The sequence below is a fragment of the Marivita sp. genome (genome assembly GCF_022763305.1).
Classification (GTDB): domain Bacteria; phylum Pseudomonadota; class Alphaproteobacteria; order Rhodobacterales; family Rhodobacteraceae; genus Marivita.
In genome coordinates, this window is sequence record NZ_JALEGT010000120.1 from 112,841 (window position 1) to 155,381 (window position 42,541).

Here is a 42,541-nt window from a genome sequence, read left to right on the forward strand (position 1 = left end):
CGGACCGCAGACCTTCTGGCTTGTGCTGGGAGTGACCTTCGTGAGCATCGCGCTCTATTCCGCCTACCGCATGACCCAGCGCCCGGCCGCGCCCGCCAGCGAGACCGACAGTTATCTTGGGGTGCTGCCGACCGCCTCGCCCGTTGCCGTCGAAGCCGCCGGGGCCTGGGCCATGGAACAGGGCGAACTCGAACGGGACGCCGAGGCCTGACCCGGCTGGATCGGCGAATTCTGGCTCTAAACTTTGGTTGCAGACGCCCGGTTCCAGACCCCGGACCAATATTCGAAGACGATCCGGGATGTCATCTGACGGTCATCGACGCCGCATATCGCAGCGCCGGATTACCCTCAAAGGAGACATCCCATGACCCGCATCATCGCACTTGCCCTCGCCCTCGCCCTGCCCGTTTCCGCCTATGCCTCGAGCAGCGACGGCGCCATGACCGCCGAGCGCAAGACCGAGATCACCAACAAGCTGACCGCTGACGGGTACGAGGTGCGCAAGATCGACGTCGAGGACGGCATGATCGAAGCCTATGTGCTCAAGGACGGCCAGCGCATCGAACTCTACCTCGATGCCGCGCTGAATGTCGTGCGCACCAAGGTCGACGATTGATCCCAGCCGGTCCGCGCCCAAGGCGCGGACCGCCATCCCGGAGCCAGACATGACATCCTACAAAATCTGGGACCCGTTTGTCCGGGTCTTTCACTGGGCGCTTGTGGCGGGGTTTGCCGCCAACGCCCTGTTCGACGACCCCGAAAGCACGCTGCACGAGTGGCTGGGCTATGTTCTGGTGGGCTTGATCGCGGCGCGGCTGGTCTGGGGCGTGATCGGATCGCGCTATGCGCGCTTTGCCTCGTTCTGGCCCACCCTGTCCAAGATCACCGCACAGATGTCGGACATGGCCACCGGCCGCAAGCGCCTGCACCTGGGCCACACGCCGCTTGGCGCCCTGATGATCTTCAATCTTCTCGGCGCGGTGCTGCTCATTGGCGTGACCGGGTACATGATGACAACGGACGCGTATTGGGGAGTGGACTGGGTTGAAAACCTGCACGAGGCGCTGGTAACCTGGGCCGAAATTTCCATCGTGCTGCATGTGCTTGCGGTGATCTGGGAAAGCCGTCGCACCGGCGTCAACCTGCCCCGCGCCATGATCACCGGTGTCAAGACCGTGCCGGACGGAGCCAAGACAGACCCGTGACCCTGAATTCCACAACACGACCCGTATCGCTTCTGGTCCTGATCGTCGCACAAATCCTTTGTGCGGCGTTCTTCCTCTGGGACGTGGCCGCCGATGGCTCGGAACTTGGCTTTCCGGCCATGTTATCGAGCCATTTCGTGATCGAGCTGCTGGCCGTGCTCGGCCTCATTGCCGCCGTGGTGTTCGAGAGCCGCTATCTGACCGCCCTGCTGCGCCGCAAGGCCCACCTGGAAGAGCAGCTGGGCCTTGCCGCCGGTGCGTTCCACGACATCGTCGAAGCCCGCTTCGACACATGGTCGCTTACCCCGTCCGAACGGGATGTGGCGCATTTCACGCTCAAGGGCTTCGGCATCGCCGAAATCGCGCAGATGCGCGGATCGGCCGAAGGCACCGTCAAGGCGCATCTGAACGGCATCTATCGCAAGGCGGGCGTCACCGGGCGCGGTGCGTTCGTGGGATTGTTCATCGAGGACCTGATGTCCATTCCGCATCCGCCCGACCAGTTGGCGACGTGACAAGCCCCGGCCGCTCTGGCATTCTGCGCCCACGAGCAGGGGGACATGACCGGAATGACCAACACACTTGCCATCGGGTTGGGGCTGTTGATCCTTGGCGGATTGGCGGTCGACGCCTTTCTGACCGGCGGTGACGGGTTCATGTTCCTTGCCGCCAAGGGTGTTGAGTTTCTCGACTGGATTGCCTTCTGGCGCTGATGGCGGCGGGCTAGCGCAGGTCCGCGAGGGATTTGGGCCGAAGGCTTGCCTGCGTCTGTGAGAACGGCAGGTTCATGTTGCCGCCCTGTTTGTGCACGACCAGCCGGAAGTGATAGTTGTAATTGTGCATGTTGGCTTCGGACACGGGCTGGAAATACGGAGCGCTGCCCTGCGTCCATTTCACGATGTTGTCCCATTCGTTGATGTAGAAAAGCGCCGCGGAATAGTCGAGCACGCGCGCCCCGTCGCCTTCGTCGATCAGTGTCGAGACATGCCGCGCAAAGGGCTCGAACCGCGCCGCTTCGCAGGTGATGAAGATCAGCGCCCGCAGAGACTGCCAGTCATGGGCGGTTCGGGGCAGACCCGTCAGGCTCAGCGCCGCGTGGAGATGCGCAAGGCTGACCGTGCGCATTGGCGGCATGCCCGAATAATTCTCCATCCCTCCTGACAGCACATCCGCATCGATCTTCGTCAGGTAGTAGGGATGCTTTCCTTCGATCTCGATTGTCACCGATTTCGGCTTGGTCTTGACGGTGCCCGTCAGCGTGACGTCGAACCTGTCGCGTGATCCCTGGGTAAAGGTCGCCCGCAGATGATCGATCATGGCCAGATACTGACCTCCGAGAATATCAAAGCTTTGTGCCATGGCAGGACCTGTGAATTGCAGAAAATGAAAAGGCATTGGTTCCGGCGCGAAACCCGCTGAACCGTGTCTTGTGAAATATGCGTCAGGCTAGCGCCCGGAGCGGCGTTCTGTCAATTTTCACACGCCTCAACCCACCGCCCGACGGGGCAGCAGCATGGTCCGAGCGCACTTGGGCGAAGGGCGTCCACCTTGACAGATCTCGGCGCTTCTGTTTGTTAGCGGTAACGGAACCCGGCAGAACCTTCTGTCCGAACCAGTGAGGGCATCCACATGAGCACCAAAGTCGCCATCAACGGATTTGGCCGCATCGGCCGCAACATCCTGCGCGCGATCATCGAATCCGGCCGCACGGATATCGAGGTCATCGCGATCAACGACCTCGGCCCGGTCGAGACCAATGCACATCTTCTGCAGTATGACAGCGTACACGGGCGGTTCCCGGTCGAGGTCACAACCGGAGAGGATTTCATCGACGTAGGCCGTGGTCCGATCAAGGTGACGGCGATCCGCAACCCTGCCGACCTGCCCTGGTCGGACGTGGACGTGGTGCTGGAATGCACCGGGATCTTCACCAGCAAAGAAGCCTGTCAGGCGCATCTCGAAAACGGCGCGAGCCGCGTTCTGATCTCGGCACCCGGTAAGGATGCGGACAAGACGATCGTCTATGGCGTCAACCATGACAGCCTGACGGCCGACGATCTGGTCGTCTCCAACGCTTCTTGCACGACGAACTGCCTGTCACCGGTGGCCTATGTGCTCAACAAGACCATCGGGATCGAGCGCGGCTTCATGACGACGATCCACAGCTACACCGGCGACCAGCCGACGCTGGACACGATGCACAAGGATCTCTACCGCGCCCGCGCTGCGGCGCTGAGCATGATCCCCACCTCCACTGGGGCCGCCAAGGCCGTAGGGCTGGTGCTGCCAGAGCTCAATGGCAAGCTCGATGGCGTGGCGATCCGCGTACCAACGCCGAACGTGTCGGTGGTGGACCTCACCTTCACCGCATCGCGCGCCACGACGGTCGAGGAAATCAACGACGCGATCCGCACGGCCGCGAATGGTCCGCTCAAGGGCATTCTCGGCTACACCGACAAGCCGCTCGTGTCCTCGGATTTCAACCATGACCCGCATTCGTCGATTTTCCACACCGATCAGACCAAGGTCATGGACGGCACCATGGTGCGCATCCTGAGCTGGTATGACAACGAATGGGGCTTCTCGAACCGCATGGCGGACACCGCCGTGGCGATGGGCAAGCTGATCTGATCGTTTTTTTACCGAACGGTAAAACGGAAAGGCCGGGTGCAATCGCCCGGCCTTTTGCTTGGGTTGCTATGTCTAAAGACCCCACAGAATCCTGTACAAACCATCCATGACCTGTTGTCCCTCGTCTGCTGACAGCCGGTAGACCACGGGCGCGCGGCGGAGTCGTGCGGCCTCGACGGTCACCGGCATATGTGCCCGGATGCGATACGCGGTGGAATTGACCTCAATGTCGACGGTCACCCCCCGCAGCGACGGCAGCGCATCCTTGGGCAAGACGGGCACCACAACCGTCGATCCAAGAGCCAGCAGGTGGTCCGCCTGCACAATCACAAACAAGTCGCCGCCGACGGAGACGACGTCAAACTTCGTCATCGAATTTCGGATGATGCAGCGCGAGATGGGACCCCGGGATGCCACCTTTCCGGATCGCGTTCGCCTCGGTGGCGATGGCGTCCTTTTCTTCTTCAAGCCAAGCCCGCGCCCGGCTTTCAGGTGATCCGGCGGCCATGTCGTTGTCGATCAGGTCCTTGAGGTATTCCGTTACGCTTTTACCCTTGCTCGCGGCCCAGGCGTTCAGACGCTTTTTCTCGTCGGCATCCATTCGGATCGTCAGATTGCCCATGGTCATCCTCCGGTGATCGGCGCACGGACACTACTGCATTTCTGTCAGTGCGCATAGCCCTGCCCTCGCAGCGCAACCGCCTTGGTGAGACGACCTGAACCGACAGGCAAGGATTTGGGCTGACCCTTGCACAGGATGCAACGCGGGCTTTCCCCTCTGTCAGTTGTTCTGCGGCGCAGCATGGCTATGTTCTGTCACGTAGCTGGTAGCGCAAACGGACTTCCGGCACAGGACCATAGAGCAAGGAAAGGACGTATCATGGCCCATCTCATGTCTTCCCTGCGGGACCGTCTTCACAAGCGGGCCGCGTACCATCGCACCGTTCGGGAAATCCGGGCAATGCCGCTTGATGTGGCGCTCGACCTGAACATCTATCAGGGCGATGCAGAAAAGATCGCGGCGCAGGCCATCTACGGCCGCTGAACCGCCGTCTCCCAGCGATTTGACACAGGCCGCGCAACCTTGCGCGGCTTTCGTCATTGTGCAGGGTCGAATTTCTCGATCAGCGCCTGCCGCACCGGGGCCGTGACGAATTTGGACACATCGCCCCCCAGACGGGCGATCTCCTTGACCAGTTTCGACGCGATGGCCTGATGCCGGGCCTCGGCCATCAGGAACACGGTCTCGACGCTGTCATCCAGCGCCCGGTTCATGCCGACCATCTGGAATTCATACTCGAAATCCGCCACCGCGCGCAGACCGCGCACGATGATCGTGGCATTCACGTCGCGGGCACAGTCGATCAGCAGGTTCTCGAACGGGTGCACCACGATTTCGATCCCGGTCTGTTCGGACAGGGACACACATTCCGCCTCGATCATCGCGACCCGTTCCGCGAGGTCGAACAGCGGGCCCTTGTCGCGGTTGATGGCGACGCCGATCACCAGCCGATCCAGAAACGCAGCGGCGCGACGGATGATGTCGATATGGCCCATGGTGATCGGGTCGAAGGTTCCGGGGTAAAGACCGATGCGCATGGGCATTCTCCGGTTGGACGTCAGTTGGGCCTGTCTGGCATCAAAACCGCAGAAAGATCAAGTCGATGCGCCCCTGAGGGGTCAATGCCCCATGATCATCCCTTCCAGCGCATTGCGCTCCATCGCCAGTTCGGTCAGCCGGGCCTTGACCACATCCCCGATGGTGATCAGCCCCACCAGCTTGCCGTCCTCGACCACCGGCATATGGCGGAACCGGCCATCCGTCATCTGCGTCAGGATGTGATCGGCGTCGTCGTTCCGGTTGCAGGTGACCAGCTTGGAGGTCATGAAACTGTCCACCGCATCGGACAGGCACCCTGCCCCGCGATTGGCCAGCTCGCGCACGATGTCGCGTTCAGAGAGAATGCCAAGGGCGGTTTCGCCGTCATTCGACACGACAACCGTCCCGATGCGTTTCTCCGACAGGATCTTGGCCACGTCCGAGATCGTGGTTCCGGATTTCACCGTCACCACGGCGTCGGTGGCTTTGCTTTTCAGAATGTGATGAACTTGCATGGTTTTTTCCTCCGGTCCCAATAGTCTCAGCGTCTTCACAGAACCCTGTTGTGTCAAGTGCCAGAAAGGAGGGCTTCGAGCCGGGCCACCTCGGCGCGGACGCCCTGAACCAGGGCATCGGCAAAGCGGGTGATCCGTTCGAGCCGGCGGTCCTCGGCGTGACGGACCAGGTAGAAGCTGCGGGTGAAGGACAGCGCGTCGGTCAGAACACGTGTCACACCGGGCGCAAACGGCAGCGCGAAATCATGGGCGATGCCGATGCCACCATGCTGCCGCAGGAGGTGGAGTTGAACCGAAGCGGAGTTGGACGCCAGCGCCACGCGGTCAAGCTTCAAGTCGCTGAGATAGTCCAGTTCCTTGTCGAAGATCATGTCCGGAATGTAGCCGACGATCCGGTGCCGATGCAGATCCGCAACCGATGTCAGCGGCGGATGTGTAGACAGGTAGGACTGGCTTGCAGCAAGATGCAGCCGGTAGTCGGTGATCCGTTGATAGGACAATCGCGTCGCGGTGGGCGGGCTGACGGTGATCGCCATATCTGCCTCGCGCCGCGAGAGGTTCACGACGCGCGGCAGGGCCACGATCTGCAGGTCGAGGTCGGGGTTCGCCTTGGACAGGTCGGCGAAAACCCGCGGCAGGACAAAATTTGCGCACCCGTCGGGCGCACCGATGCGGATCTGACCGGACAATGTTCCCGCCTCACCCGTCAGGACCGACGCCGCGCCCTGCATCGCCTGTTCGGCCTGTTCGGCGTGCTCAATGAGCTGCGCCCCCGCCTCGGTGAGCGTGTAGCCTTGTGGGCTCTTGACAAAGAGCGCCTGACCTATGGTCTCTTCGAGCCGGGCCACGCGGCGTCCGACGGTGGCGGCATCCATGCGCAAGGCGCGGCCCGCGCCGGACAGCGTTTCGGACCGCGCGACGGACAGGAATATCCGCAGATCATCCCAGCTCTGCATCGCCAAACCTTTGCATTTTTGCAAAACGTATTTGGGATATTGCCCCTTTGATCCGCATTTTTGCAAGACTAAGATGCCGCCAAACATCTGAGGAGGATTCCATGCAAGAGTTGACCCATTACATTGGCGGTGAACACGTCAAAGGCACGTCGGGCCGTTTCGCGGACGTCTACAACCCCGCCACCGGCGAAGTGCAGGCGAAGGTCCCGCTGGCCTCGACCGACGAGATCGCCAAGGCGGTCGAGATCGCCGCCAAGGCCCAGCCCGCATGGGCCGCCACCAACCCACAGCGCCGGGCACGGGTGATGATGGCGTTTGTCGGCCTGCTCAATCGCGACATGGACAAGCTGGCCGAGGCGCTGAGCCGCGAGCATGGCAAGACCCTGCCGGACGCCAAGGGCGACGTGCAGCGCGGTCTGGAAGTGGTCGAATACTGCATCGGCGCGCCGGAACTGCTCAAGGGCGAATATACCGACAGCGCGGGTCCGGGCATCGACATGTATTCGATGAAGCAGCCGCTGGGTGTGACGGCGGGCATCACTCCCTTCAACTTCCCGGCGATGATCCCGATGTGGATGTTCGCCCCGGCCCTGGCCTGCGGCAATGCCTTCATCCTCAAGCCGTCCGAGCGCGATCCGTCGGTGCCGCTGATGCTGGCCGAGCTGATGGAAGAGGCCGGTCTGCCGAAAGGTGTCCTGCAGGTCGTCAACGGCGACAAGGAAGCCGTGGACGCGTTGCTGCATCACCCTGTGATCCAGAGCATCGGCTTTGTCGGCTCGACCCCGATTGCGGAATACATCTACGGAACCGGCTGCGCCAACGGCAAGCGCGTGCAGTGTTTCGGTGGTGCCAAGAACCACATGATCATCATGCCGGATGCCGACATGGATCAGGCGGCCGACGCGCTGATCGGTGCGGGCTATGGGGCTGCGGGCGAACGCTGCATGGCGATCTCGGTCGCTGTGCCTGTGGGTGACGAAACCGCCGACCGCCTGATCGAAAAGCTGGTGCCGCGCATCGAGAAGCTCAAGGTTGGGCCCTACACCGCAGGCAACGATGTGGATTACGGCCCCGTCGTGACCGCCGCCGCCAAGCAGAACATTCTGGGCCTTATCCAGTCGGGTGTCGATCAGGGCGCGAAGCTGGTGGTCGATGGCCGCGACTTCAGCCTTCAGGGCTATGAAGACGGGTTCTTCGTCGGGCCGCACCTGTTTGACCACGTGACCCCAGACATGGACATCTACAAGAAAGAGATCTTCGGCCCTGTTCTGTCGACCGTGCGCGCGGGCTCCTATGAAGAGGCCATCAGCCTTGCGATGGACCACGAATACGGCAACGGAACCGCGATCTTCACCCGCGATGGGGACGCGGCGCGTGATTTCGCCAACCGGATCAACATCGGCATGGTGGGCATCAACGTCCCGATCCCGGTGCCGCTGGCCTATCACACCTTCGGCGGCTGGAAGAAATCGGTGTTCGGCGATCTGAACCAGCATGGTCCGGATGCCTTCAAGTTCTACACCCGCACCAAGACGGTCACATCGCGCTGGCCCTCGGGGATCAAGGAAGGCGGCGAGTTCAACTTCAAGGCCATGGATTGATCGGCTGACGAAATGACAGCATAAAGGGCGGGTCACTCCGCCCTTTTTCGTTCGAGGTCCTGTGCCGATCACCGTCCAGATCATTTCCGAGCACAATCTCGTCTATGTGCGCTACACCGGCGCAATGCTGGTGAGCGAGACTGCGGCGGCGCTGACCGAATTTGCTAAACACCCCCTTGCAGGACCCGGATTGCGGCATCTGGTGGATCTGACACGCCTGACCGAGCTTGACCGGGATTACGCCAAATTCATGGAAATCCAGGCCAAGAAGGTCGAAACCATGGCCGGTCACGGCATCGAGACCTTCATGGTGTATTACGCGAACACACCCCTTGGGCTGCAGGCGGCCAATATGGGCAAGAACGGCTGGACACCCGAAAGCGGCGTCGTGGCGATCGTTCTGGAAGACGAGGACCATGCGCTCCACGCGCTCGGCCTGCCCTATGACAGCATCGCCACAATGCTGGACAAGGTGGATGCGCAGTCCGTCTGACCCGCGCCTTTATCGCCTCAAGCGTTGATCTTGGTTGAGTTTTCCCCGAAACAGGCGACAGAGCTTTTCGACCCGAGGCCCCATGCCCGCCAGTTTCCACATTCTGCCCCAGCACAATCTTGTCTATGTCCGCTACAGCGGGTTGATGCTGGTCGAGGACAGTCTCAAGGCGTTCGGGGCCTATGCCCGGCATCCGGACGCACGGCCCGGCCAGCGACATCTGATCGACCTGAGCCAGATCACCGACATGGAGCGCGACTTTGCGCGGGTGATGCAGCTGCAGGCGAGCAAGGGCGCGGATCTTGCAATGCGCGAGGCCGAAACGTTGATGGTCTATTTCGCCAATACGCCTGTATCCCTCAAGGCGGCGGCGCTGGCGAAGAACGGTTGGTCTGCCAGTCAGGGTGTGATCGCCATCGTACAGGAAACCGAAGAGGCCGCGCTTTCAGCCTTGGGCATGGTCGCGACATCCATTGACGCGCTGTTTGAAGAGGCGCTGCGTCGAGCGACCTGAGTGCCACGTCAGCGATGATGCAACAACAGGTTTTGCCTTTTGCCGATCATGTGGTCATCTTGGCGGCATACCGGACGGGAGACAGGCCATGCAGGAACCGCCATTCAGCATCGGGATCGAAGAGGAATACCTGCTGGTGGACCTCGACAGCATGGCGCTGGCCCAAGCGCCCGACGGTCTCATGGAAGCCTGTGCTGCCGAGCTTGAAAAGCAGGTCAGCCCCGAATTCCTGCAATGCCAGATCGAGATCGGCACCAAGGTCTGCGCTGACATCAACGAGGCGCGGGAAGACCTCAGACGGTTGCGCAGCACCGTGGCCCGTTGCGCCAAGGCCTACAACCTCGCCCCCATTGCCGCCTCCTGCCACCCGTTCGGCGACTGGAAGAACCAGCACCACACCAACAAGGACCGCTACAACGATCTGCAGGATGCGTTGGGCGGTGTGGTGCGGCGGATGCTGATCTGCGGCATGCATGTGCATGTGGGTCTGGACGATGACGCGCTGCGGGCCGATCTGATGGGGCAGATGGCGTATTTCCTGCCGCATCTTCTGGCGATGTCCACGTCCTCACCGTTCTGGCAGGGGCAGGATACCGGCCTCGCCTCCTATCGCATTTCGGTCTTCGACAACCTGCCCCGCACCGGATTGCCCCCGACCTTTGACAACTGGTCGGAATACGAACGCTCGGTTCAGGTTCTGGTCGATCTTGGCGTGATCGAGGACAGCTCCAAGATCTGGTGGGACCTGCGCCCGTCGCACAGCTTTCCCACCCTTGAGACCCGCATCATGGACGTGCAGCCCCGGCTGGAGGACACGCTGACGCTGGCGGCGATCAACCAGTGTTTGATGCGGATGCTCTGGCGGTTGCGCGTACGCAACCAGCGCTGGCGGCGCTATGATCCCTTCCTGATCGGGGAAAACCGCTGGCGGGCCCAGCGATACGGCGTCAGTGACGGGCTGATCGACTTTGGCCGAGGGGAGATCGTGCCGATGGCTGAACTGACCGAGGAACTGATTGCCCTCGTCGAGGAAGACGCCGGTATCCTGCGTTGCTACCGGGAATTGGAACATGCCCGCGAGATTGTCGCGCAGGGCAATGCCAGCACCCGTCAACGCGCCGTCGCGGCCGAGGCCAAGGCGGCAGGCAAGGACGCCGATGGCCAGATGCAGGCGGTTGTCAGCCATCTTGTCGAGGCCTTTCACGAGGGGCTTTGACCTCTTGCAAAAGTCCTGAAACAGTTGACAATTAAACACTCGTTCAATTCACGCAGCCAACGGGAGGAGCGGCGCCATGGATTTTGCCCTTACCGAAGAACAGACTGCCATTTTCGAAATGGCCTACGCCTTTGGGCAGGAGCATATCGCGCCTCACGCGCGTGACTGGGAAGCACAGGGCACGATCCCGAAAGAGCTTTGGCCGCAGCTTGGGGAATTGGGCTTTGCGGGGCTTTACGTGTCCGAGGACAGTGGCGGCTCGGGCCTCAGCCGGTTGGACGCGACACTGGTCTTCGAGGCGCTGTCGATGGCCTGCCCGTCTGTCGCGGCGTTCCTGTCGATCCACAACATGTGCGCCAAGATGATCGACGCGTTTGCCAGCGACGCCATGAAGGCGCGTGTGTTGCCCAAGGCGATGACGATGGAAACCGTGCTGAGCTACTGCCTGACCGAGCCGGGCAGCGGGTCGGACGCGGCGGCGCTCAAGACGCGCGCGGAGCGGACAAACGAGGGCTACACGCTCAACGGCACCAAGGCGTTCATCTCGGGCGGCGGCTATTCCGACCTTTACGTCGCGATGGTGCGCACAGGCGAAGATGGACCGAAGGGCGTGTCGGCGGTGCTGATCGAGGACGGCACGCCGGGGCTGAGTTTCGGCGGGCTTGAGGACAAGATGGGCTGGCGGTCGCAACCGACGCGGCAGGTGCAGTTCGACGATTGCAAGATCCCCGTCGACAACCTTCTCGGTGAAGAAGGCCAGGGATTCAAATACGCGATGGCAGGTCTGGATGGTGGTCGGCTCAACATCGCAGCCTGTTCTTTGGGGGCTGCACAGACCGGGCTGACCTCCACCCTCGCTTACATGGCCGAGCGCAAGGCCTTCGGGAAATCCATCGACCAGTTCCAGGCGCTGCAGTTCCGGCTTGCGGATATGGAGATCGAGTTGCAGGCCGCGCGCACCTTCCTGCGGCAGGCGGCGTGGAAGCTCGACACCGGTGCGCCCGATGCCACCAAGTTCTGTGCCATGGCCAAGAAATTCGTGACCGAAACCGGGTCACAAGTCGTGGACCAATGCCTGCAACTACATGGCGGCTATGGTTACCTGGCCGATTACGGGATCGAAAAGCTTGTGCGCGACCTGCGCGTCCACCAGATTCTGGAAGGCACCAACGAAATCATGCGCCTGATCGTGGCGCGGCAGATGCTGGCACGCTGACGCTCTGGCGTCTTTGGGCCCGAAATACCTCGGGGGAGTCCGCCAGCGGCGGACGGGGGCAGCGCCCCCTTCCCCCTTACCAGACACGCGAAAGCAGACCGATATGACCGACATCGACATTCGCAAGGACGGCCACGCCGGCCGTATCACGCTGAACCGCCCGAAGGCACTGAACGCTCTCACCTACGACATGTGTCTGGCCATCGAAGACGCGCTGTGGCGCTGGCGCGATGATCCGACGGTCAAGCTGGTCCTGATCGACGCCATGGGCGAAAAAGCGTTCTGCGCCGGGGGGGACATTGCCGAGATGTACGCCACCGGCACCGCAGGTGATTACGCCTATGGCCAACGCTTCTGGCGTGACGAGTACCGGATGAACGCGCTTTTGTCCGAGTATCCCAAGCCGGTGGTCAGCTTTCTTCAGGGCTTTACCATGGGCGGCGGTGTCGGCGTGGGCTGCCACGGCTCGCATCGGGTGGTGGGCGACACGTCCCGTATTGCCATGCCGGAATGCGGCATCGGACTGATCCCGGATGTGGGCGGGTCGTACCTGCTGGCGCGCGCGCCGGGGCGGGTTGGCGACTATCTTGGTCTGACGGCGGACCGCATGGGCCCGGGGGACGCGATCTATGTCGGGTTTGCCGATCTGTACGTCCCCGAGAGCCAATGGGACGGCATTACCGTCGCGCTCTGTGCGCAGGGCAATGTCACGGCTCTGACCGAGGCGGCACAGCCTGCGCCGGAGGCTGGTCTGGCCACACTCCGGGCGCAGATCGATCACCTCTTCGTCAGCGGGTCACTGGCCGAGATCGTCGCGGGCCTCAAGGCCGATCAGGGCGATTTTGCCCAGCAGGCGCTGGCCAAGCTGACGCGCAATGCGCCCTTGTCGATGGCTTTCACGCTTGAGATGCTGACCAAGCTGCGCGCCGGGACGCTGAACATCCGCCGCGCGCTGGAGCTTGAATACCGCTTTACCTCGCGCGCGATGGAGCATGGCGATTTCATCGAGGGCATCCGCGCGGCGATCATCGACAAGGACAAATCCCCTAATTGGTCGCATGATCTGACCGGGGTGCCCCAAGACGCGGTGGCTGCGATGATGCAGCCGGTTGAGGGCGAAAACGTGACATTCGAACGGAGGAGCGAGGCATGAAGGTCGGGTTTATCGGGTTGGGAAACATGGGCGCGCCGATGGCGGCGAACCTGGCGAAGGACGGGCATGATGTGACCGGGTATGACATGGCGACCGTCACGGTCGACGGTGTGTTTACAGCTCGCACGGCGCAGGACGCCGCCCGCGATGCGGACGTGGTGATCACGATGCTGCCCAGTGGCGACATCCTGCGCGCCGTCGCGGCCGAGGTCATCCCGGCGATGCGCAAGGGGGCCGTGCTTCTGGACTGTTCGACCGTGGACGTGGACAGCGCCCGCGCCGTGGCAAGCGATGCCGAAGCCGCCGGTTTGCTGCCGCTGGACGCGCCCGTGTCTGGCGGCATCGGCGGCGCGGCGGCGGGCACACTGACCTTCATGGTGGGCGGATCGGATGAAGCGTATCAGACCGCCCTGCCCCTTTTTGAGACAATGGGGCAGAAATCGGTCCATTGTGGACCCTCGGGCAACGGGCAGGCCGCGAAGATCTGCAACAACATGATCCTGGGTGTGACCATGATCGCCACCTGCGAAGCCTTTGCCCTGGCCGACAAGCTGGGTCTGGACCGGCAGGCGATGTTCGATGTGGTCAGCACCTCTTCGGGCTACAGCTGGTCGATGAACGCCTATTGCCCGGCACCGGGGATCGGGCCCAAAAGCCCCGCAGATAACGGATATATCCCCGGTTTTGCGGCGGAATTGATGCTCAAGGACCTGCGGTTGAGCCAGCAGGCCGCCGATGCCTCGGACGCGGACACGCCCTTGGGACAGGCCGCAACCGAGCTTTATCGCCGCTTCGTCGAAGAGGAGGACGGCAAGGGCCGAGACTTCTCGGCCATGCTGCCCCGGTTCGAAAAACGCGGGCGCGGGTAACTGCCTTAATTATCTTTGGAGAGCGGACAGTCGCGAAGGTGAAGCCTAAAAGTTAACTAAATTGCTATAAAAGATTGCCGCCTTGCCGGGGCAAAACCAACAAAAGCTTGGTTAACAGCAAGGCGGCATCTCATGCCTATCGCGCAGGAACTTCCGATCAACATCAACGCCACGGCGTTGCAGATGGCCAATGCCATTTTCGGCAATGGCGTCACGGTCAGCAGTGCGACCTATTCTGGGGACTTCCGGTCCTCCGGGATTTACACCAACGGCAACACGATCTCGCCGGGTGTGGTGCCCGGGGATTCCGGCGTCATCATGTCGACGGGCCTCGTCGCCGATTTCACCAACAACTCCGGCACAACCAACACCAATATCAGCGGATCGACCGGCACCAACACCGCCGGGATCAACCGCGATGCGGATTTCGATGCGCTGGCTGGCCGGAACACCTTTGACGCGGCCTTTCTCGAAGTGGTGTTCACACCTGCGGGAGATTTCATCACCGTCGATTTCGTCATCGCCTCGGACGAATACCCGGAATTCGTCAATTCAACCTTTCTCGATACCGTCGGCGTCTGGGTCAACGGTGTCGAGGCAACGGTGGCGGTCGGCAATGGTCAGGCGTCCATCGGCAACATCAACAGCGCGACCACCCCGAACCTCTACAAGGACAACACCCTCGACCAGTTCAACACCGAGATGGACGGCCTCACCGTCACGTTGACCTTTGTGGCTCCGGTCAATCCGGGTGTGCCCAACACCATCAAGCTGGGTGTCGCTGATACGTCCGACCCGAACTATGACACAAACTTCCTGATTGCCGGTGGGTCGATTCAATCGTCGATCATCGCGCAGGACGACAGCGCCAATGTCGGTCTGAACAGCTCGAAAACCATCAGCGTGATGGACAATGACAGCACCACGGCGGGCACGCTGACGGTGACGCATATCAACGGTGTTGCCGTGGGTCCGGGGGGATCTGTGACGCTGACCTCCGGTCAGATCGTGACGTTGAACGCGGACGGAACCCTGACCGTTCAGTCCGACGGCGATGTGGAAACCGCCTATTTCACCTATACGATCAACAACGGTGTGGGTCAGGAAGACACCGGCATCGTGCAGATCAACCAGCTGCCCTGCTTTGTGGCCGGCACGCTGATCGACACGCCGACCGGCCCCCGCCCCGTTCAGGATCTGCGCCCCGGCGATCTGGTCCTGACGCTGGACAATGGCGTGCAGCCCATCCGTTGGGTCGGGTCGCGCGAGATCGAGGCGCGGGACAATTTCGCGCCGATCCGGATCTGCGCGGGCAGCTATGGTGCCACGGCGGATGTGCTCCTGTCGCCGCAGCACCGCGTTCTGGTGCGCGATATTTGGGCCGAGCTGCTGTTCGGCGAGTCCGAAGTTCTGGTCAAGGCCAAGGACCTTGTGAACCACAAGACGGTGCGTCGCGAAGAGACCGGCACGCCCGTGACCTACGTGCATCTGCTGCTCGACCAGCACAATATCCTGAGCTCGAGCGGTCTGTTGTCGGAAAGTTATCTGCCCGGGCCGATGATGCGGAACACCTTTGGCGAGGACGATTGCGCCGAGATCATCACCCTGTTTCCCGAACTCGCCGACATTGACGCAGCCGGTTGGTCGGCAGCCCGCCCGATTCTCAAGAGTTACGAGGCGCAGGCCCTGACGGCCCGCGCCGCGTAATCGGTCATTCGGCCGCCAGCGGTTTTTTCGGGCTCAGCATCGGCTTGAGATAGCGCCCGGTATGAGAGGCCACGACCTCGGACACCTGCTCCGGTGTTCCGGTTGCCACGATCTGCCCGCCGCCATCGCCGCCTTCGGGGCCGATGTCGATCAGCCAGTCGGCGGTCTTGATCACATCAAGATTGTGTTCGATCACGATCACCGAATTGCCTTGGTCGACAAGTTCATGCAGAACTTCAAGAAGCTTGCGTACATCCTCGAAATGTAATCCAGTTGTTGGCTCGTCTAGGATATACAGCGTGCGTCCGGTGGAGCGTTTGGCCAGCTCCTTCGACAGCTTCACGCGCTGCGCTTCGCCGCCCGAAAGCGTCGTCGCCTGTTGACCAACCTTGATGTAGCCAAGGCCCACGCGCACCAGCGCGTCCATCTTTTCGCGGATGCTTGGCACCGCCTTGAAGAACTCCTGTGCATCTTCGACGGTCATATCAAGAACGTCGGCTATGCTTTTGCCTTTGAACTTGATTTCCAATGTCTCGCGGTTGTAGCGCGCGCCCTTGCAGGTCTCGCAGGTTACGTAGACATCCGGCAGGAAGTGCATCTCGATCTTGATGACGCCGTCGCCCTGGCACGCCTCGCAGCGGCCCCCCTTGACGTTGAAGCTGAAGCGCCCCGGCTTGTAGCCGCGCGCCTTGGCTTCGGGCAGACCGGCGAACCAGTCGCGGATCGGGGTGAAGGCGCCGGTATAGGTCGCCGGGTTGGAGCGCGGCGTGCGGCCGATGGGCCGCTGGTCGATGTCGATCACCTTGTCCAGATGTTCCAGCCCCTTGATCGTCTCGCAGGGTGCAGGGGTCTGGCGCGCGCCGTTCAGGCGCATGGAGGCGGTCTTGAACAGGGTTTCGATCGTCAGGGTCGACTTCCCGCCGCCCGACACACCGGTCACGCAGACGAACTTGCCAAGAGGAAATTCCGCGGTGACGTTCTGCAGGTTGTTGCCCGTCGCCTTGACCACGGTGATCGACTTGCCCTTTTTCCCTTCGCGCCGTTCCGCCGGCACCGCGATCTCGCGCGCTCCGCTCAGGTATTGCCCGGTAAGCGAGGCCGGATCCTCGGCCACCGCTTTCGGCGTGCCATGCGACACGACCTGCCCGCCATGCACGCCGGCACCGGGGCCAATGTCGAAGACGTAATCCGCCTCACGGATCGCCTCTTCGTCATGTTCGACGACGATGACCGTATTGCCCTGATCCCGCAGCGATTTCAGCGTGCCCAGCAGCCTGTCATTGTCGCGCTGGTGCAGGCCGATGGAGGGTTCGTCCAGAACATAAAGAACCCCGGTCAGGCCCGATCCGATCTGGCTCGCGAGGCGAATACGCTGGCTTTCCCCACCCGACAGCGTGCCCGCGTTGCGTGACAAGGTCAGGTATTCAAGGCCCACATTGTTCAGGAAACCCAGACGTTCGCGAATTTCCTTGAGGATCGCCTTGGCAATTTCGTTCTTTTGGTTGGTCAGGTGGTCCGGAACGGTCTTGCACCATTCATAAGCCTCTTTGATCGACATCTCGACCACCTGCCCCACATGCAGGCCCGCGATCTTGACCGCCAGCGCCTCTTCCCGCAGGCGATAGCCGCCGCAGGTGCCGCAGGAGCGGTTGTTCTGGTAGCGTTCGAATTCCTCGCGGATCCAACTGCTGTCGGTCTCGCGGTAGCGGCGCTCCATGTTCGGGATCACCCCTTCGAAGGTGCGCGTGACCTGATAGACACGGCCGCCCTCATCGTAGCGGAACGGGATTTCCTCTTCGCCGGAACCGTAGAGGAACACCTGCTGCACATGCGGCGGAAGATCCTTCCAACGGGCGTTCTTGTTGAACTCGTAATGCTTGGCCAGCGCTTCGATGGTCTGGAGGAAATAAGGCGATTTCCCCTTGCGCCACGGTGCCAGCGCACCATCGGAGATTTTCAGCGTGGCATCCGGCACGACAAGCCGTTCGTCGAAGAACAACTCGACCCCGAGCCCGTCGCAATCCGGGCAGGCCCCGAAGGGCGCGTTGAAGGAAAAGAGGCGTGGTTCGATTTCCGGGATGGTGAAACCGCTGACCGGGCAGGCAAAGCGTTCGGAGAAGGTAACGCGCTCCGGCTCGCCTTCGCTGGGGGCGGTTTCAAGGATCGCAATCCCGTCCGCCAGATCCAGCGCGGTGCGGAAACTGTCGGCCAGCCGGGTTTCCAGCCCCTCTTTCACCACAAGCCGGTCCACCACCACGTCGATGTCATGGCGGAACTTCTTGTCGAGCGTGGGCGGTTCGTCCAACTCGTAGAAGGACCCATCCACCTTGACCCGCTGGAAGCCCTGCTTGCGCAGTTCCAGAAACTCCTTGCGGTACTCGCCCTTGCGGTCGCGCACGATGGGGGCCAGCAGATAGGCGCGCGTGCCCTCCTCCATCGCCATGACGCGGTCCACCATGTCCTGCACCTGCTGCGCCTCGATAGGCAGACCGGTGGCGGGGCTGTAGGGTGTGCCGACGCGCGCAAAGAGCAGACGCATGTAGTCGTAGATCTCGGTCACGGTGCCGACGGTCGACCGGGGGTTTTTCGACGTCGTCTTCTGTTCGATCGAGATCGCCGGGCTGAGGCCGGAGATGTGATCCACATCCGGCTTTTCCATCATGTCGAGGAACTGCCGCGCATAGGCCGACAGGGATTCCACGTATCGCCGCTGGCCTTCCGCATAGATCGTGTCGAAGGCGAGCGAGGACTTGCCCGACCCGGACAGGCCGGTGATCACCACAAGCTGATCGCGCGGAATGTCCACGTCGATGTTCTTGAGATTGTGCTCGCGTGCGCCACGCACTTCGATGTGCTTCAATTCGGCCATGTGGTCCCCCGATCCGGATGGTTAACACATAGTGGCTCGCCGCAAATTCTCCAATCGAAAAATGAGAACATATGAGGAACGTTCTTGATGTGCCTGAGGCCTGTGCGCTGCGTGTCTGCAATCGGCACAGGTTTCGGCCAGTGATGGAACCCACGCATCGATATATGTATATACATTGTTATTACTTTGTCGTAACATCCAACAGCTCTGACAGGAGACCGCCCAAGTGGGAAAATCCGACAAATCCAAGAAGCAGCGCAAGGACAGCCAGTTGATCATTCGCATCGCGAAAGATGACCGTGACGCCTTTGTCGACCTTTGCGATACGCTTGACACAAGCGCCGCGCGCGAAGTCCGACGCTTCATTCGCGGGTTCCTCAAGGAGCATGACACCGGCACATCCAAGACGGACAAAAAGGATTGAACCGATGGCAAAAGCTTCGAAAATCAAAGCTCTCAAGATCGAAGTGAAGCGCCGCAAGGCCAAGGTTGCGCGGCAGGAAAAGAAACTCAAGCAGGCCAAGAAGGCGCTCAGGAAAGCGGCCTGACCCATTACCGAGGGAATCCATGATCATGAACTCACTGACCGACATTCACGGCATTGGACCGGCGCTGGCAAAACGGCTCGAAGCGGCCGGTATCGTCGATTGCGCCGCCTTGCAAGCGGCGGACCCGGCCGTTTTGACATCCATTCCCGGCGTAACGGGAACACGCGTCGCCGCGTGGAAGCAAGCCATTGCCGAAATGGGTGCGACAGTCCCTGCAGACACCGCGCCTGAAGCGGACATCACGACAGATCCGGTCGAGGCCGAAGCCCCCGCCGATGTGGCGGATGTGGTTGTGGTGCTTCCGACAGCGGCGATGCCTACCGTGGAAGAGCCTGACACCACAGCCGAACACGCGCCAAAGGCGAAGAAGGGCAAGGCGAAGACGAAAGCCAATGACAAGCCCAAGGCGAAAAAGAAAAAGGACGCCAAGGAGTCCGACACGGCGGCATCGGACTCGAAAAAAGACGAAAAAAAGAAGAAGGCGAAAAAGACCAAAAAGAAAAAGAAGGCCGCTGTGGCTGACAAAGCCGCCAAGTCCAAGAAAAAGAAGGCGGCCAAGAAAAAGTCAGACGCAAAAGGCAAGGCCAAGAAAAAGAAGGCCAAGGCAGCCTGAGCCGTTTCCCCCATACCACTCCGGAACGATGAAACCGGGCCCGCATCTCACGGGCCCGGTTTTTGATGGTGACGGACAAGTCGGTGTCAGCGATAAAGCAGCGACACCCCGTTGTGGAACACATGCACCTTGTCCGGTGAGGCGCCCAAGCGAACGGATTTGCCACGCAGATCCGCATGAATACCGGGAAGTTTGCCGATCACCGGATCGGCGTCGCCCTGCTTGTCGAAATAGAGCAGCGTCACCTCGCCGAGCGCTTCGGTGATGTTCACCTTGCCTTCGAAGATGTAATCGCCATCGGTTTCAAGGAAATCCTCGGGCCGCACCCCGACATTGACCTTGAGGCCCATATCGGCATCGGTGGTTGGATAGTCCGAGACTGCGGTGCCACCGCCGGCCATCTTGATCGTGGTCTTTGCACCTGTGCCGACAATTTCGCCCGGAAGCAGGTTCATCGACGGTGAGCCGATGAACTGCGCCACGAATTCGCTGTTGGGTCGTTCATACAGCTCCAGCGGCGCCCCGACCTGCGCGATCCCCTTGTTGGCCAGAACGACAATGCGGGAGGCAAGTGTCATCGCTTCGACCTGATCGTGGGTCACATAGATCATCGTGCTTTCGGGCATCTGCTCCTTGAGTTGCGCAATTTCGATCCGGGTGGCGACGCGCAGCGCCGCATCGAGGTTCGAGAGCGGTTCATCGAACAGATAGACCTTGGGGTCGCGGACAATCGACCGGCCAATCGCGACCCGCTGGCGCTGACCACCGGACAGCGCCTTGGGCAGACGGTCGAGATAGGGATCAAGCTGCAGCATCTTGGCCGCGCGGTTCACCGCCGCGTCGATCTCGGATTGCGGTTTCTTGGCGATCTTGAGCGCGAAGCTCATGTTCTCGCGCACCGTCATGTGGGGATAGAGCGCGTAGGACTGGAACACCATGGCGATGCCGCGCATGGCGGGGGGCATGTCGTTGACTACCTGCCCGTCAATTTCCAGCGTGCCGCCGGTGATCTTTTCCAGCCCCGCGATCATCCGCAGAAGCGTGGACTTGCCACAGCCGGAAGGGCCGACAAAGACGATCAGCTCTCCCTGCTTGATGTCGAGGTTGATGTTGTTGAGCACGTTGACCGCGCCCGCATAGGTCTTTTCGACATCCGTCAGCTTCAAATTGGCCATGACTGTCCCTCCCTAACCCTGTCTTTTCAGGAATTCATTTTCAGCGCGAGGCACGGTTGCCACGGCCCAAGATGCAATTTGCCATCCGCCTGCGGTCCGGCGCTCCCCAGTTCCAGACCGATCTGCGCCCAGTTGCCCTGCGGCATGGCCATCGTGGCCGGCTGGTCGCTGAGGTTGAAGGCACAGAAGATCGTCGAGCCCTCGTGGCTGCGCGTGAAATGCACAATGGTGCCGGTGCTTTTCACGCCGTCATGGTCGCCCTTGGCGAGCGCGGGTTGCGCGTGACGGAAGGCGATGGCGCGGCGGTAGTGATGCAGGATCGCCGCCGGGTCGTCTTCCTGATGCGCCACGGTGCGGTTCAGGTGTTCGTGGCTGACCGGCAGCCAGGGCTGGCCCGATGTGAAGCCTCCGTTCTGGTTCGACGGCTCCCAGACCATCGGCGTGCGGCAGCCGTCGCGGCCCTTGTATTCCGGCCAGAACTGGATGCCGTACGGGTCCTGCAGATCCTCGAAGCCGACCTCGGCCTCCGGCAGGCCCAGCTCTTCGCCCTGATAGATGCAGACCGATCCGCGCAGGCACATCATCAGCGTCGCAAAGAGGCGCTGCGCTGCGGGCGACAGGTTCCAGCGCGAGGCATGGCGCGTGACGTCGTGGTTCGAAAACGCCCAGCAGGCCCAACCGTCCGAGGCGACGTCGTCCACCTGCCCCAGCACGTCGACAAAGCGGTCAGCGGTCGGTTCCACGCCAGACAGGAATTCGAACGCGTAGCACATGTGCACACGGTTCTCGCCCTTGGTGTATTCGCCCATGATCTCGAGCCCACGCTGCGCGTCGCCCACCTCGCCCACGGACGTGGTGCCGTTGTATTCATCCAGCAGCGCGCGGAACCGTTCGAGGAAGGCGAGGTTCTCGGGCTGGTTCTTGGAATAGAGGTGCTCCTGATGGTTATACGGGTTCACCGACGGCGCAATATTGGCGTTGCGCTTTTCCTTGGGCAGGCCCGGGTTGCTGCGCAATTCCTTGTCGTGGAAATAGAAGTTGATCGTATCGAGGCGGAAGCCATCGACACCGCGATCCAGCCAGAACCGCGTCACATCCAGGAGTGCCTGCTGCACATCCGGGTTGTGGAAGTTCAGGTCGGGCTGTGAGGTCAGGAAGTTGTGCAGATAATACTGCTCGCGTCGCGCATCCCATTGCCAGGCCGACCCGCCGAAGATCGACAGCCAGTTGTTGGGCGGCGTGCCATCGTCCTTTGGGTCGGACCAGACATACCAATCGGCTTTCTCATTGTCGCGGCTCGACCGGCTGAGCTGAAACCAAGGGTGCTGGTCCGAGGTGTGCGACAGCACGAGATCGATCATCACGCGGATGCCCAGGCGGTGCGCGGTCTGCACCAGCACGTCGAAATCGGCCAGGTTTCCGAACATCGGATCGACGTCGCAATAATCGCTGACATCGTAGCCGAAATCCTTCATCGGCGAGGTGAAGAACGGGCTGATCCAGATCGCGTCCACGCCCAATGAGGCCACATAGGGCAGCCGGTGCGCGATCCCCAGAAGATCGCCAATGCCATCGCCGTTGCTGTCCTGAAAGCTGCGCGGATAGATCTGGTAGATCACCGCACCGCGCCACCAGTCATTGTCCACGGCTGTGTTTTCAGCGGCCAGAGTGTTTGCCACGTTCATCGTCCTGTTTTCCTTGCATCCGCACCCGCAGATGCGCTGTGAGAGTTGGCCCCGCCACGTGGGCGGGACGCGTTATTTTACCGATCCGGCCAAGAGGCCGCGCACGAGGTATTTCTGCATCGCGAAGAACACCAGAAGCGGCACCGCGATGGATACGAAGGCGGCTGTGGCAAGGATTTCCCAATTGCCGCCGCGTGTGCCCAGAAGCTCCACGATCTGGTTGGTCATCACCGTCGTCTGGCCCGTCGCGTCGATGAGGAACACCTTGGCCACCAGCAGGTCGTTCCACGTCCAGAGGAACTGGAAGATCGCAAAGCTGGCGAGCGCCGGGAACGACAGCGGCAGGATGATCTTGACGAAGATCTGGAACTCGGTCGCCCCATCCACGCGGGCATTCTCGATGATGTCCCGTGGCAGACCGACCATGTAGTTGCGCAAGAGGTAGATCGCGAGGGGCAACCCGAACCCCGTATGGGCAAGCCACGTGCCGAGATAGCCTTTGCCGATGCCGATCCCCAGATGCAGCTTCAGAAGCGGGATCAGCGCCAATTGCAGCGGCACGACCAGCAGGCCGACCACGATGGCAATCAAGAGCGCCCGCCCCGCGAAATCCATCCACGCCAGCGCATAGGCGGCAAAGGCGGCCACCACGATGGGAATGATTGTGGCGGGGATCGTGACGGTCAGCGTATTGAAGAACGCCTTGGCCATGCTGTCTGTCGCGTTGCCGGACAGAAGCACCTGCTGGTAGTTCTCGAGCGTGAAATCCGGCGGCAGTTCGGCGGTCACGAAAATCCGCTGACCGCGCCCACCTTCCATTTCGACCGGGCTTTCCAGACGGTAGTCGCCATTCGCCTGGACGGTGATGCGCTCTCCGTCGCGTAGTTCTGCGGTGTCACCGGGCGTATAGGCGGCCACATCGCGCGAGGATGTCCCCCAGGCCGACATGTCGATTTCGGCAGGCAGGTCTTCGCCGGCAAAGAGATTGCCTTCGATGACGAAGACCGCGCCCTCCTGAACCTGCGCATCCGGCGCGGCGGTGCGCAGAACGAGGCTTTGTTCGGTGGGGAAGAGCGCGTTCCACCAGCCGGAGGTCGCGATCTGGTCGGCTGTCCGGAACGAGGACACGAACAGGCCCACCGTCGGGAAGAGCCACAGCGCCACGAGCGCCACGACCGAAATGTGAACCGCCCAGGTGAGCGAGGATTTGGTTCCTGCGATATTGTCCATGACCGTCCCTCCTCAGCGCATTTCGTTGCGCGCGTTGCGCACGTTCCAGATCAGGATCGGCGTCACCAGCAGCATGATCACGATGGCGCTGGCCGATCCCACGCCCCAGTCATTGGCGCGGAACAATTTGTCGAACATGTAATTGGCCAGAACCTGCGTCTCCCATTGGCCGTTGGTCATGGCAAAGACGATGTCGAAGACCTTGAGCACGACCAGCGTGATCGTCGTCCAGACCACCACGATGGTGCCCGCGATCTGGGGCATCTTGATCTTGAAGAAGATCTGGAACGGGTTGGCCCCATCCACGATGGCCGCCTCGATGGTTTCCTCGGGAATGCCGCGCAGAGCGGCAGAGAGGATCACCATGGCAAATCCGGTCTGAATCCAGATCAGCACGATCATCAGCAGGAAACTGTTCCAGAACGGGATGGTCAGCCATTGCTGCGGATCATTGCCGGTCATCCAGACATAGACCGCGTTCAGCACACCGATCTGTTCGGTGTCGGGTGGGCGCGCGTCGTAGACCAGCTTCCAGATCACCGCAGCGCCGACAAAGGAAATCGCCATCGGCATGAAGATCAGCGACTTGGCGATATTGCCCCAGGCGATCCGGTCGGTGAGCTGCGCGGCCAGCAGGCCGAAGGCGGTCGACAGTGCCGGAACCACGATGAGCCAGAGCATGTTGTTGCGCATCGCTTCCCAGAATTTCGGCTCGGACGCCATCTGGCTGTAATTGGCAAGGCCCACGAAATTGTAGATCGTGGTGCCGTCCGGCAGCGTCTCGCGTTCGGTCAGGGACAGGCGGATGGTCTCGAACACCGGGTAGGCCAGGTAAAGACCCAGCGCGAGGATCGCCGGAAGAAGGAACAGCCACGGCCGGATCAGATTGGCACGGTTGATGTTGCGGCCTGCGTTCGGCCCCTTGGCAGGAAACAGAACCTTGTCGAGAAACTGGTTCGAAAAGTAGAAGTAGCTCAGGCAACCGCCGACGCCGATGGCGATGGTCAACAGACCTTGAAATGCGGGATTCATCTGTCCCTCCCAAACATGAGTGATGATCCAGTGTGTGCCACTGGCGGTCCCTTGAACGGGTCTTGTTGGCTTTGCAGCTTTGTCGGTATGGACTGCGCGATCCCCCGCGCAGTCCTGCATTCTTGCAAGATGCGCTTACTTCAGCGCGTCCCAGCTCGACTGGATCTCGCTGGCCACGGTGGCCGCGTCCTTGCCGCCGGAGTAGTCCACCATACCGGTCCAGAAGGTGCCCGCACCCACGCCGCCCGGCATCAGGTCCGACGCGTCAAAGCGGAAGGTGGTCGCGTCCAGAAGGATCTGGTTCATGTTGGCCGCGGCCTCGGTCGAGAATTTCGACAGGTCCACGCCCTTGTGCGGTGTCAGGAAGCCACCATTCGCCATCCAGATCTCGTGCGCCTCGGGCGTCTGGAGATAGGCGATCAGGTCATGTGCGGCTTCGTTCTCGTTGGTGATGGCCCAAAGCGTGCCAGCCCCCAGAACCGGGGCGCCCAGATCCTTGCCTTCATAGGCCGGGAAGTAGAAGAAATCGGCATCGAGCCCCACTTCGGTGCCTTCCGGGAAGAAGGCCGGAATAAAGGACGCCTGACGGTGCATGTAGCACTGCGGCGGCGCATCGAAGAGACCCTTCGGGCTGTCGCGGAAATCGGTCGAGGCCACGGCCCCGGCACCACCTGCGACATAGTCATCGTTGCGCGCAAAGGCGCCGAATTCCTCGATCGCGGCCACAACGCGCGGATCGTCGAACGGGATCTCGTTGGACACCCACTGGTCATAGACTTCGGGCGGCTGCGTGCGCAGCATCATGTCCTCGACCCAGTCGGTTGCCGGCCAGCCGGTTGCACCACCGGACCCCAGACCGATGCACCAGGGGGTTTCGCCATCGGCGACGATCTGATCGGTCAGCGCCTTGAGCTCTTCCATCGTCGTGGGGATCTCGTAGCCCGCATCCTCGAAGTTCTCGGGCGAGTACCAGACCAGCGACTTCACATCGACCTTGTAGAAGAAGCCATAGAGGTCTTCGCTGCCATCGGGACCAGAATAGGTGCCCAGATCGACCCAGGACTGACCGGCGGCATAGTTTTCACGAACCCAGTCGGCGGTGCCGTCACGCAGCGGTGTCAGGAACCCGCGCGCGGCCATGTCGGACGCCAGACCCGGCTGTGGAAACACGGCGACGTTCGGAGCGGAGCCTGCCTCGGCATCGACGACGATCTGCTGCTCGAAGCTGTCGGAGCCAACGTAGCTGACATTGTGACCGGACTTTTCCGCAAAATCGGACAGAACCGCTTCGACCAGTTCCTGGTCCGGGCCAAGCCACGGGCCGAACACGGTGACATCTTCGGCGAACGCGGCACTGGAGCACAGCGCGGCAACGGCCACACTCGATGTGAGTGTCTTTTTCATGAAGTACCTCCCAAGTTGCGCCATGGCGCTTAACTCATCCCCCGCCCCGGAATCACTCCAAAGCGCTTTGGATGGTCAAAACTCCCCGATTTGTTAGCGTGTGTCAATCCGCAGTTCCGTGCGAATTATTGTTGTTTTATGCTGCTTTGCAGAAATTTTGCGCGCGTAAAGGGGCTTTCCTCGCCTTGGGTTTTGTGTCTAATTTGACGGTGAAACTCAAAGCGCTTTGGTAAAATCGGTGAATCTCAAGCAACTTTCGGAACACCTCAATCTGTCTCAGACCACTGTGAGTCGCGCGCTGAACGGCTACCCCGAAGTCAGCGAAAGCACGCGCAGCCGTGTTCTGAAGGCCGCGCAGGATTTGAACTACCGTCCCAATCTGCGCGCAAAAGGACTGGCGACAGGTCGTGCCTTGGCCATCGGGCATGTCATTCCCGTCTCCAACCAGCACGAGATGGTGAACCCCGTCTTCGGTGACTTCATCGCCGGAGCCGGCGAAAGCTATGCGCGGGCCGGGTATGACATGATGCTCAAGCTGGTGCCGGACCGCGACGAGGCCCGCGCCTACGAGGACATCCGCGCCCGTGGCACGGTTGACGGGATCATCGTTCATGGCCCGGTGATCAATGACGAACGCATCGCACTTCTGTCCCGGATCGGTCTGCCCTTCGTGGTGCATGGGCGATCGACGGATGTGAACCTGCCCTACTCGTGGATCGACGTGAACAATCGCGGCGCGTTCGAGCGTGGCACGCAATTCCTGATCGAACTGGGTCACCGCCGCATCGCGCTGCTGAACGGTCTTGAACATATGGACTTCGCCTTCCGCAGACGCAAAGGCTATGAAAGCGCGCTGCAGAAACACGGGATCACCATCGACGCAAGCCTGATGCGCAGCGAGGAAATGACCGAGGTTTATGGCTACCGCGCCGCCCGGGAAATGCTGGCGCGGTCGGTCAAACCGACCGCCTTTGTCTGCTCCTCGATCATCACCGCCATCGGCGTGCGCCGCGCCGTTCAGGACGCGGGACTGGTGCTGGCCCGCGATGTGTCGATCATCACCCATGACGACGCGCTCAGCTATCTCGAGAACGGGGATGACGTGCCGATCTTCACTGCCCTGCGGTCGTCGGTGCGCTATGCCGGGGCCGAGGCGGCGGACATGTTGCTCTCGCTCATCGCCCTGCCCAAGAACGCGCCCAAGACCCGCCTGCTCGAGGCGGACCTGATCATCGGCCGGTCCACCGGACCCGCCGCAACCTGAAGGACACCCCATGCTGAACTTCACGCGGCAGGATTTTCCTGACGATTTCCTTTTTGGCACCGCCACCTCCAGCTACCAGATCGAAGGCCATGCCTTTGGCGGCGCGGGCAAAACCCATTGGGACACCTTCGCAGCCACCCCCGGCAACGTGGTGCGCGCCGAAAACGGCGACCGGGCCTGCGATCACTACCACCGGTACGAAGCGGATCTCGATCTGGTCAAAGCGGCGGACCTCGATGCCTACCGCTTTTCCACAAGCTGGGCGCGGGTCATGCCCGAGGGGCGCGGTGCGCCCAATCCCGAAGGTCTGGATTTCTACGACCGGCTGACGGACGCGATGCTCGAACGCGGCCTGAAACCCTGCGCCACGCTCTATCACTGGGAACTGCCCGTGGCGCTGGCCGATCTGGGCGGCTGGCGCAATCCGGACCTGCCCAAGTGGTTCGGCGATTTCGCCGAGGTCATCATGGGCCGGATCGGCGACCGCATGTTCTCGGTCGCGCCGATCAACGAACCGTGGTGCGTCGGCTGGCTGTCGCATTTCCTGGGCCATCATGCCCCCGGTCTGCGCGACATCCGCGCGACGGCCCATGCGATGCACCATGTTCTCAAGGCGCATGGCACCGCCATTCAGGTGATGCGCGGGCTGGGCTTGGGCAATCTGGGCGGTGTCTTCAACATGGAATGGGCAACACCTGTCGACGACAGCGACGCCGCGCAAACGGCGGCGGCGCTGTATGACGGCTATTACAACCATTTCTTCATGTCGGGCGTGTTCAAAGGCCAGTACCCCGCGAACGTCATGGAGCGGTTGGAGCCGCATATGCCCACGGGCTGGCAGGATGATTTCGACATCATCCAGGCCCCGCTCGACTGGTGCGGGATCAATTACTACACCCGCAAGATCATCGCGCCAAATGACGGTGCGTGGCCCAGCCATCACGAGGTCGAAGGCCCCCTGCCCAAGACCTTCATGGAGTGGGAGATTTATCCCGAGGGCCTCTACAAGTTCCTGACCCGCACCGCGCAGCAATACACCGGCGATCTGCCGCTCTACGTGACTGAAAACGGGATGGCAGCACCCGACGTGATCGAAGACGGCATGGTCGATGACCCGCACCGCATCGACTATCTCAACCAGCACATCGCCGCCGTGCGGCGCGCGATGGCGGATGGCGCGCCGGTGAAGGGCTATTTCATCTGGTCGCTGATGGACAATTACGAATGGTCGCTGGGATACGAGAAACGCTTTGGGCTGGTGCATGTGGATTTCGACACACTGGACCGCACGCCCAAATCCTCCTATCACGCGCTCAAATCCGCGTTGACCGGGACCTGACATGACCAAGACCACGACCCTGACCGCATTGGTCGCCGATCTGGGCGGCACCAACACCCGTGTTGCCCTGACCGATGGCGGCACGGTGCGGACCGAAACCATCAAGCGCTTCCGGAATGCCGAACATCCCGACCTCCTGTCGGTGCTGCGGGCCTATATGGCGGATCAGACGGTGGTGCCGGATGCCGCCTGCGTGGCGATGGCCGGTCCGGTGCGCGATGGTGTGGGCGAGTTGACGAACCTGAGCTGGACCGTTGACCGCGCATCGGTGGCCGAGGCGACGGGGGCGAAAACCGTCGCGGTCCTGAACGACTTGCAGGCGCAGGGGCATGCGCTCGATCACCTGACGCCGGATGTCTTGCAGACCATTCTGCCGGGTCACAAGGCGGGCGATCACGCCGCGCGGCTGGTGATCGGCGTCGGCACGGGCATGAACGCCGCGGCGGTGTATCGTCTGGACGAACGCACTCTGGTTCCTCCGTCCGAGGCCGGTCACGTGTCCCTGCCCGCGCAGAACAGCGATGAGCTGCGGCTGCTCGACTGGATCGCGAAGAAGCATGGGACACCAGGATTTGAGGATGTGCTTTCGGGGCGCGGGTTCGAACGAGTCTACGAATGGCTCTGTGACGAGGCGGGCGTGGATGCGCCGCTCGACGCGGGTGGGATCATGCAGGCGGTCAATGATGGGTCGAACAAGATCGCGGAAGAGGCCGCGCGCATGTTCATCCGGATGATGGGACGTGCTGCGGGCAATCTGGCGCTGGTGCACCTGCCCTTTGGCGGCATCTACCTGATCGGCGGCGTGGCCCGCCATTTCGCGCCGCACCTGGAACGGTTGGGCTTCCGCGAGGCGTTCTACGACAAGGGCCGGTTTTCAGAGTTCATGGAACAGTTCCCGGTGCATCTGGTCGATGACGATTACGCCGCCCTGACCGGATCGGCAGCGCATCTGATGGAGCTGATGGGTTAAGCCTTCAGCTCGCGGATCACACCGGCTGGACGAAGGATTTTCCCCGCGATTTCAACGTCGTGCGGGTTGTGATTGAACCAGAACTGCTCGGCCCCGGTGTCGCGCAGGCGCACGCCCATCGGCAGGGCGATGGTGTCCACCTCGGCCCGGCCGCAGAGATCTTTTACCAAACGGTCAAAAAACGCGTCATCCCCCCAGCCACCGCAATAGGTGGTCGTGCCAGAACGCATGGTGACCGGTATGCCGCTGTCGGTCGCGAAGACGGTTTCCGCCCCACCTTCGAGATGCTCGAACCAATTCTTTACCGCCCCGCCCTCGGCCACAGGGATCGGCATGTCGGGGCGCAGGGTTTCCAGTCGTGTCACGGTCACGTCCAGCCCCGGCCATGCGGGCGGCAGCGGTACGGGGATGGTAAAGTCGCCATCCCGTGCGGCGGAACGCGGGCCGATCAGAACCTCGGCCTCACTGTCTGAAAGCGCCGTCTTCAGGTCATCCGGCATGGTCATCATTCCGGGCGCGGCCACCACACGATACCCGGTGAAGTCACGCTTGGTCGGCGGCAGGATGTCGACGGTCACACCCGCGCGCCGGAACGCGCGGTAGAGGTCGAAGACCAGACCGAAATAGTCCATGCCCTGCCCCTGCGGCTGCACCTCCCACGCCCAAGCAGCGTCGTAGTCGAAGATCAGCGCGACGGGGGCCTGGGTGATCGACACATCCGGCGCGTCGGCCAGTTCCTGAGCCACCTGCTCCGCCTCGACATAGCCGGGCGCGATCACGCTGTCGGGGCGCAAGAGGCCCGCGTGCAACTGCTCCTGCGCAAAAGGCGCCTGACGCCAACGGAAGTAACACACCGCTTCGGCCCCGTGGGCAAACGCCTCCCACGTCCAGAGGCGGACCATGCCGGGCAATGGCGCCGGGTTGTAGGGTGCCCAGTTCACCGGGCCGGGTTGTTGTTCCATGACCCACCATCGGCCTTTGCCGACGGCGCGATAGAGGTCGTGGTGGAAGGCCTGAAAGTCGGGATCACCTTGGCGCGCGTAATGGCGCTGGTTTTCAAGCGATGCGCCGACGCGGTCTTCGAGGAAGCCCAGCGGGTAGCTGTCCCAGGTCGCGATTTCGAGGTCTTCGCCCACTGCGAAATGGTCGAAATCGGTGATCCGCCCCATGTAATTGTGCGAAATCGGCGCGTCGGAGTATTTGCGGATGATGTCCACTTGCACGCGATTGAAGCGCACCACCTGATCGGACGAGAACCGCCGGAACGCCTGCACATGGGCGGGGTTGGGTTCTGTCACGGTCAGGTTCGGCAGGTCGATCTGGTCGAAATCGTCATACTCCATCGACCAGAACACATTGCCCCACGCAGCATTGAGCGCGTCAATGTCGCCATCATTGCCCTGCCCCGGGTAGCGTGCGCGCAGCCAGCCCGGGAACGCCTGACGGGCGGCGTTGGAGTAGGAGAGGATCGTGTCGTGACAGCCGTATTCGTTGTCGGTCTGCCACGCGGCGACATGCGGGTTGCGGCCATAGCGCCTGGCCACTTCGGTGACCATGCGGCGACATTCGTCAAGATAGCCCTCATGGCTGAAGCAGTAGTGGCGGCGCGAGCCAAACCCGCGCGGACGACCCTGCGCATCGACGGCGAACATATCGGGATGTTTGTCACAGACCCAGCGCGGCGGTGTAGCCGTTGGCGTGCCCAGCACGATCTTGAGGCCCGCCGCGCCCAGAACTTCGATGGCCTGATCCAGCCAGTCCCATCGGAAATCCCCCTGTGCGGGTTCGATCCGGGACCAAGCGAATTCGCCGATGCGGACCCAGGTGAGGCCAAGGGCTGCCATGCGGGCGGCGTCTTCCTCCCAGATCGCGCACGGCCAGTGTTCGGGGTAATAGCAGGTGCCAAGCGTGCGTTTCATAGGATGACTTGGTGTTCTTTCTGGCCTCTGGTGCCTGATGGGATGGCGAAGGTCTTGCCATCACTTTCGCCCGCAGGATCAAGACCTTCTGCGGCGGTCGTGACGTAGAGCGTGCTCAGATCCGGACCGCCAAAGGCCGGGCAACTGGCCTGCACACCGGGCACGGCAATGGCACGGATCAACGCGCCATCTGGACCGTAGCAGGCCACACGCGACGCACCCCATTGCGCGACCCAGAGGTTGCCCTCGGCATCGACAACCGCGCCATCGGGGTTCAGCTCGGCCGCGGTCAGATCGGTGAACAGCGTCGGTTTGCCGTCCGGGTAGCCGTCGTCGTCCAGCGCCACCTTCAGGATCTTGCGCTTGCGCGTGTCGGTGTAGAACGCGTGGCTGCGATCCGGCGCAAAGCATATGGCGTTGGAGATGGTGATCCTGTCGAACAGCTTGGTCAGCGTGCCATCATAGTAGCGGTAGATCGCCCCCGCCCCCGGTTCGGCGTTCTTGCCCATCGTCCCGATCCAGAACCCGCCCCATGGGTCGGCGCGGCCATCGTTGGACCGGGTGATCGGGTTGTCGGATTCGAGGGGGTGGATGAAGGTGCTTTCGCCGGTCTCGGTCTCGAAGACCGACAGCGACGTTTCGCTGGCAATGAGCAGAACGCCGGTGGCCACCCAACCGGCGGCAGAGACATGTTCGTCGAAGTCCCAGGTTTGTTCATCGGTGCCGTCGCTGCGGTAGAGCCGTTTGCCGATGATGTCGAACCAGTAGAGGACCTGCTCCTGCGGGTGCCAGAGCGGGCCTTCACCAAGGGCGCAGACCGTATTGCTGAATATCGAGGCCATCAGGACATCACCGCGTCATAAGCCGCGACAATCTCTGCCGCGCGGATTTTAATCTCGGCAACAGATGCGCCGGGTTTGTAGAGCGCGGAGCCGATGCCGAACCCGTCCACACCCGCCGCACGCCAGTCGGCGAAGTTCGACGGGCCAGCACCGCCCACGGCGTAGGTTTCAGTGCCGGGCGGCAGAACCGCCTTGATCGCCTTCAACCCCTCCGGCCCGATCAGAGAGCCGGGAAAAAGCTTCAACCCATCCGCCCCGTTGCGCAGCGCGGAGAAGCATTCGGTGGGCGTCATCACGCCGGGATAGCTTTTCATGCCCGCCTGTTTCGTCGCGAAGATGACGCGCGGGTTGCAGTCGGGTGAGACAACCATGCCCGCGCCAATCTGGTGCAGGCGCTGCACGTCGTCCGGGTTCAGCACCGTGCCTGCGCCAATCAGGGCGGTTTCGCCGAACGCGTCGACCATTTGCTTGATCGACGTGAACGGGTCGGGTGAATTGAGTGGTACTTCGATGGAAGTAATCCCCGCCTCGACCAGCGCTTCAGTGATCGGCACGGCCTCATCCGGAGTAATTCCGCGCAGAATGGCGATGATCTTGCGGTTCATTGCGTGGTCTCCCGAAGCGCCGCATAGGCCGCTTTCAACCCTTCCAAGGTCATGCGTTCGGCGTCAGTGCGTTCAACCAGCAGCCCCTGAGCGCCCAGAGCATCGGCATAGGCCTTGCAGAGTTTGTCATCGCCAATAAGCGCCACATGCTGGCCCAGCCAATAGGGTCTGGCGGCGGCAAGTTCGGCACCTATCAGCAGACCGGACAGGCGCGCGCGGGCCTGATCAGCATGAAGATCGTTCAGCAAACCTTCGGCACGGATGGAAAAAAGTCGCGCAGCAAGGTCGGATGTGTTGGACATGGCGGTGGAGACCGCATCGGCAAAGGTGGTGGCGTCCCAGCCTTCGCCGGACGCCGTGTGGCGCAGGACGGACTGCTGTGACAGGAGCGCGAACATCTCGCCGGTCATGAAGGTGCGGAAGCTGACAATCTCGCCCGCGCTGATATGCACCCATTTGGTGTGGGTGCCCGGTAGACAGATCACGCCATCGAATTTCGGGTTGAGCGCAAGAAACCCTGCGATCTGCGTTTCCTCGCCACGCATCACGTCGGCCGGGCTGGTCTGCTTGACGCCGGGCAGGATGTGGACCGAGAGGCACGGATCGCTGGTCGGCACATGGGTCGCCCGGTCGATCCCGGGCGGGCTGCAGGGGGTGGCCACGTATTTCGCCTCGGCCCAGCCCTGACGCGATCCGGCCATGCCGCAGACGATCACACGCGTTTTGCCGGCACCGAGCAGGTCTCCGGCCAGATCGAGCAGCGCAGGCTCGAACCCGTCGCGCGAGAGCGTCCCCATCCCGGCGTCATTGCTTCGCCGGGTCTGCACCGTGCCGCCCTGCGTCATCGCCCAGACACGCAGTTGGGAGGTGCCCCAGTCGACGGCCAGCCAATCCGTCATGCTGCCACCGTAACCACGCCGCCATCCACGGCCAGCGTCTGGCCGGTCATCATGCGGCTGGTCTTTGACGCCAGGAACAGCGTTGCATCGACCACGTCCTGTTCGACCAAGTGTTCCTTGAGGCACTGCCTGTCGAGATGGGCCGCGAGCGACGCCGGATCTGCCCAGAGTTCTTTCTGCTTTTCGGTCAGCACCCATCCGGGCGCAAGCGCATTGGCGCGGATGTTATCCGGCCCAAATTCCCGCGCGAGGCTGCGCGTCATGCCGGTTATCCCTGCGTTCGATGTGGTGTAGGCCACGTACCCAGCGTTCCCCATCATGTAGCTGATGGAGCTGAAATTGACGATCGCGCCACCTCCGGCTTTTTGCATGCCGGGGATCACAGCCTGACAGGCGAAGAAATAGGCGTCGAGATTGATGGCGGTGGACCAGTCCCAGAACGGCTGATCTATGTCGAGCGCAGCATGCCGTTTATCATTGGCGGCGTTGTTCACCAGTACGGTGATCGGGCCATGCGCCTCGGCCGCCTGCGAGATGGCGGCCTGCAAGGCGGCGGTGTCGGTGATGTCACACGGGATGAAGAGCGGTGCTGTGCCATGCTTGGCCGTCATCTCGGCCACGAAACCGGACGCGTCTGAACGCCCGACAAAGGCCACCTTGGCCCCCTGCCCCAGAAACCCGTCTGTCAGCGCCGCCCCGATGCCGGAGCCGCCGCCGGTGATGAAGACCGAAGCGTTCTTGAGGTCGTGGAATGTCGCGTAAGAGGTCATTCAAGCGGCTTTCTTCAGTCGTGCGAATTCGGGAAGCATGTCGCCATGCGCCGCCAAGAGATCGGTCACAAGGCTGCGGATCTGGCGCAGATCCAGTTCGGCGGCGGTGTGCGGATCCATCATGGCGGCGTGGTAGACATGTTCGATGTCTTCGTCCACCAGCGCGCGGACCACAAGTTCCTGCACGTTGATCTGCGTGCGCATCAGCGCCACAAGCTGCGGCGGGATATCATCGACCACCGAAGGCTGGATGCCATTGGCGTCGACCATGCAGGGCACCTCGACCGCCGCGCCCATGGGCAGTTGCGGTGCCTGACCCCGGTTCGGCAGGTTGCCGTAGATCGTGTAAGGCTTGTTGGTGACCATCGCGTTCATGATTTCAGCCGCGAATTCGTGGCTCTTTTCGAAGTCGATCTGATCCGTCGTGCGGTAGGCTCTCGCCTGATCGGCCCAGTCGGCCATCTGTTCAACACAGCGCTTGGGATACTCGTCAAGCGGCACGCTGAAGGCGTCGATCAGATCCTCGCGGCCTGACTTGATGAACCACGGCACGTATTCGGCCAAGTGTTCAGAGCTTTCGGTGCAGAAATAGCCGAGATGGTCCATCACCTCGTAGCGCACCTTGTTGGCGCAGCGCGGCATCAGCAGCGGCGGTTTGGGCAGGCGGACCGCGCGATAGCCGTCGCGGAGTGCCGGATAGAGCGATTTGCCCTTGTGCGTCAGGTCCAGAAAGAACGCCACATGGTTCACGCCCGCCACACGGTAGCGGATCTCGTCCTTCGGCAAGTCGAGATCATGCGCCAGTTCCTCGACCGTGTTCTGCACGGAATGGCACAACCCGACCTGCTTCACTTGCGGATAGCGTTCGGCAATCGCCCAGGTGTTGATCGCCATCGGGTTGACATATTGCAGCAGGGTCGCGTTCGGGCACAGCTCTGCCATATCCGCCGCCACGCGCCAGAGATGCGGCACGGTGCGCAACCCGCGCATGATGCCACCGACACCCAAAGTATCACCGATGGTCTGGCGCAGCCCGTACTGTTTGGGGATGTCGAAGTCGATCACGGTCGATGGCTCATAGCCGCCGATCTGGAAGGCGGTCACGACGAAATCCGCCCCGGCCAATGCACGGCGCTGGTCCGTCGTGGTCTCGACCTGCGCGGACCGCCCCGAAGCCGTGATCAGCTTGCGCGCCACCAGCGCGGATTCCTCCAAACGTTGCTCATTGATGTCCATCAGCGCGAAGGTGGCCCCTTCCAGCGCCGGGAAGTGGAGAACGTCGCCCACGATGTTCTTCATGAAGATCGTCGAGCCTGCGCCGATAAAGGCGATGCGTGTCATGGTCCTTGGTCCTTATTTCACCGCGCCCAATGTCAGGCCCGCGATAAAGTGTTTCTGCATGAGGAAGAACATCAGCACCGGCGGCAAGGCCGCGACGATGCTGCCCGCGCTCATCAGGTGATAGGCGGCGCGGTATTGTGCGTTAAAGCTGGTGATCCCAGCGGTGACGGGCTGTGCGTCGGGCCCCTGAGTCAAAACGATGGCCCAGAAATAATCGTTCCAGATGAAGGTGAAGATCAGCACCGCCAGCGCCGCCAACGCGGGCTTCATCAGGGGCAAGACCACGTACCAGAAGATCCGCCACTCGGCCACGCCTTCCACCCGCGCCGCTTCGATCAGCGGAAATGGCAGCGCGCGGATGAAGTTGCGCATGAAGAGCGTGCAGAACCCGGTCTGGAACGCGATGTGGAAGAGCACGAGGCCCGTCTTGGTGTTGTAGAGGCCAAGGTCCAGCGTCAGGTCGCGCACCGGCACCATGAGGATCTGGAACGGCACGAAATTGCCCGCGACGAACATGAAGAAGACCCAGATGTTCGACCGGAACTTGTAGACCCCCAGCGCAAACCCCGCCATCGCCGACAAGGCCACCGCGCCAATGACCGTCGGGATGGTGATCAACACCGAGTTCAGCATGTAGCGCGGCATGTCGGAGTTGAAGAAGACCTGCCCGTAGTTGTTGAAGAGCTCGAACGACCCGGGCATCCCCCAGTAATTGCCCTGGGTGAAATCGGATGCAGGCTTGATCGAAAACACCGCCACCGCGATCAGCGGCAGAAGCCACAGGATGAGCGCGATGGGCAGCATCGTCTTGTAGGCGGTCTGCGCGGGCGCGCTGGCCTGTTGGATCGGACGCGGGAACATCTCAGCGGACCTCTCTTGGCGGAAGGGCGTCGCGGACGGCTTTCTTCAGACTCTTGCGCACCAGATCGTAGAACACACCAAGACGGTGGGTCGCCTCGTCCAAATCGGTTGCGTCAAACTGCAGACGTACCCAGCTTGCGTGGAAATAGGGAGCCTTCACCGCGCTTGTTGTGTCGATCAGCAGGGCCGCCGTGTCTATGCTGTCGGTCTTGACCGAGATGCCGTTCATCTCGCCATCGCCGCCGAAGCAGGCGAACATCTTGCCGCCAACCTTCCAACTGACCAACTCGGGCGGATGGGCCAGCGTTGCACCGGGAAACGTGCTGCAGAGCGCGTCGATCTGATCACGGGTGACAGGCATCTTACCGGCCCCCCTGCTCTTCGCGGTACATCGACCAGAGGAAATAGGCGATGAAGACCAGCATGATGAGGAACAGCACCACGGCGATGGCTGCGCCATAGCCCATGCGGAAGCCGTATTCCGACAGCGCCTTTTCGAACATGTAGAAGGACAGCACACGGGTCTGGCCGAACGGGCCGCCATTGGTCATGATCGAGATGAGGTCAAAGGACCGCAAAGCGCCGATGATCGTCACGACGAAGGCGATAAAGGTGGCGGGCTTCAGCTGCGGGATGATCACGTACCAAAGCATCTTCCAGCCCTTGGCCCCATCCAGACGAGCCGCCTCGACCTGTTCAGGGTCTACCGCGTTGAGGCCGGTGAGGTAGAGGATCATGCAATAGGCCGTCTGTGGCCAGAGGCCCGCGAGGATGATGCCGTAGGTCGCCCAGGTCGGATCGCCCAGCACGTTCACCGGTCCAAGGCCGACCAGCGCCAGCATGTTCGACAACAGCCCTTCATTCGGCAGATAGAACCACGCGAAGACAAGACCGACAACGACCTGGCTGAGGACAAAGGGAAAGAAAAACAGAGACTTGTAGATACGGATGCCGGTGACCGTCTGGTTCAGGAACAGCGCGATGAAAAGGCCCGCCGGGATCGCCAGCAGATACATGACCAGCCATTTGACGTTGTTCCAGAGCGACACCTCGAAGGCACGGTCGTTCATCAACTCCTGATAGTTGGCGAGGCCGATATATTCTGCCTGCCCCAGCCCGTCCCAGTCATAGAGCGAGATCGAAAAGCTCTGAAAGATCGGGATGATGACATAGACCGCGAAGAACAGGATGGCGGGCGCAAGGAAGAGCCACGGCGTGACCGCGATCTCGTTGCGCTTGTACCAGCCGCGTTTCGGCGGGTCCGTGTCCGGCAGGGTTGCGATGGTCATGGTCGGGTCTCCTCCACACGGGCCATGCGGAAGCCGGGGCGCGGCTTGCGGATGGGCCGTGACGGGCCGGGAATTCCCGGCCCCCACGCGATTGGTTTACTTGTAGACGCGCTGGCGCACCTGCTCGAGGCGGGCCAGAATGTCGTCAAGGTTGTCCGGGAAAACCATGAATTCCTGGAAGCCCTGCATCGCTTCGGCTGCCATCTCGGCCGGGAAGTCGCGGTCAAAGAACTGCGCCACGCCGCCCGGGCTGTTCGAGGACAGCATCGCAAAGCCCTGCTCGAGGAACTTGTCGTCGTCGATCGATGCGGATGCGTTCACCGGAAGCTGGCCAAGGTTCTGACCGTTGTTGATGACGGTCTGTTCCTCTGCCGACACCACGAAGCGCAGGAATTCCCGTGCGGCTTCCTTGTTGTTGGCATTGGCCGGGATGTGGAACGTGTCGGTCGGCGCGTCTTCGGCCATGGCCACACCTTCGGTGATCGCCGGGAACTGGTAGAAGTCGATCTGATCGTCGGTCAGACCTGCTTCGCGCAGCGGCGCCACCGCGAAGTTGCCCATGAGGTAGGCGGCGGCATCCCCGTTGACCATGAAGGGCAGCGCTTCCTGCCAGGAGTAGTTCTGGTGGTTGTCGACGTAAGCCCCCATGTCGATCAGCTCGCGCCAGTTGGCGAAGGTCTGACGCACGCGGTCGTCGGTCCACGCCACTTCGCCAGCGGCCATTTCCATATGGAAATCATAGCCATGCGTGCGCAAGTTCAGGTAATCGAACCAGCCGCCAGCGGTCCAGAGGAACTTGGTGCCGATGGTGTAGCACTTCACACCATTGTCGAGCAGCGTCTGGCAGTTGGATTTCATCTCGTCGAAATTTGTGGGTTCGCTCAGACCAAACTGATCATAAAGGTCTTTGCGGTAGTAGATGCCCCACTGGTAGTAGGTATAGGGCACGCCCCACTGCTTGCCGTCGATGGTCATCGCGCCTTTGGTGGACGCGAGGTTTTCGGCAATCGCGGGTTCCGCCCAGAGGTCGGAGACATCCTCGAAAAGACCGGCTTCAACATAGGGGCGCATGCGGTTGGCCGCGTACCATGTCGCCACGTCCGGTGCGTCTGCGGTCAGGAAGTTGCGGATCTGGGTCTTGTACGCCTCGCGGTCGATCACCGTGGTTTCGATGTTGAGTCCCGGATGCTGTTCCTGGAAACGCGCAATCATCGCTTCCATCGTCGCGCGCGGTGCCGGGTTCGATGTGTCGAGGAAAATCTTCAGATCGCCGCTCAGAGAATGGCTTCCTGCAAATGCCGTTGAGGCTGCAAGTGCAGCCGTCAGCGCCAGTGCCGACGCTTTCAATGTGGAACGCATGGTGTCCTCCCTTATGCTCCCAATTCTGGTGCAAGATTGGTTTCATTATTTGAAACCTTGTTTTGCATATTGAAATCATAACAGCGACTCGCCTATGCTTGTCAACAGCCGTCAGGGCGCGACCTGCGGTGAAGGGAGGATCTCGCGACATGGCATCGGCCGAACGCAATGACGGCACCGTGGGCAAAGCCCTATCCGTGCTGGACCAGATCGCGTCTTTTGGACGCCCGGTTCGCTTTGGCGAATTGCTGACCGAGTCCGACATGCCGAAGGCGACGCTTTACCGGTTTGTGCAGACCCTCACCAACCAGGGCATGCTGCAATACGATCCCGACCGTCAGACCTATGCGCCGGGCTTGCGGCTTGTGCGGCTGGCCCATGCGGCCTGGGCGCAATCCTCGCTGGCCCCGGTCGCGCGCGCCCATATCGACGCGCTCAGCGCCGAGACCGGAGAGACCATTCACCTCGCGCAGCTGGATCATGCGCAGGTGCTTTATGTCGACAAACGCAACGCGCGCGATCCGGTCGAGATGTTCAGCCAGGCGGGCAAGGTCGGTCCCGCCTATTGCACCGGTGTCGGCAAGGCCATGCTGGCCTTCCTGCCAGAGCCGGAATTGCAGATCGCCCTCGCCCAGCAAAGCTGGCACCAGTTCACATCGGCAACCCATGGATCGCCCGCAAGCCTGCAGGCCGAACTGGCCGAGATCCGCGCTGAAGGCCTGAGTTTCGACCGCGAGGAACACGAGATCGGAATCGTCTGCATTGCCGTGCCGATCCTCAATTCCCAGTCCCGCCCGCTTGGGGCCCTGTCCGTGACCGGAACCACCCGGCGCACCGATCTCGACACCCTGCGCGGGCTTGGCCCCCGGTTGAAACAGGCTGCCGCAGCGATTGCCCGCGACGCGGAAAGCTGGCTCTTCCCACGGTCTGCGCCGCAGCCCACACCTCACAAGAACGGAGAGATGTCCCATGTCCGGAGTGACGCTTGACTCTGTCATCAAACGCTATGGCAACACGCAGGTCATCCACGGGATCGATCTGACCGTTGACGATGGCGAATTCTGCGTCTTCGTCGGGCCATCCGGCTGTGGCAAGTCCACGCTTCTGCGGATGGTCGCCGGGCTTGAGGAAACCACCGAAGGCACGATCCGCATCGGATCGCGCGATGTGACGCGGCTCGATCCCTCGGATCGGGGTGTGTCGATGGTGTTTCAAACCTACGCGCTTTATCCGCACATGACGGTCGAGGAAAACATGGGGTTCGGCCTCAAGATGACGGGCCACCCCGCCTCCGAGATCAAGACCAAGGTGGCCGAGGCAAGCCGCATCCTCAAGCTGGACGACTACCTCAAGCGCAAACCCAAGGCCCTGTCCGGCGGCCAGCGCCAGCGCGTCGCCATCGGCCGCGCCATCGTGCGCGGGCCGGAAGTGTTCCTCTTCGACGAACCGCTGTCGAACCTCGACGCGGAACTACGGGTCGAAATGCGGGTCGAGATCGCCCGTCTGCACAAGGAAATCGGGGCTACGATGATCTACGTGACCCATGATCAGGTCGAGGCGATGACGCTCGCCGACAAGATCGTCGTGCTGCGCGCCGGTCGCATTGAACAGGTGGGCGCCCCGATGGACCTTTACCGAGATCCCGACAACCGGTTCGTCGCCGGGTTCATCGGATCTCCATCCATGAATTTCATTCGCGGCACGGTGAAAGGCGGTGACGTCGTGTCAAACGGCCTGGCCCAGTCGGTGCCCAAGACCGGGTCCGCACAGGACGGGCAAGAGGTGCTGATCGGTCTGCGCCCCGAGCACCTGTCGCTCCGGCCGGGATCAAGCCACCGGGTCGACCTGACGGAGAGCCTCGGCGGCGTGTCCTATGTCCACCTGATCGGGCCGGATGGCGGCAAGATCATCGTCGAGGAACGCGGCGATCACCGGTCTTCGGTGGGGGATCAGGTCGATCTCGTAGTCGATCCGGATCACATGTACCTGTTCGATGCCTCGTCGGATATGCGGCTGCGCTAGTTGAGCGGCACGGACAGCCTGATCTGAACCGTCTCAACGCCTGGATTTTCATCGTAAATCCCAGCGTTTGAGCGGTGATCGTAGCTCAGCGCCCATCGCCATCCGCGCGCGGTTTCATAGCCCAACTCAAGGCCCGAGCGGAACGCAACGGTGCCGCCAAGATCAAAGCCGCCATTGTCGAAATAGAGGCCCGGCATCGCGTGCAATTCGGCATAGGCCCCTGTTTGACCGAAAGGGATCGTATAGGTCGCGCCAAACCCCACCCAGGCTTCGCCTTTTTCGCCCACTGACAGACCTGCCGCGGTGCCGAACGGGCCGCGTTTCTGTCCCAGATCATAGCGCAGATACACCTCCGGCGCGGCATCCGCCCTGCGTTCGAGCACCTGACCTCCGGAAATCGCAAAACGGGGAGTCGTCTGACTGGACCCGAGGCAGCCATCCACCGTCCCGCAATGGTTCATGCTCATGTCGGTCATACCGAGTATGAACAGCAACGCTGCGAATGTGCCGTCTGCCATGGGGGAATTCCTCTGAACCGCTGCCCGTCAATCATCCCACGGATGGGCCAATTTGCGCCGATTGTCCAGCCATGCGCCAACGGACGCGGCAGCATCGGCGGGATACAACCACTCGGAGAGAGCAGCAGGCCACGCCTTGAATTGGTCGAGGAGTTCGATGGGGGTATTGCCGGCGTCACCGACATGCATCGTCTTAGAGAGATACGTTTATCTATTTTCCCTTGAGCTTACTAGGTTTGGCGGTGACCTACTCTCCCACGTCTTGAGACGCAGTACCATTGGCGCGGTGGCACTTAACGGCCGGGTTCGGA

45 protein-coding genes (1 of these 45 only partly in view) are annotated in these 42,541 nt (G+C 61.7%); 22 read left to right on the plus strand and 23 right to left on the minus strand.

Annotation, left to right across the window (positions count from 1 at the left end):
• The 5 genes from MRY75_RS20815 to MRY75_RS20835 all read left to right on the plus strand — a co-directional run.
• A protein-coding gene (locus tag MRY75_RS20815; RefSeq protein WP_292309895.1) for an MFS transporter crosses the window boundary here: on the plus strand, positions 1-211 show its final stretch. The gene continues 1,049 nt to the left of window position 1, outside the view; only the last 211 of its 1,260 coding nucleotides appear in the window; its start codon lies off the left edge, out of view; its stop codon occupies positions 209-211.
• 153 nt (positions 212-364) lie between these two features.
• Positions 365-616: a PepSY domain-containing protein gene (locus MRY75_RS20820; protein ID WP_292309896.1), complete on the plus strand. Its 252-nt coding sequence runs from the start codon at positions 365-367 to the stop codon at positions 614-616.
• 49 nt (positions 617-665) lie between these two features.
• Positions 666-1,205: a cytochrome b/b6 domain-containing protein gene (locus tag MRY75_RS20825; RefSeq protein ID WP_292309897.1), complete on the plus strand. Its 540-nt coding sequence runs from the start codon at positions 666-668 to the stop codon at positions 1,203-1,205.
• The gene (locus MRY75_RS20830; RefSeq protein ID WP_292309898.1) at positions 1,202-1,720 is read left to right on the plus strand and encodes a LuxR C-terminal-related transcriptional regulator; all 519 of its coding nucleotides are present in this window, start codon (positions 1,202-1,204) and stop codon (positions 1,718-1,720) included. Before MRY75_RS20825 ends, MRY75_RS20830 begins: the two co-directional genes overlap by 4 nt.
• A 54-nt stretch (positions 1,721-1,774) precedes the next feature.
• Positions 1,775-1,918: a glyceraldehyde-3-phosphate dehydrogenase gene (locus tag MRY75_RS20835; RefSeq protein WP_292309899.1), complete on the plus strand. Its 144-nt coding sequence runs from the start codon at positions 1,775-1,777 to the stop codon at positions 1,916-1,918.
• A gap of 10 nt (positions 1,919-1,928) precedes the next feature.
• Here MRY75_RS20835 and MRY75_RS20840 read toward each other — a convergent pair whose 3' ends face one another.
• Complete coding sequence (locus tag MRY75_RS20840; protein ID WP_292309900.1) at positions 1,929-2,564, minus strand: ribosome-inactivating family protein; 636 nt, start codon at positions 2,562-2,564, stop codon at positions 1,929-1,931.
• Positions 2,565-2,834: 270 nt separating this feature from the next.
• Here MRY75_RS20840 and gap point away from each other — a divergent pair, with 270 nt between their 5' ends.
• Entirely contained in the window at positions 2,835-3,836 is a 1,002-nt protein-coding gene (gene gap / locus MRY75_RS20845) for a type I glyceraldehyde-3-phosphate dehydrogenase (protein ID WP_292309901.1), read from the plus strand.
• 72 nt (positions 3,837-3,908) lie between these two features.
• On the opposite strand, the gene MRY75_RS20850 is transcribed toward gap, so the two are convergent.
• Together MRY75_RS20850 and MRY75_RS20855 are read right to left on the minus strand one after the other, a co-directional pair.
• The gene (locus tag MRY75_RS20850) at positions 3,909-4,208 is read right to left on the minus strand and encodes a CcdB family protein (RefSeq protein WP_292309902.1); all 300 of its coding nucleotides are present in this window, start codon (positions 4,206-4,208) and stop codon (positions 3,909-3,911) included.
• Entirely contained in the window at positions 4,195-4,458 is a 264-nt protein-coding gene (locus tag MRY75_RS20855) for a hypothetical protein (protein ID WP_292309903.1), read from the minus strand. Before MRY75_RS20855 ends, MRY75_RS20850 begins: the two co-directional genes overlap by 14 nt.
• A gap of 258 nt (positions 4,459-4,716) precedes the next feature.
• Between MRY75_RS20855 and MRY75_RS20860 the strand changes: the two genes are divergently transcribed.
• Positions 4,717-4,881, plus strand: a complete 165-nt coding sequence (locus MRY75_RS20860; protein WP_292309904.1) for a hypothetical protein — start codon at positions 4,717-4,719, stop codon at positions 4,879-4,881.
• Positions 4,882-4,934: 53 nt separating this feature from the next.
• Here MRY75_RS20860 and coaD read toward each other — a convergent pair whose 3' ends face one another.
• From coaD to MRY75_RS20875, 3 genes are all read right to left on the minus strand, one after another.
• Entirely contained in the window at positions 4,935-5,435 is a 501-nt protein-coding gene (coaD, locus tag MRY75_RS20865) for a pantetheine-phosphate adenylyltransferase (protein ID WP_292309905.1), read from the minus strand.
• An 81-nt stretch (positions 5,436-5,516) separates the two neighbouring features.
• A complete protein-coding gene (locus MRY75_RS20870; protein ID WP_292309906.1) occupies positions 5,517-5,951 on the minus strand; it encodes a CBS domain-containing protein in 435 nt (144 codons plus the stop codon).
• Positions 5,952-6,004: 53 nt separating this feature from the next.
• Complete coding sequence (locus MRY75_RS20875; RefSeq protein WP_292309907.1) at positions 6,005-6,907, minus strand: LysR family transcriptional regulator; 903 nt, start codon at positions 6,905-6,907, stop codon at positions 6,005-6,007.
• A 101-nt stretch (positions 6,908-7,008) separates the two neighbouring features.
• Here MRY75_RS20875 and MRY75_RS20880 point away from each other — a divergent pair, with 101 nt between their 5' ends.
• The 8 genes from MRY75_RS20880 (at position 7,009) to MRY75_RS20915 (ending at position 15,676) form a co-directional block, all read left to right on the plus strand.
• Positions 7,009-8,508 carry a CoA-acylating methylmalonate-semialdehyde dehydrogenase gene (locus MRY75_RS20880; RefSeq protein ID WP_292309908.1) on the plus strand — a complete coding sequence of 500 codons (1,500 nt, stop codon included), beginning with the start codon at positions 7,009-7,011 and terminating at the stop codon, positions 8,506-8,508.
• Between the two features lie 61 nt (positions 8,509-8,569).
• Entirely contained in the window at positions 8,570-9,001 is a 432-nt protein-coding gene (locus MRY75_RS20885; protein ID WP_292309909.1) for a hypothetical protein, read from the plus strand.
• Positions 9,002-9,083: 82 nt separating this feature from the next.
• Positions 9,084-9,515 carry a hypothetical protein gene (locus tag MRY75_RS20890; RefSeq protein WP_292309910.1) on the plus strand — a complete coding sequence of 144 codons (432 nt, stop codon included), beginning with the start codon at positions 9,084-9,086 and terminating at the stop codon, positions 9,513-9,515.
• A gap of 88 nt (positions 9,516-9,603) precedes the next feature.
• A complete protein-coding gene (locus MRY75_RS20895) occupies positions 9,604-10,731 on the plus strand; it encodes a carboxylate-amine ligase (RefSeq protein ID WP_292309911.1) in 1,128 nt (375 codons plus the stop codon).
• Between the two features lie 76 nt (positions 10,732-10,807).
• Positions 10,808-11,947: an acyl-CoA dehydrogenase family protein gene (locus MRY75_RS20900; RefSeq protein WP_292309912.1), complete on the plus strand. Its 1,140-nt coding sequence runs from the start codon at positions 10,808-10,810 to the stop codon at positions 11,945-11,947.
• A gap of 103 nt (positions 11,948-12,050) precedes the next feature.
• Positions 12,051-13,100 carry an enoyl-CoA hydratase/isomerase family protein gene (locus tag MRY75_RS20905; protein WP_292309913.1) on the plus strand — a complete coding sequence of 350 codons (1,050 nt, stop codon included), beginning with the start codon at positions 12,051-12,053 and terminating at the stop codon, positions 13,098-13,100.
• A complete protein-coding gene (gene mmsB / locus MRY75_RS20910) occupies positions 13,097-13,969 on the plus strand; it encodes a 3-hydroxyisobutyrate dehydrogenase (protein ID WP_292309914.1) in 873 nt (290 codons plus the stop codon). The genes MRY75_RS20905 and mmsB overlap by 4 nt, the downstream gene beginning before the upstream one ends.
• A 132-nt stretch (positions 13,970-14,101) precedes the next feature.
• A complete protein-coding gene (locus tag MRY75_RS20915) occupies positions 14,102-15,676 on the plus strand; it encodes a Hint domain-containing protein (RefSeq protein ID WP_292309915.1) in 1,575 nt (524 codons plus the stop codon).
• Between the two features lie 4 nt (positions 15,677-15,680).
• On the opposite strand, the gene uvrA is transcribed toward MRY75_RS20915, so the two are convergent.
• A complete protein-coding gene (gene uvrA, locus MRY75_RS20920) occupies positions 15,681-18,545 on the minus strand; it encodes an excinuclease ABC subunit UvrA (RefSeq protein ID WP_292309916.1) in 2,865 nt (954 codons plus the stop codon).
• Positions 18,546-18,771: 226 nt separating this feature from the next.
• On the opposite strand from uvrA, the gene MRY75_RS20925 reads away from it, so the two are divergent.
• Together MRY75_RS20925 and MRY75_RS20930 are read left to right on the plus strand one after the other, a co-directional pair.
• Entirely contained in the window at positions 18,772-18,969 is a 198-nt protein-coding gene (locus MRY75_RS20925; RefSeq protein ID WP_292309917.1) for a hypothetical protein, read from the plus strand.
• 149 nt (positions 18,970-19,118) lie between these two features.
• The gene (locus MRY75_RS20930) at positions 19,119-19,706 is read left to right on the plus strand and encodes a helix-hairpin-helix domain-containing protein (RefSeq protein ID WP_292309942.1); all 588 of its coding nucleotides are present in this window, start codon (positions 19,119-19,121) and stop codon (positions 19,704-19,706) included.
• 86 nt (positions 19,707-19,792) lie between these two features.
• On the opposite strand, the gene ugpC (MRY75_RS20935) is transcribed toward MRY75_RS20930, so the two are convergent.
• The 5 genes from ugpC (MRY75_RS20935) to MRY75_RS20955 all read right to left on the minus strand — a co-directional run bounded on the left by ugpC (MRY75_RS20935) (position 19,793) and on the right by MRY75_RS20955 (position 26,232).
• On the minus strand, positions 19,793-20,881 hold the full coding sequence (gene ugpC, locus MRY75_RS20935; RefSeq protein ID WP_292309918.1) for a sn-glycerol-3-phosphate ABC transporter ATP-binding protein UgpC: 1,089 nt from the start codon (positions 20,879-20,881) through the stop codon (positions 19,793-19,795).
• Positions 20,882-20,907: 26 nt separating this feature from the next.
• Positions 20,908-22,560 carry an alpha-amylase family glycosyl hydrolase gene (locus tag MRY75_RS20940; RefSeq protein WP_292309919.1) on the minus strand — a complete coding sequence of 551 codons (1,653 nt, stop codon included), beginning with the start codon at positions 22,558-22,560 and terminating at the stop codon, positions 20,908-20,910.
• A 78-nt stretch (positions 22,561-22,638) separates the two neighbouring features.
• Positions 22,639-23,796 (minus strand): carbohydrate ABC transporter permease, encoded by a 1,158-nt coding sequence (locus MRY75_RS20945; RefSeq protein WP_292309920.1) that lies wholly within the window; start codon positions 23,794-23,796, stop codon positions 22,639-22,641.
• A gap of 12 nt (positions 23,797-23,808) precedes the next feature.
• Positions 23,809-24,828 carry a carbohydrate ABC transporter permease gene (locus MRY75_RS20950; protein WP_292309921.1) on the minus strand — a complete coding sequence of 340 codons (1,020 nt, stop codon included), beginning with the start codon at positions 24,826-24,828 and terminating at the stop codon, positions 23,809-23,811.
• Positions 24,829-24,963: 135 nt separating this feature from the next.
• Positions 24,964-26,232: an ABC transporter substrate-binding protein gene (locus MRY75_RS20955; protein WP_292309922.1), complete on the minus strand. Its 1,269-nt coding sequence runs from the start codon at positions 26,230-26,232 to the stop codon at positions 24,964-24,966.
• Positions 26,233-26,470: 238 nt separating this feature from the next.
• Here MRY75_RS20955 and MRY75_RS20960 point away from each other — a divergent pair, with 238 nt between their 5' ends.
• The 3 genes from MRY75_RS20960 to MRY75_RS20970 are packed head-to-tail and all read left to right on the plus strand — an operon-like array spanning position 26,471 to position 29,805.
• Positions 26,471-27,496, plus strand: coding sequence for a substrate-binding domain-containing protein (locus MRY75_RS20960; RefSeq protein ID WP_292309923.1), 1,026 nt, complete (start codon positions 26,471-26,473; stop codon positions 27,494-27,496).
• 10 nt (positions 27,497-27,506) lie between these two features.
• Positions 27,507-28,835 (plus strand): GH1 family beta-glucosidase, encoded by a 1,329-nt coding sequence (locus MRY75_RS20965; RefSeq protein WP_292309924.1) that lies wholly within the window; start codon positions 27,507-27,509, stop codon positions 28,833-28,835.
• 1 nt (position 28,836) lies between these two features.
• Positions 28,837-29,805, plus strand: a complete 969-nt coding sequence (locus tag MRY75_RS20970; protein ID WP_292309925.1) for a glucokinase — start codon at positions 28,837-28,839, stop codon at positions 29,803-29,805.
• Here the strand turns inward: MRY75_RS20970 and MRY75_RS20975 are convergent.
• The 10 genes from MRY75_RS20975 to MRY75_RS21020 all read right to left on the minus strand — a co-directional run bounded on the left by MRY75_RS20975 (position 29,802) and on the right by MRY75_RS21020 (position 39,690).
• Positions 29,802-31,724: a beta-galactosidase gene (locus MRY75_RS20975; RefSeq protein ID WP_292309926.1), complete on the minus strand. Its 1,923-nt coding sequence runs from the start codon at positions 31,722-31,724 to the stop codon at positions 29,802-29,804. The two genes, MRY75_RS20970 and MRY75_RS20975, sit on opposite strands and share 4 nt — an antisense overlap.
• Positions 31,721-32,566 (minus strand): SMP-30/gluconolactonase/LRE family protein, encoded by an 846-nt coding sequence (locus tag MRY75_RS20980; protein WP_292309927.1) that lies wholly within the window; start codon positions 32,564-32,566, stop codon positions 31,721-31,723. Before MRY75_RS20980 ends, MRY75_RS20975 begins: the two co-directional genes overlap by 4 nt.
• On the minus strand, positions 32,566-33,171 hold the full coding sequence (locus MRY75_RS20985; protein WP_292309928.1) for a 2-dehydro-3-deoxy-6-phosphogalactonate aldolase: 606 nt from the start codon (positions 33,169-33,171) through the stop codon (positions 32,566-32,568). Before MRY75_RS20985 ends, MRY75_RS20980 begins: the two co-directional genes overlap by 1 nt.
• Positions 33,168-34,070, minus strand: a complete 903-nt coding sequence (locus MRY75_RS20990; RefSeq protein WP_292309929.1) for a 2-dehydro-3-deoxygalactonokinase — start codon at positions 34,068-34,070, stop codon at positions 33,168-33,170. Before MRY75_RS20990 ends, MRY75_RS20985 begins: the two co-directional genes overlap by 4 nt.
• Positions 34,067-34,840 carry an SDR family oxidoreductase gene (locus MRY75_RS20995; RefSeq protein WP_292309930.1) on the minus strand — a complete coding sequence of 258 codons (774 nt, stop codon included), beginning with the start codon at positions 34,838-34,840 and terminating at the stop codon, positions 34,067-34,069. Before MRY75_RS20995 ends, MRY75_RS20990 begins: the two co-directional genes overlap by 4 nt.
• Positions 34,841-36,181 carry an alpha-glucosidase/alpha-galactosidase gene (locus tag MRY75_RS21000; protein WP_292309931.1) on the minus strand — a complete coding sequence of 447 codons (1,341 nt, stop codon included), beginning with the start codon at positions 36,179-36,181 and terminating at the stop codon, positions 34,841-34,843.
• Between the two features lie 12 nt (positions 36,182-36,193).
• Entirely contained in the window at positions 36,194-37,042 is an 849-nt protein-coding gene (locus MRY75_RS21005; RefSeq protein WP_292309932.1) for a carbohydrate ABC transporter permease, read from the minus strand.
• Between the two features lies 1 nt (position 37,043).
• The gene (locus MRY75_RS21010; RefSeq protein WP_292309933.1) at positions 37,044-37,403 is read right to left on the minus strand and encodes an MmcQ/YjbR family DNA-binding protein; all 360 of its coding nucleotides are present in this window, start codon (positions 37,401-37,403) and stop codon (positions 37,044-37,046) included.
• A gap of 1 nt (position 37,404) precedes the next feature.
• Positions 37,405-38,331 carry a carbohydrate ABC transporter permease gene (locus MRY75_RS21015; RefSeq protein WP_292309934.1) on the minus strand — a complete coding sequence of 309 codons (927 nt, stop codon included), beginning with the start codon at positions 38,329-38,331 and terminating at the stop codon, positions 37,405-37,407.
• Positions 38,332-38,427: 96 nt separating this feature from the next.
• Positions 38,428-39,690 carry an ABC transporter substrate-binding protein gene (locus MRY75_RS21020; protein WP_292309935.1) on the minus strand — a complete coding sequence of 421 codons (1,263 nt, stop codon included), beginning with the start codon at positions 39,688-39,690 and terminating at the stop codon, positions 38,428-38,430.
• A gap of 149 nt (positions 39,691-39,839) precedes the next feature.
• Here MRY75_RS21020 and MRY75_RS21025 point away from each other — a divergent pair, with 149 nt between their 5' ends.
• Positions 39,840-40,679, plus strand: a complete 840-nt coding sequence (locus tag MRY75_RS21025; protein ID WP_292309936.1) for an IclR family transcriptional regulator — start codon at positions 39,840-39,842, stop codon at positions 40,677-40,679.
• Entirely contained in the window at positions 40,660-41,712 is a 1,053-nt protein-coding gene (gene ugpC, locus MRY75_RS21030; protein ID WP_292309937.1) for a sn-glycerol-3-phosphate ABC transporter ATP-binding protein UgpC, read from the plus strand. Before MRY75_RS21025 ends, ugpC (MRY75_RS21030) begins: the two co-directional genes overlap by 20 nt.
• On the opposite strand, the gene MRY75_RS21035 is transcribed toward ugpC (MRY75_RS21030), so the two are convergent.
• A complete protein-coding gene (locus tag MRY75_RS21035; protein WP_292309938.1) occupies positions 41,709-42,230 on the minus strand; it encodes an acyloxyacyl hydrolase in 522 nt (173 codons plus the stop codon). The genes ugpC (MRY75_RS21030) and MRY75_RS21035 overlap by 4 nt on opposite strands.
• Positions 42,231-42,541 lie beyond the last annotated feature (311 nt).

Coding starts and splice junctions, on each gene's coding strand:
- MRY75_RS20820 (WP_292309896.1), top strand. CDS start 365: ATGACCCGCATCATCGCACTTGCCCTCGCCCTCGCCCTGCCCGTTTCC.
- MRY75_RS20825 (WP_292309897.1), top strand. CDS start 666: ATGACATCCTACAAAATCTGGGACCCGTTTGTCCGGGTCTTTCACTGG.
- MRY75_RS20835 (WP_292309899.1), top strand. CDS start 1,775: ATGACCAACACACTTGCCATCGGGTTGGGGCTGTTGATCCTTGGCGGA.
- MRY75_RS20840 (WP_292309900.1), bottom strand. CDS start 2,564: ATGGCACAAAGCTTTGATATTCTCGGAGGTCAGTATCTGGCCATGATC.
- gap (WP_292309901.1), top strand. CDS start 2,835: ATGAGCACCAAAGTCGCCATCAACGGATTTGGCCGCATCGGCCGCAAC.
- MRY75_RS20850 (WP_292309902.1), bottom strand. CDS start 4,208: ATGACGAAGTTTGACGTCGTCTCCGTCGGCGGCGACTTGTTTGTGATT.
- MRY75_RS20855 (WP_292309903.1), bottom strand. CDS start 4,458: ATGGGCAATCTGACGATCCGAATGGATGCCGACGAGAAAAAGCGTCTG.
- MRY75_RS20860 (WP_292309904.1), top strand. CDS start 4,717: ATGGCCCATCTCATGTCTTCCCTGCGGGACCGTCTTCACAAGCGGGCC.
- coaD (WP_292309905.1), bottom strand. CDS start 5,435: ATGCGCATCGGTCTTTACCCCGGAACCTTCGACCCGATCACCATGGGC.
- MRY75_RS20870 (WP_292309906.1), bottom strand. CDS start 5,951: ATGCAAGTTCATCACATTCTGAAAAGCAAAGCCACCGACGCCGTGGTG.
- MRY75_RS20875 (WP_292309907.1), bottom strand. CDS start 6,907: ATGCAGAGCTGGGATGATCTGCGGATATTCCTGTCCGTCGCGCGGTCC.
- MRY75_RS20880 (WP_292309908.1), top strand. CDS start 7,009: ATGCAAGAGTTGACCCATTACATTGGCGGTGAACACGTCAAAGGCACG.
- MRY75_RS20890 (WP_292309910.1), top strand. CDS start 9,084: ATGCCCGCCAGTTTCCACATTCTGCCCCAGCACAATCTTGTCTATGTC.
- MRY75_RS20895 (WP_292309911.1), top strand. CDS start 9,604: ATGCAGGAACCGCCATTCAGCATCGGGATCGAAGAGGAATACCTGCTG.
- MRY75_RS20900 (WP_292309912.1), top strand. CDS start 10,808: ATGGATTTTGCCCTTACCGAAGAACAGACTGCCATTTTCGAAATGGCC.
- MRY75_RS20905 (WP_292309913.1), top strand. CDS start 12,051: ATGACCGACATCGACATTCGCAAGGACGGCCACGCCGGCCGTATCACG.
- mmsB (WP_292309914.1), top strand. CDS start 13,097: ATGAAGGTCGGGTTTATCGGGTTGGGAAACATGGGCGCGCCGATGGCG.
- MRY75_RS20915 (WP_292309915.1), top strand. CDS start 14,102: ATGCCTATCGCGCAGGAACTTCCGATCAACATCAACGCCACGGCGTTG.
- uvrA (WP_292309916.1), bottom strand. CDS start 18,545: ATGGCCGAATTGAAGCACATCGAAGTGCGTGGCGCACGCGAGCACAAT.
- MRY75_RS20930 (WP_292309942.1), top strand. CDS start 19,119: ATGAACTCACTGACCGACATTCACGGCATTGGACCGGCGCTGGCAAAA.
- ugpC (WP_292309918.1), bottom strand. CDS start 20,881: ATGGCCAATTTGAAGCTGACGGATGTCGAAAAGACCTATGCGGGCGCG.
- MRY75_RS20945 (WP_292309920.1), bottom strand. CDS start 23,796: ATGGACAATATCGCAGGAACCAAATCCTCGCTCACCTGGGCGGTTCAC.
- MRY75_RS20950 (WP_292309921.1), bottom strand. CDS start 24,828: ATGAATCCCGCATTTCAAGGTCTGTTGACCATCGCCATCGGCGTCGGC.
- MRY75_RS20955 (WP_292309922.1), bottom strand. CDS start 26,232: ATGAAAAAGACACTCACATCGAGTGTGGCCGTTGCCGCGCTGTGCTCC.
- MRY75_RS20965 (WP_292309924.1), top strand. CDS start 27,507: ATGCTGAACTTCACGCGGCAGGATTTTCCTGACGATTTCCTTTTTGGC.
- MRY75_RS20970 (WP_292309925.1), top strand. CDS start 28,837: ATGACCAAGACCACGACCCTGACCGCATTGGTCGCCGATCTGGGCGGC.
- MRY75_RS20975 (WP_292309926.1), bottom strand. CDS start 31,724: ATGAAACGCACGCTTGGCACCTGCTATTACCCCGAACACTGGCCGTGC.
- MRY75_RS20980 (WP_292309927.1), bottom strand. CDS start 32,566: ATGGCCTCGATATTCAGCAATACGGTCTGCGCCCTTGGTGAAGGCCCG.
- MRY75_RS20985 (WP_292309928.1), bottom strand. CDS start 33,171: ATGAACCGCAAGATCATCGCCATTCTGCGCGGAATTACTCCGGATGAG.
- MRY75_RS20990 (WP_292309929.1), bottom strand. CDS start 34,070: ATGACGGATTGGCTGGCCGTCGACTGGGGCACCTCCCAACTGCGTGTC.
- MRY75_RS20995 (WP_292309930.1), bottom strand. CDS start 34,840: ATGACCTCTTACGCGACATTCCACGACCTCAAGAACGCTTCGGTCTTC.
- MRY75_RS21000 (WP_292309931.1), bottom strand. CDS start 36,181: ATGACACGCATCGCCTTTATCGGCGCAGGCTCGACGATCTTCATGAAG.
- MRY75_RS21005 (WP_292309932.1), bottom strand. CDS start 37,042: ATGTTCCCGCGTCCGATCCAACAGGCCAGCGCGCCCGCGCAGACCGCC.
- MRY75_RS21010 (WP_292309933.1), bottom strand. CDS start 37,403: ATGCCTGTCACCCGTGATCAGATCGACGCGCTCTGCAGCACGTTTCCC.
- MRY75_RS21015 (WP_292309934.1), bottom strand. CDS start 38,331: ATGACCATCGCAACCCTGCCGGACACGGACCCGCCGAAACGCGGCTGG.
- MRY75_RS21020 (WP_292309935.1), bottom strand. CDS start 39,690: ATGCGTTCCACATTGAAAGCGTCGGCACTGGCGCTGACGGCTGCACTT.
- MRY75_RS21025 (WP_292309936.1), top strand. CDS start 39,840: ATGGCATCGGCCGAACGCAATGACGGCACCGTGGGCAAAGCCCTATCC.
- ugpC (WP_292309937.1), top strand. CDS start 40,660: ATGTCCGGAGTGACGCTTGACTCTGTCATCAAACGCTATGGCAACACG.
- MRY75_RS21035 (WP_292309938.1), bottom strand. CDS start 42,230: ATGGCAGACGGCACATTCGCAGCGTTGCTGTTCATACTCGGTATGACC.